Genomic DNA, 51,374 nt, shown 5'->3' on the forward strand with positions numbered 1-51,374 from the left:
GGGTTGGTGTGGCAGATGCCGGACCTCGAGGGGGGGGTGCGGATGGCGTCGAGCGGGGTTTTATCCAGCAGGAGGAGCTCGGCGGCTTTGCCGGTTTCGACGGTTCCCTTTCTGGTGGCGATGCCGAGGTAGGTGGCGGGATTGATGGTGGCAGTCTGCAGCGCTGCGAAGGGTGTGAGCCCGGCTTTCACAAAGGTTTCGAGCTCGTCGTGCGTGGCAAAACCAGGTAGCAGGAACCACTCCGGCGAATCGGAGCCTGTCATCAGCTTCACCCCTGCCTTCCACAACTCAAAAGTCATGCGGTTGCGCAGCTCCACATAGCGCAGCCGGCTCTTTTCCGAGGGAGCTGACTTCCAGTAATGCTCGCGGATCTCCCACCGCTCTTCTTTAATGACCGAAGGGATGTAGGCGTAATCCAGCCTTGATTTGAACTGCTCTTCCGTAAGGGAATGACCGAAAGAAGAGAAAAAGAAGTAGTTAGTAGGCGTCACGTAGATATCAGCTTTCTTTACCATGGCCACGAGCGCGGGGATCTTCGAAGCATCGAGGTGCTCAACGGTCTCCCATGCTTTTTTTCGCCACAGGTTCATGTCAGACACACTTTGTCCATGGTTGTAAGAAGTATCCGGCAGGAGCATGTCGATAAATTCATCCATGTGCTCTATCTGCTGATGTGCCGCCAGGGCAGCCGGTAACTTCACCCGCGGACCCACGTGACCGGTCACCTTGATACCTTCTTCTTTTGCTGTTTGAATAATCGCATCATAAACATTACGCTCTACCATGAATGTGATCTTGATCTCGTCATATCCCTCGCGTTTGAACTTTCGCACAGCAGCAACAGCTTCTTCCGGTGTAGTGCAGATAGCACCGAACACCCTGCCGGGCCATGGCCACTTGCCCACAAACTGAGGACTGGCTACAAAAAGCTCGGGGCCTTCCAGCGTGCCCTGCTTCACAGAGTCTCTCACCTGCAGGTACACGGGATCTCCGTTGAGGATGCGCGCCGTGGTGAGTCCGTTGGCCAGCATCACCTTCAATTCTGCGGCACAGGTATTCCTGTTCTCGCCCTGCTCATAAAAGAAATGGCTGTGCATGTCGAACAACCCGGGCATCAGAAATTTATTACGTCCGTCCACCACCTGGTAACCTTTTGGAACAGCGGTCTTCTTTGTGTCGCCGATGGCCGCGATCACACCATCGCGGATGATCACCGTCTGGTGTGGCAACACCTGTTCCTGATTCATAGGGATCACGGTAACGTCGCGAACGACATAACCTTCCGGAGGCCGTGAGGAAACAGTCTCGGGGATCAACACCAGTAAACAGAAGAGGAGCGTGACGGCAGCAGGTTTCATAGATCTGGGGATTACCTGTAATAAAAATAACCAGGCAGGCGCTGAGAAACCATACCCCAAATGGGTTCAATTATGTGAACGGCAGAATCAGTAGACAGTTGACAATAGGGCAATTGACAACGACGCAGGCTCGATTGACATGTAACTGCTAATCATGACAATCCTTTGTCAATTGCTCCCGATAGGGATTGTCAATTGTCAACTGGATTCACCCTAACGAAAGATCGGAAGCCTGCACTCCATTTTATCTTGCTGGTAGTTCTTCATATTCATTGGCAAATCCGCTAGTTTTGAGGGTTATGAATTTCGCCCGTTTAAAGAAGGATCTTGAAGGTGATCTCTTCACTGATGAAACCACCAGGAAATTATACGCTACTGACGCTTCTGCCTATCGTGAAATTCCTGTAGCCGTTGCTATTCCCAAAACTGAAGAAGACCTGGTGAAGCTGATCCGCTTTGCGCGCGAAAATAAAACGTCAATCATACCCCGTACAGCCGGCACCTCGCTGGCAGGACAGGTGGTGGGCGCCGGTATTGTGGTGGATGTCTCCAAACATTTCAACCGCATACTCGAGGTCAACGCCGAAGAAAAATGGGCGCGTGTGCAGCCGGGCATCGTACGCGACGACCTCAACCAACACCTGAAATCTTACGGTTACTATTTTGCGCCGGAGACCTCCACCGCCAACAGGGCCATGATCGGCGGCATGATCGGCAACAATTCATGCGGCTCCAACTCTGTGGTGTATGGCAGCACACGCGAGCACCTGCTCGAAGTAGACACCATTCTCGCCGACGGCAGCAAGGTGTGGTTTGGCCCGCTCACCGAACAGGAATTTTCCACGCGCGTGAACAGCAACAACAGCACGCTGGAACAATCGCTCTATAAACACATTCACAACATGTTGTCGGATGCCGGCAACATACGCGAGATCGAAAAGGAATTTCCGAAGCATGCAGTACATCGGCGCAACACAGGTTATGCCATAGACATGCTCGCACGCATGCAGCCTTTCAACCGCGAAGGTCAACCTTTCAATTTCAGCAGCCTCATTGCAGGATCAGAAGGCACACTGGCATTTGTGACCTCGGCCAAGATCAGGCTCACGCCGCTTGAGCCCCCGCACAAAAAACTGGTGTGCATCCATTGCCGCAGCATTGATGAGTCACTGCGCGCCAACCTCGTAGCCTTGCAGCATCGTCCCTCTGCCGTTGAGCTCATGGACCATTACGTGTTCGAAGCCACGAAACGTAACCTCGGCCAGGTGGAGAACCGGTTCTTTATTGAAGGCGACCCGCAGGCCATTCTCGTAGCCGAGCTCACCCGCGACTCCGTAGCCCGTGTGGATGCCGACGCAGCCGCCCTCATCGAAGACCTCAAACAGCAGGGACTGGGTTACTCCTACCCTGTTGTAGGTGGCGACGATATCAAAAAAGTATGGAACCTGCGGAAAGCTGGACTAGGACTTTTGTCGAATGTACCAGGCGATGAAAAACCGGTACCCGTGATAGAAGATACAGCGGTGGATGTGCAGGACCTGCCGGCTTACATTGCCGATGTGGGTGAGGTACTGAAGAAGCACGGGTTGTACAGTGTTCACTATGCGCATGCCGGCTCCGGCGAGCTGCACCTGCGGCCGATCATCGACCTGAAAAAAACGGAAGGTGTAAAACTTTTCAGAACCATCGCCGAAGAGATCGCCACACTCGTAAAAAAATACAATGGCTCCCTTTCCGGAGAACACGGTGACGGACGCCTGCGCGGAGAATTCATTCCGCAGATGATCGGTGAGCACAACTACAAGCTGATCAAAGACCTGAAACGTGTCTGGGATCCGGGCAACATCTTCAACCCGGGCAAGATCGTGGACACGCCGCCCATGGACACATTCCTGCGTTTCGACAAAGGCCAGGTGACCAAAGAATTCGACACCATGCTCGACTTCTCCGAAAACCTGGGCATCCTTCGCGCCGCAGAACAGTGCAACGGCTCAGGTGATTGCCGCAAGACCGAGATCAGCGGCGGCACCATGTGTCCGAGCTACATGGCTACACGCCACGAAAAAGATACCACCCGCGCCCGCGCCAACATCCTGCGCGAGATGATCACCCGTTCCGACAAGGCGAACTCGTTCGCCCATGAAGAGATCGCCGAAGTGATGGACCTGTGCCTGAGCTGCAAGGGTTGCAAATCCGAGTGCCCTTCGAACGTAGACATGGGCAAGCTGAAGCAGGAGTGGCAGTATCAATACTACAAGGAAAAGGGAGTGCCCTTCAGAAGCAGGATGATCGGCAATTTTGCGCTGGGCATGAAGCTGGCCTCCGCCATGCCGTGGGGTTATCGCCTGGTGTTCGGCAACAAGGCCCTCGGTAATTTCGCGAAGTCGGTGATCGGTTTTGCGAAAGACAGGAGCATGCCGCACCTTTCGCCCGTAAGCTGGAAGAAATGGTTCACCACGCAATTCAAACCGGTAACGAAACAACCGCGTAAAACCGTTTATCTCTTCATCGACGAGCTGCTGAACTACAACGAAGCCGAGATCGGCATCACCACGGTGAAGCTGCTGGACAAACTCGGTTATGGCATCAAAGTGCTGAATCATTACGACTCCGGCAGAAGTTTTCTCTCCAAGGGATTGCTCAAGGAGGCGCAGGCGCTGGCGCGCAAGAACGTAGCGCTGTACAAAGACCACATCACGCACGAAACACCGCTGGTAGGTGTGGAGCCCTCGGCCATTCTCACGTTCAGGGATGAATATCCGGATCTGTTACGAGGTGCGGAGAAGGAAGCTGCGCTGAAAATAAGTCACCACACACTCATGATCGAAGAGTTCCTCTCCAAAGAGCTGGACGCGGGCAACATCGACCCGAAACTTTTCAAGGAGCAGCGCGCGCTGATCAAAGTACATGGCCATTGCCAGCAGAAGGCGCTTTCAACATTGACACACGTGAAAAAGATCCTTACCCGGCTGGGCAACAACGAAGTGCACATGATCGCTTCCGGTTGTTGCGGCATGGCAGGTTCATTCGGATACGAGAAAGAACATTATGAGCTTTCGATGCAGATCGGCGAGCTCGTGCTTTTCCCCACCGTGCGCAAGCAACCTGAAAATGTGATCATCGCTGCTGCGGGCACCAGCTGCCGGCACCAGATCAAGGATGGCACGGGACGTAGGGCACAACATCCGGTGGAGATACTTTGGCAATCACTGCTTTGAAATGTTGCCGGTTGCCAGTTGCCGGTTTCCGGTCTGGAGGGTGTTAACCTTCCTTGTCTGTGCTTCGATTCGAAACCAGCATGCTATGCCTGGACCTTACCAACCGGCAACTGGCAACTGGCAACAAGACCCGTCGCTCCTTGCCAAGAACTACTTCTTCTCCAGCACCAGAATCACCTTATTGAAATCCGCCGCAGCATGGCGATCCGTATTCAGGGTATTGGTTGCGTGGAAAATCTTATCTTTACATAAACCCCAAGTGTGTTCACCATTCCTTTTCAACCCAAGATCTCCGGCCTGACCGTGAACGTTCACCTGATCCTGGAGTACCTCGCATTTTTTATTGCGTATCGTTATTATGCGCATCTGAGAAAACAGGTACAGGACCCGATAACGTCACCCAACAGGCTTTCGATCATTCTGGGTGCGGCGTTGGGTGCATTGCTGGGTTCACGTGTCATGGGATTCCTGGAAAACCCCGTGGCAGACTTCAGCGCCATGACCGTGCTGAATCTTTACAACGTTAAAACTATCATGGGTGGATTGTTTGGTGGTTTGATCGGTGTGGAGGTCACAAAAAAGGTCATCGGCGAATCGCAGTCTTCCGGGGACCTGTTCACGTTACCTTTGATCGCAGGTATTTTCATTGGTCGCATCGGCTGTTTTCTTTCCGGAACAAATGAGTTCACTTATGGAACAACAACATCGTTCTTGATAGGGATGTACCTGGGCGATGGACTTCAGCGTCACCCGATCGCATTATATGAGCTGGTATTCCTGGCAGTGCTCTTTTTCCTGCTTCGCCGCATCTATGATCGCCACGACATTGAAAACGGGTTATTGTTCCGGATCTTCATGATAAGTTATTTCGGGTTCCGTTTTCTCATCGAGTTCATCAAGCCCAATGTTTTCTATTTTATAGGGCTGAGCAGTATTCAGTGGCTTTGTATCGTTTGTTTTTTATACTACAGAAAAACCATCGTAAAGTTCGTCTATGCCAACGCGAAAGTATACGTATTATGATTTCACGCTCAGTCTTTGTCCGCAATGCCTGAAACGTATCGACGCCAAGATCGTTTTTGAAGACGACAAGGTGTACATGCTCAAGCGATGCCCTGAGCATGGCAATTCAAAGGTGCTGATCGCAGACGATGTGGCTTATTACAAGAACATCCGGAACTACAACAAACCCTCCGAAACGCCTTATCAATTCAACACAGCGACGCACTATGGCTGTCCCTATGACTGCGGATTGTGTCCGGACCATGAACAGCACTCGTGCCTCACAGTGGTGGAGATCACGGACCAGTGCAACCTCACGTGCCCGACTTGTTATGCCGGCTCCTCTCCTTTTTATGGGAGACACCGCTCGCTTGATGAAGTGAAGAAGATGCTCGATGCTGTGGTAGCCAATGAACGTGAGCCCGATGTGGTGCAGATCAGCGGAGGCGAGCCCACCCTGCACCCGCAGCTCTTCGAGATCCTTGACTACGCCAAGTCATTGCCCATCAAACACCTGATGCTGAACACGAACGGCATTGTGATTGCGAAAGACAGGGAGTTCGCCAGACGTCTGGCCTCCTACACGCCCGACTTCGAGATCTACCTGCAGTTCGATTCGTTCCGGAAGGAGGTACTGCAATCCATGCGCGGCGCTAACCTCATCCCTATTCGCGAGCAGGCGCTGGCACACCTGAACGAGCTGAACCTTTCCACTACACTGGTGGTCACCATTCAGAAGAACCTGAACGACGACGAGATAGGCACCATCATCGACTACGCTCTCAAGCAACCCTGCGTACGGGGTGTAACGTTGCAACCAACCCAGATCGCGGGGCGGCTGGAGAACTTCGATGCCCTGACCAACCGCATTACGCTTACGGAGGTGAGAAGAAAGATCCTGGAACAAACCGACATCTTCAATACCGACGACCTGATACCCGTACCCTGCAATCCCGATGCGCTGGCGATGGGTTACGCCTTGAAGATCAATGGACAGGTTTTTCCGCTCACACGGTACATCAATCCTGCCGACCTGCTCGACAACGGCCGCAACACCATCGTTTATGAACAGGACGAACAGCTGCACGACCAGATGATCAGGCTATTCAGCACAGGTAATTCAGTGGAGGGGGCCACAGAGAAGCTGCATTCATTGCTGTGCTGCCTGCCGCAGATCCACGCGCCATCGCTTACCTACAACAACCTCTTCCGTGTGATCATCATGCAGTTCATCGATGCTTACAACTTCGACGTGCGTTCGATCAAGAAATCATGCGTGCACATTGTGAACAAGGATTATAAGATCATCCCCTTCGAGACGATGAACCTCTTGTACCGCGATCAAAAAAAGGAACTTCACAAACAACTTACACTTGCATAACTATGGAAGGAATTGGACTCCTGATCCTGATCTGTTTTCTGATCACTTTTGCGCCTCCTGTAATATTTTTCATCGCAGGATTGGTGAAGCGCCGAAGCAACAAGCGAGCCTCCACCGTATTGTTCATCCTTGGTACTATCTGGCTGATTATCGGCGGTGGCATTTGCGCGTCGATCATGGCGTAACGAATCCTCATTCAACGCTGACCCATGCAACGAGGCCGCTCGTTATGGCCGCCAGTAAACGCTACCAGGTGGAATAAAAATTGAATGGTGAATCCTAAAACAAAACCATGGCCCTGGGCGAGCACTTACAGCGGCAGCTCGGCAAACGATACGAGCCGTCGTCAACCATCAGTATGAAGTACAAAGGATACGACCTGTCGTTCAAAACCGATGCGGAAGGCAATCCGGTGATCCTGTTCATTGGTAAAGCCGATGCCGCCGGAATGATAAAAGGCGAACGTTATACCCGCACGCTAAAAGCCGACAGTCGTGGCGTGATTATCAAAGACCACTGGGATTTGAAAGGGAAAGCGTAACTCACCCATCATCGTTTTTTGCGGCTCAACTTACCCCAGCCCTCTCCTTAAACTACGATTCGCGCGTTTATTAAAATTTGTAGTAAAGAGAGGGGGAAGAATTGTCAGGCCTTACCTACCAACGGTCACTTGCTCCATATTGTGGACGTGAGCTCGTAGTGTTTCATTTCCTGGATGTTGGAATAGAATGGTTTTACCAGGTTGAAGAACGAGCCGAACTCTTTGCTCTTTCGGAATCCGTTGAGGTGGTCTTCTGTTGAGGTCCAGTGGATGCGTACAATATAGTTCGATGGTTCATCCGTTCCATGGATGATCTCGTAGCCGAGACAAAAAGGTGAAGATTGCAGAAATTCGGCGGCGCTGTTGTAAGCTTTTTCAAAAGAAGCGCGCTGATCTGCGGGAACGGAATAACGGATAATTTCAACGGAATAGTTTTTATTTTTGTTCATGGTAACAGTGTTTTGCTCGCTCTCGCCCCTCTATTCATTTCTCAGCAAGTGGGGGATCGAGTATCTCAAGCAGAACAATATCGATTATTTGAAGGATCAGCAGCTTTATAAATAAGTTGCCGGTTGCCAGTTGCCTGTTACCTGTTGTAGGTTTCCAGGTCCCAGGTGGAGGCAAAGTTTAAGGTTTTTAGTTTAAAGTTGCCTTCGATGGCCGGTGGTCGATGCCTAATTCCTGATGCCCAATGCCTCCACTGATTTTGTCAATATCTCCATTGCCCTTTCCTGCTCCTTGATGTTCAGCGAGGCAAAACCCATGCGCGTAGCATTGAAGTTAGTGTTTGTATTGTAAAATGAAGGGTCGGGTATGATCAGTCCTTTTTCGGCGGCCTTTGCGGCGATGCGTTTCAGGTTGGCGTTGTTGAACTTTGTCCATACTGACATGCCGCCATCGGGAATCTTGAATGATACATGATCTCCGAGCGCTTGCTGCAGCAGCCTACAAAAATGATCGCGCCGCTCACGGTAAAGTTTCACCACTTTTTTGATATGCCTGCCGATGGTGCCATTCCTGTACAACTGTGCAATGGCGGCTTCCATGAGGCTATCGCCTTGCCAGTCGATGGTCTTGCGGATATTGGCAATGGCATTGATAAAATTTTCAGGCGCCACCACAAAACCCAGCCTGAAAGTGGGCGCCAGTGTTTTGCTCAGCGTGCCGATATAAATAATGTTGCCGTGGTGATCGAGGCTCGCCATGGGCAACACGGGATTGCTGGTGTAATGAAAGTCGTAATCGTAGTCGTCTTCAATGATGGCAAACCTGTACCGGGCCGCGAGCTCGAGCAAACGTACGCGCCGCTCGGGCGTAAGCGTAACCGTGGTAGGGTGATGATGGTGCGGAATGACATAGAGCAGCTTGATCTTCTTTTTGGCGGTCAGCTTCGCGATAGCATCCACGTCGATACCGAAGTCGTCAACGGGTACGAAGTTGATGTTGGCACCCAGCTGACGGAAGGTAAGGGTAGCACCGAAGTATCCCGGATCGCCTACGATCACATGGTCACCAGGTTGTAAGAGCAGGCTGCCGGCGAGGTAAATGCCCATTTGTGCGCCACGGGTGATCATCACGTGCTGCGCGGAGATCGGAAGCCCGCGTGTATCGCTGAGAAACGAGGCCAGCGTCTCACGCAAAACGTCTGGGCCTTTGGGGCTGCCATAACCAAAAAGTGTTTTCGAGCTGCGTTGCTTCGACAGGCTTCTCATCTCCCGGATAAAAAGCTCTGTGGGCGCAAGCCGTATGTCGGGGAATCCATCATTGATCACCAGCGCATTGGCTGCGATTGCGGACCTGAGCGGAAAAGGTGGAACGCGTTTTTCATCGATCTGAAAAAGGGTTTTCTCAGGATAAGGCGCCGGTCCCTGTTCCTGCAGTTTTTTCGGTTTGATCTCCGGCAGGTCATTTACCACAAACGTGCCCTTGCGGGGGACCATTTCAATCCATCCCTGCGCCATCAGCTCATCCAGGGCCGCGAGCATGGTCTTGCGGTGGATCTTCAATAATGCAGCCATCTCCCTCGATCCCGGCAGCTTCAAACCCCGTCGGAGCCTGCCGTGACGGATGTGATGGATCAAAGCGTTGGCAACCTGCAAGTAAACAGGTATTTCAGAGGTCTTGTCGATCGAAATCGATTCCTTTAACACGATCATATCTGGACTATCTTATTTGTACAATCTGGACTATTCAAGTAGTCCAATAAAGATAGACATTTACAAAAACAAATAGAGAATCATGACACCAAGAATGAGTATCAAAAAGACCGAGCCGCGGATTTACGAGGGCATGGGCGCAGCGGATAAACAAATAAAATCCTTCGGGCTTGACGCGAAGCTGGTAGACCTGATCAAGATCAGGGCCTCGCAGATAAACGGCTGTGGTTACTGTATCAACATGCATACACTGGAAGCCAGAAAGGCCGGCGAAACAGAACAGCGGCTCTATGCCCTCTGCGCGTGGTGGGAAACTCCGTTCTTCACAGAAGAAGAGCAGGCCGTGCTGAAGCTCACCGAAGCGGTAACGCATATCAGCCACGGAGGCGTTCCGAACGACGTCTACGATCATGCGCTGAAGATGCTGGGTGAACAAAAGCTTGCGCAGGTGATCTTTGTCATCGTGGCCATCAACGGATGGAACCGCATCGCTATTTCAACGCACATGGTTGCCGAAAAAGAATGGGTTATCTAAAAAACTAAATTCAACCGATATGAGATCGCTATTCTTCTCTTTAGTCATCCTATCGTTTGCAGCACAGGGTGAGCTTCATGCACAACATCACGCCCCCGCTGCCGGGTCATCCACGGTGGTCACCAACATTCTGCAACAGGTCCTGAACGATCCTGGCCTCGCGGGAAGGGAAGTTAAAATGCTGATCGTCGATTATCCGCCCGGCAGCACCACACCTGCGCACCGTCACCCCTGCCCTACGTTCGGCTATGTGCTGGAAGGTGAAATAGAATCGACCTTTGAGGGCAAGGCACGCCTCTACAAAAAGGGCGATTCGTTTTACGAGTTCACCAACGGCCTGCATAACTCCGCCCGCAACCCGCATCCTACGGAGCCGGCGAAGTTGCTGGTATTCTTCATTGCCGAAAAAGATAAACCCACTTACCTCCCTGAAAAATGATCTCCGAAAGCACACTGACGCGCCCTGCCTCAATGAAGGCATCAGCTTCGTTTCAAAAATGGTTTTACCTCGCCGCGCTCACGCTCATCTGGGGCAGCAGCTACATCCTCATCAAGGTCGGACTGCAGGGTTACGGCTACGTGGAGTCGGCAACGCTGCGGCTGATGGCGGCAGGGATTACTTTCCTTCCCCTTGGACTGCGTTACATCACCAGCATCCCCCGCAGAAAGATCCCGTTGGTTTTGCTCTCCGGAATGCTGGCCATGTTCATCCCGTCTTACCTGTTCAGTCTATCGCAGCAGCATCTTCAGAGCTCGGTGGCCGGTATCCTGGTGGCGATGACGCCGGCGTTCACATTGATTTTTTCTGTTGTCTTTTTCAGGAAAACATATTCCTTCGTGCAGGTGGCGGGCCTGGTGCTGGGACTGCTCTGCTGCATTACGCTCAGTGTTATTTCTTCGGGCAGCATCACTTTCTCCCTGAATGGTTATGTGTTCCTGATCGTGGCCGCCACTATGTGCTACGGGCTTAACATCAATGTGGTGAAACAATACCTGTCAGATATACCACCCCTTCACCTCAGCGCCGTAGCCGTTTCCATCAATGGCATGATCGCTTTCGTCGCGGTATTCATTCCCAACTTTGATCGGTTTGAATTTGCCACCGGTACACTTCCTTCACTGGCGGCATTGCTGACGTTGGGCATCCTTGCCACGGCCCTGGCGCAGCTGATTCATAACAAGCTTATCTCGGTATCGTCACCCCTTTTCGCCAGCACCATGACTTATCTGATTCCCGTAGTGGCGGTGATGTGGGGGTTCCTCGATCACGAACCGCTTGTGGTTCTGCACTTCATTGCGATAGCTGGGATTCTTGTGTCAGTGTATATGATTAGGAGGGAGCGCTGAAAGTACGAGGTACGAAGGGTTTAGTCGTCGGACCACCACCCTGGCGCATTCCAGCGTAGTGGTCTGACGACGTTCATACTGCACGGCCGTGGACTGTCGACTGTGGACAACCCACTTATTGCATGCGATTACTGTGCCTCATATGCACGTTGTGATCCCGGGATTCTTCGCTTCGCTCAGAACCTCATCTGCACACCAGCAGTGTAACCAATATACAGTCCGTTGAGGCGATTGTCTTTGTTGGTGTCGGTCCACATGTAGTGCCCGATCAGCTTTCTGCCTTCGGCGGTATCGGTATTCACGTGGTTGAATGAAGGGCCGGCAAAGATCTCCAGCGGACCGAGCTGTACGGCGGGCAGAATGCTCAGGGAGAATTTGTTGAACTCACCTCTTTTGAAGTTCTCGAGACTTATGGCCGTGGCCTCAGCATTCAGGCGGAAGTTACCGGTGCCGACCAGGTGAGCGCCCAGACCATATTGCATCGCGAAGACGTCTTTGGTATTTTCGAAATTATAACCGACGCCAATGATGCCGTACAACTTTCTGCCTCCGGAGCGGAAGGTGAGCAACGTAGTCAGGTTATCATCTGTAGTGACGCCAAGCCATTTTTCACCATTCTTAATGATGTTGACGATACCGATCGGGTAGTCGCTGCTGTCGGCGATGTTGATAAAGCCCGCGAGCTGTACACCCTTGACTTTTTTAGCGATGTTGATGAAGCCCGCAAACTGACTGCCCTTCACGTCACCCGCGATGTTGATATAACCAGCTGCCTGCGTACCGTGGATGTTGCCTCCAGCGATATTGATAAAACCTGCCGCCTGAAAACCGTTAAGATCACGCACGGTGTTGATAAAACCTGCGGCCTGCATGCCGGTGATGTCGCGTTTGGCCAGGTTGGCAAAGCCGGCAACCTGAAAGCCCCTGCCACTCTGATACATGTTGAGGAAACCAGCCCCTTTAAATCCATCGGCAAAACCACCAATGAAGTTTGAAAATCCTGCTACCTGAAATCCCGTCGCGTCTTCACGAATAAAATTGGCAAAACCGGCCATCGTAAATGCTTTCTCTTCGCGCGATACACCGGCAATGACATTCAGCGAAAAGATATTGGAATACGAGCCAGCATGTTTGCCGTGCGTGCTGAGGGGATATACCAGTCCAACGTTCACGCCATGCGCACTCTCCTGCGCGAACGCTGCCACTGAACACAATATCAAAAGCATCGCGGAGGCAGCAAAAGCGCGGGAATACAAGGAGCGAAGCGCCTTGAACAGAAGTATGTAAAGTTTCATTGTCATTTTGTTTGGAGCTATGACAAGCGATGAAACAATTACCCCTATCGCATTTGAAATAAAAATAGAGATCAGTCGGTGATCGATGGCCCCATGATTAACCCTATAGACGGTTATCCTACTTTATCCAGGCAGAATACTGCAGTGGTGATAAGTAGAACGTGTGCGTTTTTTTAGACTGGCTTTTCAGATTACGAATTCAGGAGGCTCCTACGGAGCCGGGCGGTGACACGAATCTGCTTTCTATAGACAGAACACGCTTACAGAGTGAAGTGCATTTCAGCTCCGGATGGAGCTCCCTGTCTATAGAATGAAGAAGCCGGTTCATATTCGGCTCCGTAGGAGCCTCCTGAGAACGCGTCGGTAGTGATAGCGAGGGAGTTCACAACCTAACATCTGTATGGAAGCGACAGAACTTGGCTACCCTCTGGAGGGTATTTTCACCTCCGTTACCTGAGCAATGCTTGGAATATCCTCGCGGGAACCGCATATTTGAGTTTATTTAAAATCATTCTAAATAAAATAACTAGGTTCTACCGCCAAACGCTGACTGAAACGTGAAAAGCAACCGATATACCCTCAAATACTGGATAGGAAAAATTCACCTTTGGCTTGGGCTCATCTCCGGGCTGATCGTGTTCGTCATTGCCGTCACCGGATGCATTTACGCTTTTCAGGCGGAGATCCAGGACCTCATACAACCTTACCGTTTTGTTACCGCAAGAGACCAGGCGCTGATGCCTCCCTCTGCGCTGAAAGCCATTGCGGAAGAAGTGCTGCCCGGAAAAAAGATCCACGCCATATTATACGCCGGCGAGGGAAAAGCAGCACAGGTGATCTTCTTCAGCTTCGAGCCCGAATATTATGATGTGGTCTACCTCGATCCCTACACAGGAAAAATTCTGAAAGTGAAAGACATGGAGGCCGATTTCTTCAACTTCATTCTCGACGGTCATTTCTATCTCTGGCTCCCTCCCACCATTGGTCAACCCGTAGTCGCAACGGCTACCCTGGTGTTTGTGGCCATGCTTGTAACAGGGATCGTTCTCTGGTGGCCGAAAAACAAAAGCGGCGCAAAACAACGGTTCACCATCAAATGGAATGCACGCTGGCGCCGCAAGAACTATGACCTTCACAATGTGCTAGGCTTCTACGCTTCGTGGATCGCCATCATCCTGGCTACCACGGGACTGGTATGGGGCTTTGAATGGTTCGCGAATGGCCTGCACGCCGCTGCCGGAGGAGAAAAATCACTGCTTTATGTCGATCCTGTTTCTGACACTACAAACACCTACACCGGCAATATACCCGCCATCGACAAAGTGTGGCACCTCATGAGAAAGGAATACCCCGCTGCCAAGGTCATTGAGGTGCACGTGCCTGAATCAGACTCCACTTCCATCGCGGCCAACGCCAATCCCGATGACGGTACCTACTACCAGACAGACTACCGTTACTTCGATCAGTACACTTTAAAAGAGCTACCAGTAGATCATATTTACAGTCGCTATGCCGAGGCCAGCGCTGCTGATAAGCTGCTGCGCATGAATTACGATATTCACACCGGCGCCGTGCTGGGACTACCGGGAAAGATCCTCGCCTTTTTTGCAAGCCTCATCTGCGCCAGCCTGCCGGTCACGGGAGTTAATATTTATTGGGGAAGGAGGAATAAGAAGGAAGCTAAGTTGAAACGGAAGGCGGAGAAGCGATCTAAAAAGAAGTCAGGAGCCAGAAGTCAGGAGTCAGAAGGGGCGATTCAAAGAAGTAAGGAGCAACCCTCCTTCGCCAAGGCTACGGCGGGCGAGGGAAGTAAGGAGACAATCCACGTAAAAATCGAAGAGTAATGAGAAGCGAGGAGCCAACCGCTGCACCCAACTGGTAACCGGCAACTGGCAACATGCTACCGTTGCTTTGGCATAGTATTTATCCCTTTTGTGGTTAATCAACTGCAAATTTTATGGGCGCTGTTAATATTTCACAAAACGATTCGGCCAACTTTAAAGACCTGGATGAAGGTAACTCGATACAGGTAAGGGTGACCATTGCTGAAGATCAGAAGAAAGATTACGAAAAAGGCAAAACCGTAAAGGTCAAACACATGAACAAAGAGGTCTCTGGAAAAATTGTTTCGGAGCCCATTCTGATCGACGACAAGAAGGAGAAAGGCAAAGTTGTGCTGTCACTGATCATCGAAAAAGTCTGAATTGGTTGCCGGTTACCAGTTGCCGGGTGGCCAGTTGGAGCGGTGTTTAAAATCAAGTTCTATGCTTCGTATTACTTGAGGATAAGTCCGAAACGTGAAAGTCTGCCCCGTGCGAACCGGCAACTGGCAACCGGTAACTGGCAACCATTGACTCATCTTCTTACTCACTCCACCATCTTCGCTGTTACATAAAAGTTTTCGTCTACTACAATCGAGTCCCCCTTGATCTTTTCGGTTTTCCAGGTGGTGGCGGGATAGATGAATTTGAAATTGTTCCGGCCGGCGGAGATCTTCACGGGCATGTCGAAACCTTCAACACAATTGGCCCAGCGGTACGTAAGCTTACCCTTAATGATCTTGTATTCCAGCTCGGGGATGCGGATGTCGCGCAGGTATTGATCGAAAACCTTGCTAAGGTTCTTTCCGGTTTTCTGGCTGATGAAATTCTCGATCTGCTTTCCTTCAACGGTCTGGTGATAAAAGGTCTTGTTCATGTCGCGCAGCACCTGGCGCCACTTCTCATCATTGTCCACGATCTGCCGGATGGTGTGCAGCATGTTGCCACCCTTGGGATACATGTCGCCAGAACCACTTCTGTTCACATTGTAGGTGCCCACAATAGGCCTGTCATTACGGATACCTTTGCGCGTTCCGATCACATATTCCGCGCCCGCCTTCTTTCCGAAATAATACTCCGTGTACAAATTCTCCGAATAGTTGGTAAAGCTCTCGTGAACCCACATGTCGGCCATATCTTTATAGGTGATATTGTTGGCGTACCACTCATGACCCGACTCATGGATGATGATAAAATCCCATTTCAGTCCCCAGCCTGATCCCGAAAGATCTCTCCCGCGATAACCATTTGTGTAACCATTGCCATAGGTGACCGAGCTCTGGTGCTCCATGCCGAGATAAGGTGTCTCCACCAGCTTGTAACCGTCTTCATAAAACGGATAAGGTCCGAACCAGTGCTCGAAGGCGCGCAGCATCAGCTTGGCTTGTTTGAATTGTTCTTTTGCTTTTTCAAGATTGGCGGGCAGCACATAAAAGTCGAGGTCCAGCACACCCTTTTCGCCGTGCAGGGTATCTGAAAAATGTGTGTATTTGGCGATGTTCACATTCACGCCATAATTGTTGATCGGATTGCTCACGAACCAGTCGAAGGTTTTGGTACCATCGTTGTTCACGGTCTCCCGGCGAAGGCGACCATTCGATACGTCGGTGAGGTTTTCCGGCACCGTGACGCTGATGAGCATGCTGTCAGGTTCGTCATACATATGATCTTTGCACGGCCACCACGCGCTGGCACCCAGTCCCTGGCATGAGGTTGCGATAAAATCATTTCCTTCGTTGTCTTTCGTCCACTGAAAGCCGCCCTGCCATGGCGGATTTTTCGCCACGATGGGATTACCGGAATAATAAACCACCACAGAACCGGTTTGATCTTTCTGCTGCGCTTTTTTCAATGCGATGAAGTAGGCGTTCGTTCCCGCTTTTTCGAAAGTAAGTGTCTCTCCATCCTGCGTTACCTTTTCGATCACCAGCGGCGGCTGAAGATCGAGCTGAAGGGTCTGGTAAGGCTTCAGCACCTTGTAATGAACAGCAACACTTCCTGAGAGCGCCTTCGATGCAGGATCAACCTTTACATTAAGGTGATAGTAGCGCAGGTCCCACCATTCACGCTCAGGTGTCACGGTCCCGCGCAAGGTATCATCTTTTGTAAGTGTACGCTGCTGCGCAAGAGAAGGCAACAAAAGACTGATTGACAGTGCGGATGCCAGGAGGAAGGTGCGGAGGTATTTCATGGGTATATAGGTTCGGCATTAAGGTAGGAAAAAAAGCCAAGAGAAGGTACGAGGTACGTCGCCCGCTGTAGCTTCGGTGTAGGCGTGAGGTACGATTAGATGACACCCGGTATGGCCATGGACTATGGACCATCGACTATCGACTCCTGTATCTCACAAACAAATTGATCCATCCTGCCCTGGAGATCCTGAAGTTGACCGGAAGTATCACTATTGCGCCGATGATCATCCACGTTACATAGGTCCAGGTGCCTGGGTTGATGGTATAGCGCAGCACAAAGTACACGGCGACGAAAACCGCTACCTGGATGGCGTAGCTTACGTACATGGCGCCGAAATAAAAGGATGGCTCCTGGATGAGGTCAAAATTGCAGACGGGGCAGCGGGCGTGCATTTCGGCGAACTTCGGACTGAAAGCTGAATATTTGAACATGCTGTGTTCCTGGCAGCTGGGGCATTGCTGGTAAAGGATGCTGTATAGTTTTGTTCCCTTGGTGATCATAGCGATTGTTATTTATACTGATAAACGCAGAAGGAGGAGCCGGGGAATAGGACAGTTTATGGATTATCCTGGACAGATTAGTTTTTCTGCAACATAGGTTTGTGTAGCTTATTAAGGTTTGGTCCGCTCCCAGGCCCCGCCTTTGCTATCGCTACTGCGGGCACAGCGCTGGGCCTCGTCATACGCTGTTCGGACTCAACCCAACCCCCGCATGCCTATGCCAGGCCAAAGGTTGGCTTATGTCCTCACATCGTATGACTGGGAGAGGCTCGTTCGTTGGGCGCGCTTCGATTGATTGCAGTAGCGTTCCAAAACCTTTCAATAAAGGGTGTGACCGCTGAACAAATTCGTCAGGGAATTCGCTTAGGTTCACGTCTTTCATTCTGATGACAACTATGCTTAAACTATACACTTCTGTTTTCCTGGTTTTGGCTCTTACGCTTTCATTTGCGGCCACTGCACAGACCCCGGAGAAACCCATTTCCAAAGAGCAGCTTATTACTGTACGAACTTCCGGATCATCGCTGGTATTGAAGGCGGCGAAAGATGGGCGTTTATACCAGCAGTCTTATGGTCGTGTGAGAGCGGCCACGTCCGATCGCTCGCCGGCACGTGAAGATGAATGTTATCCACCGGCGGGCAACGGCTTTATGGCTGAGCCCGCGTTACAAGTGGTTCATGCGGATGGTAATATTTCTACCGACCTTATCTTCGTCAGCGCTGACACGGCGGCCGTCGATGCCAATACAACCCTTACACGCATCCGGCTGAAGGACTCATTCTATCCGTTTTTTGTAACGCTGCACTTCAAGGCCTACCGTGCAGAAGATGTGGTCGAGCAGTGGGCCGAGATCCGCCATGAAGAGAACAAACCCGTGACCCTCTCGCGGTTTGCATCTTCAGCTATGGTGATGAAGGCCAATAGTTACTGGCTCACCCAGTTTCAGGGCAACTATATGCGCGAGGCCGAGCTCACGGAAGAGAAGCTCACGCCGGGTATCAAGATCCTCGACACCAAGATCGGTATCAGGGCACACCAGATGCGGAACCCTTCGTTCCTCATCAGCCTTGACAATGCTGCGCACGAAGAAACAGGAGAAGTATACGGGGCAACGCTGGCGTGGTCTGGCAACTTCCAGTTTGCCTTCGAGGTCGACCACAACAACCGCCTTCGCGCTTTGTGTGGCATCAATCCTTTCGGATCAGAATACAGGCTGGAGAAAGGCAAAGCGTTCATAACACCGGCCATGCTCTGGTCATGGAGCAGCCAGGGCAAAGGCCAGGTAAGCCGCAACTTTCATCGCTGGGCCCGGAAGTACGGCATCCGCGATGGCGCCAAACCCCGGCCTGTGTTACTGAACAACTGGGAGGCTACGCACATGGACTTTGATGAGAACAAGATCGTCTCGCTCTTCGACGGGGCCAAAGAGCTCGGTGTGGATCTCTTTCTGCTCGACGACGGGTGGTTCGGCAACAAACATCCCCGCGACAACGACAAAGCCGGACTCGGCGATTGGGACGTGAACAAAAAGAAACTTCCGCAGGGCTTGCCTTACCTCGCGGCAGAAGCCAACAAACGCGGCATCGGCTTCGGCATCTGGATCGAACCTGAAATGGTGAATCCTGCCAGCGAGCTGTATGAAAAACATCCGGACTGGGTGATCGCTCAGCCACACCGTGAGCTTCTCTATGGTAGAAACCAGCTCATCCTCGACCTCACCCGACCAGAGACAAAAGCATTCGCCTCGCAGGTTGTAGGCAACACACTTTCAAACAAGGGTGTGGCCTACGTGAAGTGGGACTGCAACCGTTATGTAACGCAGGCGGGCTCGTTTTACCTGAAGCCCGAGCAGCAACAGCACCTGCTCATCGATTACCAGTGGGCGCTGTATGATGTAATGAAACGCATGGCCGAAAAACATCCCGATGTAATGGCGATGGTGTGTGCCGGTGGCTCGGGCCGTGTGGATTACGGAGCGTTGCGTTACTTCCATTCTTTCTGGCCCAGCGATAACACTGATCCGCTGCAGCGCATCTACATTCAATGGGGCTTCAGTCATTTCTTTCCCGCCAATACCATATCTGCCCACGTGACGGATATGGGCAAACGCCCTGTTAAATTCGCCACCGACGTTGCCCTCAGCGGCGCATTTGGCGTTGACCGCGATGTGCAGAAAATGACAGAAGAAGAAAGGAAGACCGCAGCCCGGGCAACTGCTTTGTACAAAGAGCGCCTGCGCGAGATCGTGCTGCAGGGCGACCTCTACCGCCTTGAATCGCCGTATGAAAAAACAAGGGCATCGCTTAATTACGTATCGGCCGACCGTTCACGCGCCGTGCTGTTCATGTATCAGCTGGGTGAAAGTGCGATGGGTCCTGTAAAACCGCGTGGCCTCGACCCCAGAAAAAATTACCGGATCACCGAAGTGAATTTACCCGAAGGCAGGAACTCACGGCTCTCGCTCAACAATCAGGTAGTAAGCGGCGCCCTGATCATGGAAGAGGGCATCTCCTCTCCTTTGCGCAGAGCCCTCGACAGTGCCGTGATCGAGCTCACAGCGGAAAATTGAAACACTATCGCGATGCGAACAACGCATGCTGACTGGCGGTATGCAGGTCCCTCCATACCCTGTTGATCTCCTGCGATACATCGGCAGCTGCCAGTCCGCAGTATGGGTAGAGTTGGTCCACCAGCACACGCGAGCGTTGCGCCAGCCTGTGACTGGTGTTGCTCACCCGCCCGAGGATATGATTGGGAATTTCGCCTCCGGCAACGCAATGCTCCCACGATGCATCCGCGGCTTCATAAAACTTCCGGCGATGTTCATGCAGGTCTGCCCGCGCTTCTGACAATAAATTCATGAGATCAGGCGATTGCGCTCCGATGCGATTGCTTTTGGCTTTCTCTGCCAGCAAACTTTCACACAGATCGAGAAAGCGTATGGCCATGCCCGCCAGGTTTACCGTGAGCGTGGTCTCTGCAAGCTGCAAAAAGGGATACTGATACAACGGATGTTTCAGCGTGGCCTGCCTCGCATCGATCACAAAAGAGCGGTTCGCAGGCACCCGTAACTTCTTTACTTCAAAAGTGTGGCTGCCAGTGGCGATCATGCCCATGCTGTTCCAGGTTCGATGCACAGTTACTTCGTCTTTCAGGAACAAAAACGAGCGGACCCGTGGTGTTCCATCGGGGTGATACAGTTGTTTACCACCTTCATAGATCAAACAGTTTGCCGTGAACACCGTGGCATGCAACGATCCGCTGGCATATTTCCACCGGCCCTCAACTTCATAACCATCAGCAGTGATCTGCGCTGTTCCCGTGGCGGCACCACTTCCGGCGAAGCATGCATGATCATCGGCAAACACCTGCGCCGAAAGCTCAGGTTGTAAAAAACCAACAAACCATGCTGCACCGCTGCAGAGGGTCACTACCCACGCGGTGCTTCCATCGGCCCAGGCGAGGCACTCTTCTGTTTGTAATATTTGAGGAATGGATAATTCGAGTCCTCCGTAAACGCGGGGCACGAACATCTTCAGCCATTTTTCACGATGAATGATTTGAAGCTGGTCGTTGTGAAGGCGGCGTTGTGCTTCGGCTTCATGCGCCGTATCTCGGATCTTTTGAATCAATGCAGGATCGATGATCTCTGATGGATGCCCAATGCGCGTTGTTAATGTTGTGGTCATGTCGTTCATACTTTTGCCACACGTAATTGCCTTCTGGCGATCTTCACCCAGTCTACATAACCGATACACGCCACGATAAACAGGAAGATGGTAAGCAGGGCAAACAACGGCAGGTCTTTGTGAAACAACAGGGGCACCGCGAAGGCGTTGGAGATGTTGAGCAGCACCCAGTTCTCCACCTTGCGCCTGGCCAGTAACCACATGCCGGCCCACGCGGTGGCGCTGATCCACGCATCCCACAGGGGCACATCTGAAGACGTGAAAGTTGCGAGCGCAAAATAAAGGGCACAACATCCGCCGAGCGCGATCGCCGCAGTGATGATCCACTCCCTGCGCGTGGTGAAGCTCACCTGCACGGGCACTTCATTCTTGCGTGTGGTCCAATACCACCAACCGTAGATGCTCATCACGAGGTAGTAAAGATTCAGCAGCGACTCGGCATAGAGCTGCGCTTTGAAAAGACTGTAGACAGACAAAGTGGTTGCGGCAATACCTGCGGGATACAGCCAGATCTTGTTGGCCCTCGCCAGCAGCACTTCTGTGACTCCCAGCACCAGCACGGCACACTGGATCGCATCGATATGAACAACCTGGTCGCGAAGCAGGTTGAGCCATTCCTGAAAATTTAACATAGATCAATGGTTCTAGCCATTGCCCCGTGGTGCGAATGCACAAAATACATCCGGTATTATTCTCATTCCTACGCTGGTATTATCCAGATCAGGTGTATGGAAGTTTACTTCCAATGGGTATAATCTCAGCCTGTTTTTCAGCTGGCCAACGCCTGCAGCGCGGCACAAACAAAGGCACCCCTTGAGCAAAGTCAGACAAATATAAGAAAAAGAAGTCAGGAGCCAGGAGTCAGTAGCCGGAAGGGAAGGTAGAATAGGAGTAAGGAGTAAGAATTAAGAAGTAAGGAGGTCAGTTTGGGTGATAAGAATAAAGCCGATCGTGGACGACCGGCTTTATCAAACACCAGCACGCAGCTTTCGTGAGTCAACCCTTCAACTCCTGCGCCCTGAAAAAATAAGAATTACTATGCGCTAAGTAACATGCCCCGGATAAGCAGGGCATTAATGGGAAATTAAATTGGAATTAAAAGATTGCCCTGGAGTTACTGTATAACTGCCGGGATGTGGGAAAAGCCTCGATGGAGGCCACAACCTTATTTTGTTACCACCTGATAGGCTTTTTCGCCATTCAGCTCTGTTTCTCTGAGCACACGGGTCTGTTTGAGCTCTGCAACAAAGGCATTGATCTGCTCCTCGTTGGTGACGCCCAGGTGTGACACAAGCTGTGTGTGGGTTTTAATATCGTTGGGCGATTTTCTGAAGTTAGTGATGAAATTCAGGATGTCTATCTTTTTCATGAGCGCTCGATAGTGGTTAAAGTTATCGACGATATACGAAAAAGAAATCGTGAAAGTTTAAAGATTGACGGAGAAAATTGGAGAATATGTTTGAATGGCAGTGCCCGGTGACTGCTGAAGTGTTCGGTTTTGGGAATTAAATAGTCGATGGTCCATGGTCGATAGTCCATGGTTGGTATAGTGCAATACTACCTGTTTTGCCTGCGATCTCCTGGACCGCCGTAGCTTTTACGCCTTTGATGCTAGAGGCACGATAGTTAAAGTTCACACTGCACTGCTATGGACCATGGACTATGGACCATCGACTTTGAACTACTCAGGAAGTGGTTTCACCATCACATTCCTGTAATACACTTTGCTTTTCGGGTCGTGTCCCTGCAGGGCGAAGGTGCCGGAAGAGAGTCGGCTATCGTCGCCGGTGGTGTACTCATTCACGATCTCATCGTTCACTTTTACGGTGATCTTCTTTCCGCGCACGATGATCGATTGTGTGAACCACTCATTGTCTTTGTGCGCCGGGATCTTGACATCCTGAACAGCGTAAATACTGGAAGTTTTGCGCCAGTCGGTGTGCGTGGCGTTCACCTGGATCTCATAACCTTTGGAAGGCCATCCTGTTTCCTGGTAAGCGGTGTGAATGAACATACCGGAGTTGGAACCGGGCGTGGTCATCACGTCGGCCTTGAACTCGAAGTTCTTGAAGTTGTGATCCTGCACATCGCCCATGTAGAACAAATGAGCCCTGGTGCCATTCACAACGATCTTTCCGTCTTCAATGGTGAACGTTGCCGGGTTCTCGCTTGCTTTCCAGCCGTTGAATGTTTTGCCATCGAACAGGGTGATCCAGCCGTCTTTCTGTGCCTGTGCTGTCAGGGCTACGGTGATCATGATCAACAGCGATAATGTGCCGCGTTTCAAAAATGCATTCATCATAGTATTAAATGGCTTAAGGTTATCTGCCTTAATTTACTGGATATTCCATGATACTGCTTACTCATTTATGAATTAGGTAAATTCCGTATTTGAATAGCCGGAAAGCCAGGAGCCGGTTTCGTATCATTAATCCGTTTGGAACTGGTGGCCGGTTCCGGTGGCCGGTTTCGTTTCGGTATTAAAGTATCTTATAGTGCTTCGATCTTGGGATTGGAACTCTGCCGTGAAGACTGTGCACGTCTTAACCGGCTAGCTGGCAACTGGCAACCGGCGACCAGTTGTAGAGCAGCCGTGATCTTACTTCTTATTTGGGTCAAATAACTCTACATCTGCACTTCCTGACCGATGAAATTTTCCGTAGAACGATGATTCTCCCTTTAGGCATGAAGTTTTGAGCGATGGACGCAATTAAAAAGCTGATACGATGAAAATGACAACACGCAAAGATACAACGCTACGGCTGGTCGTTCAATCGAATATTGTCAGCGACAGACAGTGTAATGGAAATGTAAAAGAATAGAAGGACCCTCTCTAAAAGTTCCCTCTCTCTTTCTCTTGATGAAGCGGCCTATTGTATAGGTCGCTTTTTTTTATGTCGCTTGAGATCTTCGTTCTTCGCCACCAAGGTATGGTAAAAATACGAAGTACGATTTACGAGGTACGAAGTGAGCTAGCCCGGTCTGCAGTCATCGTACCTCGTACCTCAAATCAGCTGATGTGTCTCCTTGATCACATCCATTACAAAGATACTTTTGGTCTGGCCGATACCTTTCACCTCGCTGAGGTAGTTGATGAAGAAGTGGTGGTAGCTTTCCATACTTTCGGAGACGATCTTCAGCATAAAGTCAAAGTCGCCGGAGATATTATAACACTCGATCACTTCCTTGAACCTGGTGATACCGGTCACAAAAGCCTGTGCTGTTTTTTTGTCGTGATCTTTCAGCGACACCTGGCACAACACCATGATGCGTTTGTTCACCTTCCGGTTGTCGAGCAGCGCAGCATACTGTTTGATGATCTTGTGTTTTTCAAGGCGTTTGATGCGCTCATGCGTGGGCGTGGCGCTCAGGTGGATCTTCGCAGAAACTTCCCGCACGGTGAGCTTGGCATTCTCCTGGAGCAACCGCAGGATCTCGTAATCTTTTTCATCCATGACGAATGAAGACTGATCTTGTTCTGTTCCGTTGTGATCTGCCATAGCCGAAAAGTATTTTGTTCTGATAACGATTCAAAAACAGGTAAGATGTTCTGAAATGAACCGGGTTCGTTTTAATCCGGAAACAAAGTTATAATCTTTGCGTGTATCTGCTATGCAATTTGCACATGATCTCGCGGAAGAATATCATACTCATCACAGCCTCGGTCAGCGTATTTTTTGAAGCGCTCGATATCGCCATTGTCAACCTTGCCATGCCCCTGATCCAGGAGCAATTCAAGCTCGCCAACGACCAGGTGCAGTGGCTGCAGACCTTATACGTATTGCTTTACGGAGGGTTCCTCATCATCGGCGGCAAGCTGGCCGATGTGATGGGCCGGAAAAAAGTGTTCATGGCCGGCGCAATGCTTTTTCTGCTCACGTCTCTGGGTGCTGCACTTTCCGATCGGTTCGCCATGCTGGCGTTGTTCCGCGCCACGCAAGGCATTGCCGCGGCGCTGATCATGCCCTCCGCACTGTCCATCATCACCAACACCTTCACTGAACAAAGAGAAAGGAGCAAAGCCATCGGTATCTTCAGCTCTTTCGCGGCGATCGGTTCTGGCAGTGGCCTCTCCGTGGGCGGCCTCATTGCAACACAGTTCGGCTGGCAGGCAGTGTTCTATATCAACATCCCGGTTATCACCCTCGCCCTGCTGGCCGCAGCCCTGTACATCGATCGTGATGTTTCATCCTCGCAGCGACGTTTACCCGACGTCCTTTCAGGCGTGCTGATCTCGGCGATATTGGTAGCCTTGTCTTACATGATCCACCTGGCTGGATCTTTCCGGCACCATGTCCTGCTGATCCTCACGCTCGCTGCCGGTACAACACTGGCCCTAAAGTGGCTGATCCACCGACTGAACACACAACAGGAGCCATTCATTCAATTCTCCCTGTTCAGGGCGGGGCAGATCATCACGGGCAACGTTGCCATGGTGCTGCTGGGTGCTTTCTTCACCGGTTTCCTTTTTATCGCGTCGCTGCTGCTTCAAAACAACCTGCAATTCTCTGCCGCGCAGGCAGGCCTCATGCTTTTTCCATTCAGCATTCTTTCCGCTGTGGTGGGAAAAGTGATGCTGCCCGCCGTGCTAAAAAGATTTGATCCGTTCCAGACCGCCATTGCAGGTATGCTGTTGATGGTAATGGGAGCTTGTGCACTGCTCTGTGCCATGAGCTTCGGGTATAACCTGGTGCTGCTGCTGATCTCTTTTGCCTGTGTATCGGGTATCGGTATAGCTACCTGCTTTACCACGCTTACGGTGATCTGTGTTCAACCGGTTCCTGAAAGCCAGCACGGGCTAGCCTCCAGCATCAGTGCCACAGCCTATTTTCTGGGTGCCGGCCTGGGATTAACGCTGCTTTCCGCCTGCATCGATGTACATGCCGTGAACAACAACGTCACCAAACTTCCCGTGGTCATGCTCATGCTGTATGCTTTTGCGGGCACGCTGGCATTGATGGTCTTTACCGTGAGAAGAAACAGAATTGTGGCGTAGGATCATGGTTTGACTTTCTTGCGGTTCACCAGCTCATAAAAGATCGGGAACACCAGCAGGATAAGGATCGTGGCTGTGATCAACCCCCCGATAATCACAACCGCCAGTGGCTTCTGGCTTTCCGATCCTATTCCTGTTGAGATGGCCGCCGGCAACAAGCCAATGGAAGCCATCATGGCCGTCATCACCACCGGCCTTGTCCTGCTCCTGATGCCGGCGCTGATAGCCTCCGGAAGACTCATGTGCATCCTCAGGTTCTCATTGAACTCCGAGATCAGGATCACGCCGTTCTGCACACAGATGCCGAAGAGCGCAATGAACCCCACACCCGCCGAGATCCCGAAGTTGATACCCGTGATATGCAAAGCCAGTATACCACCGATGAGCGCAAACGGCACATTGATCAGCACAAGACCCGCATCCCTGGCGTTGCCAAACGTGATGAACAGAAGCACAAAGATGGCGATGAGACTCAGCGGCACCACCTGCGATAACCTGCCGGTAGCCCGCACCTGGTTCTCGAACTCACCCGTCCAGTGGATGGAGTATCCCTGCGGGATGTGCACTTTTGCGTTCACCCGCGCCTGTGCTTCGGCAATGGTACTTCCGAGGTCACGCTCGCGAACAGTGAACTTCACGCCGATGAACCTGCTGTTGTTATCGCGGTAAATGAATGCCGGCCCCGTGATGGATGTAATGGTGGCGATCTCGTTGAGGGCAACCTTGCTGCCGTTCAGCGTGGGCACCAGGATGTTCCTGATCTCATCTTCCGATTTCCGGTATTCGTAAGGGAAACGCAACCGGATGTCGAACTTGCGCTCACCTTCGTACATGACGGTGGCTGTTTTTCCACCGATGGCCATTTCAATAACGGCCTGGGCATTGGCCGTGGTAACACCGTACAGCGCCATCTTATGATCATGCAGCCTGATCTGGATCTCGGGCTGACCCACATTGCGCAGGATGCCGGCATCTTTGATACCTTTCACATCTTTGATGTTCGCCAGCACCTCACCTGCCAGCTTATCGAGCACGTTCAGGTCAGGGCCGAAGATCTTCACCGCATTGTTGGCATTCATACCCGCTACCGCCTCGGCAACATTGTCGATAATGGGCTGCGAATAGTTATAATTGATGCCCTGGTATTTTTTCAATTCGTGATCCATTTCGCTGATCAGGCCATCCATGCTGATCTTTCTCCCCCACTCACTTTTAGGTTTGAGGTTCACCTGCATCTGCACATAATAGAATCCGCTGGGGTCCGTTCCATCATTCGACCGACCCGTCTGTGACAGCACACCGTTCACTTCCTTGAACTGCCCGATCTCCTGCCGCAGCGTATGCACCATCTTCACCGTTTCGTTCAGCGACATGCTCATGGGCATCTTGGCTTCCACCCACAAAGCTCCTTCATTCAGTTGTGGAAGAAACTCAGTGCCCATCCAGCGCAGGGAAAACAAAGTACCTGCCACGATCAAAAAGGCAACCGCAAGACTTATTTTCTTATGAGAGAAGGTCCAGTTGAACCCCTTCGCCACGATGCGTTCGAAAAACCTGACAATGAACGTGTGCTTTTCTTTTACGTTCTTGTTCAGCAGCACGGCACTGAGCACCGGCACCAGGGTAAGCGTAAAGATGAGCGCCCCGAGCAATGCAAAACCCAGCGTATAGGCCAGCGGTGAGAACATCTTGCCTTCCACTTTCTGGAATGAGAAGATGGGGAGCAACGCCGTAATAATGATCAGCTTCGAAAAGAAAACGGCTTTGCCGGTTCGCGACGCGGTCTTTTTGATGAGACCCAGCTTGCTCATCCGGTTGAAACGTTCCATACCATATTTTGCCGCGGTATGGTCAAGCGCCACGAACAGTCCCTCCACCATCACCACGGCGCCATCGATGATAATACCAAAGTCGATGGCACCCAGCGAAAGCAGGTTGGCGCTCATGCCCTTGAGCTTGAGACAGAAGAAGGCAAACAACAGTGATAATGGAATGATAATGGACACCACGAGGGTGGTGCGCCAGTCGGCCATGAAGATGAGCACGATGGCCGTCACGAAGACGATCCCTTCCACCAGGTTGTGCAGCACGGTATGCGTGGTGTAATCCATCAGCACATCGCGGTCATAAAATGTTTTCATACGCACGTCTCCGGGCAGGATGCGTTCGTTCAGCTCTTCGATCTTGCTTTTGACACGACCCAGCACCTCGCTGGGGTTCTCCCCTTTCCGCATCACCACTATGCCTTCCACAACGTCGTCATTTTTATCGAGGCCCACCTGCCCTACACGGGGAAGGTCTGACTGGATCACCGTAGCCACATTTTTGACCAGTATCGGCACGCCTGCCCTGTCTTCGATGATGATGTTCTCGATATCTTCGATGGAGTTCAGCAGACCCATGCCCCGCACCACATAGGCTTGCCCGTTCTTCTCGATCACATCGCCGCCCACGTTGATATTGCTTTTGTTAACGGCCTCATACACATCCAGCGGTGTGATCTCGTACCGGTTCAGCAGGGCAGGATTGACCTGGATCTCGTAGATCTTTTCTCTTCCGCCGAAGGCTACAACGTCTGCCACACCGGCCACGGCCCGCAGCTGGCGGTCGATCACCCAGTTCTGCACCGTCAGCAGCTCACGCGTGTCTTTCGTTTTGGAGGTGAGCACATAGCGGAATATTTCCCCGGTAGGGCCATAGGGTGGTTGCACTTCAGGCTCCACTCCTTCCGGCAGCGCCACATTCACCAACTGATTGTTCACCTGCTGGCGCGCGAAAAAATCCTCCACATCGTCGTCGAAGATGATCTTGATCACCGACAGACCGAACATGGAGATAGACCGAACGTTGGTTTTCTTCTGCACGGCGTTCATGGCCACCTCTATCGGAATGGAAACGAACCGTTCTATTTCCTGCGCGCTCCTGCCCTGCCATTCGGTAACAATGATGATCTGTGTATTGGTAACATCAGGGAATGCTTCGATGGGTGTATTCCGGTAGCTTACAATGCCGGCAATGATCATGACGCTCACCCAAAAAAAAGTGAAGAACCGGTTCTTCAGCGAGAACGCCACGATGTTATTGATGATTCGGTTCATGGATTAATCGTTCAGTGCATCGTAAATGAATAGCTGATTTTTACTGATCACCACTTCACCAGGCTCGACACCCGCACTCAGCCAGGTGGTGCTGTCGGCGCTCTTGTACACATCTACTTCGCGGGTCTCGATATTGAAGCGGTCTTTAAAGATCATCACAAACTTGCGGCTGTTATCGAAGATGATGGCCGATGACGGAACCGACGGAAGCACACTCGACTCATTGTATTTGGCTTTGACCGTAGCCAGCATCTCGGGCTTGAGCTTGAACTGCGGATTGGGGATGCGGATGCGCACCCGCATGGTCTTGGTCTGCGGATCGAGCACGTTAAAGATCTTGTCTATTTTTCCGGGGATCTGCTCGCCCTGGTAGCTCAGCGTGGTAACGGTCACATCCATACCTTCCCTGATGCGCGAGATATCGCTTTCATAAACGTTGGCAACAGCCCATACCTCATCCAGCTCGGCGATGGTGAAAACACTTTCGCTTTGCCCCGACGGCAGGGTCATGTCGCGGTTGATGTTCTTGTAGATCACAAAACCGCTGATGGGTGTTTTCAGGTGATACTCCGATCGTTCGTTAAAATTATAAATGGAAAAAGTTTCTTTCACCTTTCGCAGGGCAGCTTCCGCTTTCTCCAGCTCTTTCTGGGCGGAGACAAGCTCCCGTTCAGACGACAGCTTCGATTCAAAAAGGTCCTGCTTCACGTGCAGGTTCTTTTCGGCCACCAGCACGTCTGACTGTGCATCGATCAGCTCTTTGTCGTATTCGGCCACCTCGCCACTTTTGATCACGGCCAGGGTCTGACCTTTTTTCACATAATCTCCGAGGTCTGCGTTCACGGCCAGCACATTGCCACCCACGATCGGGAAGACCTCCACCATACGGTTTTCATCTGCTACTATTTTGCCATTGAGGTCAAGCACACCATTCACCATGCTGCGCGTAACGGTATCCAGCTTTACGTTCTTCAGCATGGCATCGCTCAGCACAAAAGTCTTGTGGTCGTCGGCATTTTCGCCGTCGCTGGTGGTGCAGGCAACCAGTGCTGTTGCAGATAAAAGTGTAAGGAGGGCGATCTTACCGCAGCACATCCTCACCCACTGCATAATCGAGTTCTTCATAAGCATTGTTCAGGTCAGCTTTCAGTTGATTATACCGGATAATACCGGAGTTATAGGCTTCAAACAGGTCGGTGAATTCCAGCAGCGAGATATTGCCTTTGCTGTAGTTGCTTACCAGGCCACGGCTCAGCTGGCCCAGCAGGTCTTCGAACTCACTGCCGGTAGATTCGTATTGCGTGCGCAGCAGCTTCACAATATTCCAGGCGGTCTCCACTTCACGCACGATCTCTTGTTGCTGCGATTGCAGATTGATCTTTGCCTGGCCGATGTCCAGCCGCGCTTCTCTGATCCTTCCCTGGTTGCGATTGAACAGCGGGATCTGCAACCCTGCGCTCACGCCCGTGTAATTGTTCACATAACTACCAGCCTGATCATACACCGCGCCCGCCATCAGGTTGGGCACACGCTGCCGTTTTTCGAGACTGTACTGCAGCTCGCGCTGGGCCTGATAACTTTCCGCTGTTTTTATCTCAGGCCGGTTCACAAGGGCCTTATCCTGTAAAGCGGATAACACGAGCAGGGAATCTGTTTTTGGGAAAGTGTTTTCGCCCGCCGCTGGTGCAGGCCAGATGATGCGGTTGTCAGCCAGCAGGATCTGGAGGGTCTCCTGCAGTCGCAGCAGGTCGGCCTGCGTGTCGTTCACCTGGTCGTTGATGCCAAAATAGACCGAGTTGAGTCGCGTGAGCTCCTGGAGGGAAATATTGCCTTTCTGATACTGCGCCGTATAAACCTCGATGAGATTTTTGAGCAGTGCCAGCTGTGACCGGATGCCCCTGATGGCATGGTTCAGGAAAAAGACCCTGTAATAACGTGAGTGCAGCTCATACCTGAGGTTACGCGCCAGTGTATAGTATTGCCACTGCGTCATCTGCTTTTCTTCCTGCACTATACGGATGGAGGTCTTGCGTTGCCCGGCGATGCGGAACACCTGCTGCAACTGAATGATCTTCTGACCCTGCGCGCCGGCATCAAGCCACTGTTTCTGCGTGGGGTTGTACAGGTTCCACTCGGTATACAGCTCAGGGTTACTGAACAGTTTTTGCTGAATGATCCGGGCTTCCGCCTTGTCTACTTCGTATTGTGAGGCGATCAGCGAAAGGTTGCGTGCCACGAGGAGGCTATCGGCCTGATGGAGCGAAATTCTGAGCGTGTCCTGCGCCCGGAGTCCGGCCGCGAGTAACAACAAAAGCATAAAAGGGATCGCGTGCTTCATTGGCTTTTTTGAACGCACAAATGAAGACCCCTGTTCTTTAATCCCCCTTAAACCTCACCTTAAATAAAGCTTAAAATTCAGGCCTGCGGCAGCAGCAATCTGAATATGTGGCAGTTGTTCTCAAAACTGTACGAAACCTGGCCGCCGTTGAGCTCCACGATCTGCTTCACAATGGATAAGCCCAGGCCATTGCCCGGTTTCTCCTGCTGGCTGGGCTGGCGGTAAAATGGCTCGAAGATGAGTCCTGCCGGCAAAGCCTCGTCACCACGGTTGATGAAAGATATTTCCACGTTATGTCCTGACGGAGCGATCGTGATGCTCAGGCCATCGCGTCCGTAGAGACCTGCGTTCTCGATCAGGTTTCTGAAGCAGGTCTTCAGCAGCATGGCGTTGGCTTTCAGTGTGAGCTCGTCGCCCGATTGAATGGCCTGCGCAATATCGATCTGGATCTTCTCTGGAAACAACTGGCCCAGCTCTTCGGCGCTTTCGTATAAAAGCTCGTCGATCCTGATGGCAGAAGTATTGACAGGCACCTGTGACTGCAGGCGCTGGATCAGCAGCAATGAGTCGATGAGGTCGGCCTGGCCCTGGAGATCGTTCATCAGGTTGGTCATGATCTGTTTCGCCTCGGCCTGGCTTGGCTCCATTTCCGCCAGCAGCTCGAGCCGTCCCTGGATGAGGGCCAATGGAGTTTTCAGCTCATGCGATGCATTCCTGACAAAGGAACGCTGCGATTCAAAAGCCTTGTAGAGCCGTTCCAGCATCTGGTTGTAATTGATGGCAAGCCTATCGAGCTCATCCCTGTTCTTTTTTACTTTGATGAACGCATGAAGGTTCTTCTCACTGATCACCTGGATAGAGCGGTTCAGTGCATCGATGGGGCGGAACACCTGGCGGATGTAGAAATAACTTGACAATGCAATCAGTCCTGCGCCCAGCACCATGGCAAAGATCACAATGTTCTTCAGGTTCTCCAGCTTGCTGATGCCGTAGGTGTCGTAGGCGGAGGCAAGCACCACATAATCATGTCCCTGGTCTGTGTAGTGAACGCCCACCACTTCGTCGCCATCTTTATCGACATAAAATTTATCCTCCTTTTCGCGGATCTGGTTGATCAGCGTTTCTGAATACGGAATGGTCTCGTCATCGAGGCTGCTGTAGATCAGCTCGTTCTTTTCATTGAAGACGAGTACTTTTTCGTCGTACATCTTATTGATCGAGTTCTGGTCGATAAGCTTGAGCAGGTCTTTGTCGATGCCCTTCACTTCGAGGAGCAGCCTTGCGGTTGTAAAACTTTTCTCGTGCAGGCGTTCAAAGAACTCGTCGCGCCGCATGTCGGCATAGGAGAAATAGATGAAGGTAAGGATGGACGTGAGCACGATCAGGAACAACCCTACGAACAACAGTGTGAGCCTGGTCTTGTAGTTCATTGTGCTTCTGTATTTAAGTAGTAACCGAACCCGGGTTTGGTAAGGATCAGCTTCTTGCCGATCTTGCTGCGCAGGAAATTGATATAAACCTCGATGGTGTTGTGTGTAACGCCGTATTTTTCGTCCCACAGGTTCACGGCCAGCTCATCCTTGGATATGATACGGTTCCGGTTCTTCACAAAGTACTCAAGCAGGCTGTATTCCTTGGGGGTCAGGCTGATCTCTTTTCCTTCATAGACCACGTTCTTTTTATTCGGATCAATCCGGATGTTCATCACCTCGTAAACGGGTTCCACGGGCACTGACTGCTCCGCTCTTTTCAGGAACACCTTCACTTTGGCCGAAAGCTCTTTCAGGTGAAAAGGTTTTACGAGATAGTCATCGGCACCCAGGTTAAAGGCTTCCATTTTGCTGTCGATGTCGCCAAAGGCAGTGATAATGATGATCGGGATGGTTGGGTTGGCTTCCCTGAATGTTTTACAGAGATCGATGCCGTTCATTTTGGGCAGGTTGAGGTCGAGCAGCACCAGGTGGTAGTCGTTGTTCGAAAAGTATTTCATGGCCATCTGACCGTCAAAGGCTGGCTGGCAGATGTAACCTTCCTTTTGCAGGGATGACGATACGGATTCTGACAGGCGATGGTCATCTTCAACGATCAGGATTCTTTTCATGTGCGTATGCTTTAACATTCCTCCCCCGCGAAACCGCATTTGGTCTTTATCACAATCTCACAACAGACGGCTCCAGGAGCAAAATTGACGAACTTTATCCGTCAATTCAAGAGGCCACACCATTGCCACGGGTTTAAACCTGCGGCAATTTATCACATAAGATGTATGTTATATGGTGTACCGGGAATGTTATTTTGTTTGGACTTTGGTAGCGTGAAAGAAGAATCTTTAGAAGGTCTCCTCGATGTTATCGGGATCAAGCTCACCGAACTTCGCAAAAAAAAGGGGTACAAGAGTCATGAAACTTTTTCATACGATCATGAACTGCCACGGATGCATTACTGGCGCATCGAGAACGGAAAAACCAATATTACACTGAAAAGCCTCCTGCGGATCCTCGCCATTCACAATATATCGTTTGAAGATTTTGTGGCGCAGTTGCCCAAAAGATCGGACAGAAAAATAAAGACGCTGAAAAAAAGCAACTAGGGTTATCGCAGGGATTGAACTGCTTCCTCCAGAGCTTGGTCATCATGGGGCTTTGCCTAATGCTAAAATACAAAAACACAAAGAACGCAGAGAAATGCAGGTAGTGCGCTGCGTAAAAAAACTTTGTGGGCTTTGCGCTTCTTAGCGGCTTTGCGTGAACTGCATTCTAAAGGCCGACGTCAGACAAAAGCGACTAAGAAACATTGAGGATATCTTTCAGGAAGCGGCGAAGCTCGGAGTAGTTGTAGTCTTTACTGAAGAAAGCAGCAATGTCAACGTCACGGGCATCTTCAAGCTCACCGTCGCCGCCATACACCACGGCCGGGATCCGCTTCAGATCATCATCGCTTTTAAGTATCCTGAGAAAATCATAACCCCTGACTCCATGCATGGAAAGGTCCAGGAAAATATAGTCAGGGATAAACTTTTTTGATTTCAGTAATTCTATGGCTTTTTCACTATCGGGAACAACCACCAGCACGATGCCTGGTGAAATTTCGGAAAGGGCTTCTGAAAACACCTGGTGATCATCGGGGTCATCCGTCACAAGCAAACACGTCTCTAAATTCATAATCAGGCTCAGGGTTTATTCACATCCGGCAGTAAACAAAGCTGCTCCCACTGCCGCATGTGATGGGTCTTTTCTTTTTTTTTGACGCTCATGGCCGCGTACGGCATAAAGCATTCAGAATCGCATATAAAAAATCGTACCATCTCAGGAATGGGATAAGCCGCCTCGGCACACGATTTATTTCTTTCCAGCTACAAGATTATGCTGAGCTATGAAAACGAATAAAGCCTTTAAGAATACCTTGACTGTTATCGGCTCGAGGTTAGCTGAATTGAGAATAAAAAAAGGTTATTCAACCATTAAGGAATTTACGCAAAAATACGATCTGCCGGAAATTCAGTACTGGAGGATAGAAAAGGGCAAGGCTAACGCAACACTGAAGTCACTGTTCAGGATCCTGAGCATTCACAAGCTTTCGCTTCAGGAGTTCTTTTGTCTCATCGAAGATGAGCACCTCGTGTAATTCTGCATCACACGCTCTCGTCAGTTTAAAAAATTCACAGACTACTTCATCCGTGTTCACCTGGATCGTGTGCTCACGTTGCTTATCATAAATGATAGTGTGTAGAAATAATTTCTCGATTTCAGGGTGGTCCAGCAGCGGTTCCACCAATTTGCCAGGAACTGTGTTATCAAATTTTTAAGTGGGTAACCATTCCTGTTACGCTGATTGTAACAAAGATGCTACAGGTGATTATTCAGCAAGTCGCTGCAACGCTCCAGCACACCATCGCCTCCGATGGAGTAGTTCAGGATGATCGGCTTCCCGGTATACCGTATGCTGGCACTGCCTTTCACGTTGGCCTGCTCTATGCGCGATGTGCGACCGATCAACACTTCTGAGTCGCCACTCACTTCCATACACCGCACGGCACTGCTGACCATTCCGCGAAGGTCGATCGTGCAGCTGCCTTTCGCGATCCTGACAACGAGGTGCTTGCAACACCCATGAAACCTGATCACACCATCGCCCAGGATCACGAATTCAGCTGTATGATTTTTAAGATAGATCATGCCGGAGAGATCAAACTTTCCACGGGCCGTGATGCGCACATCGCCATAGTTGCCGATCATCAGCGCATTGTGGCGCTGATCTCCCTCGAACAGGATCTTCCGCAGCGCGGCTTTTCGTTTCAAACTGTTCATGCCTACCGCCACACCGCCCTCTTTTTACCTGTAGCATCTGTAAGCTCGAAAACAAAAGGCCCCGTAAACTTTGCCAGGTTCAGCACCAGTGCGTTCTGCTTTCTCACGGTGCTGTGCTGCTGATGGAGCGTTTTTCCGTTGCAGTCATAGACACTCAGTGTTATGGAGGTATGAAAAGGTGTAATGACGCTGATCAGGTATTTTTTTGGGTCGCCCGCCAGGGGTGTTGCATGAAAGATAAAATCACCCGTTTCATGCACGTGGTCGATCTCCTGTTCGAAGAAATTCTTTCCGTCTCTGATGGAAACATAGTACTTGCCATCCTGAAGCTCCGAAAGATCGAGCGGAAGTTTGATACCGCGGGTTGCGTGATACACCGACTGGTAGAGTGTTTGCCGCCGATCGTTCATGATCTCAAGCTTGATAACACCGGAGGCAGGATTGGCATAAATAACCCTGTACGCGTTGGCTTCAGAGATCTTGAAAACTTTAAACGTGGGCTCATCCGCGGCAGCGTGGAAATGCACTGCCCATGACAACATCAATAATAACATCGTGCTTTTCATAAGACCTGATTTTTTTGTTCACTCAGGTTTACGGAAGCAACGCCTCATGGATTTGATCCTTAGACGCAGGCAGTGAAAATCACGTCACAGGATTTGAAAATCAAAACCAATGGTTCTGGCAGGTAACTTGCCGTTGTTGGCCGGTGTAATGGTGTTGTTTGTCGAAAAGGGAAAGGTTTATCGCAGTTGGCAGTAAGATTCGAATGGTCCACGGTCGACAGTCCACAGTCCACGGCAGAACCACCCATGGAGCCGTCATCCTGAACGGTGATGGGGCGCGGGCGGCTTGTGTGAGTGAAGGATCTCCCGATAAGCAATGTGCGCAGCATGAAACTGAGACACGAATTAAGTGCGCAGTTAATGATCGGGGGATCCTTCGTGCGCGAGCTTTCCGTTGAATGAGATTCAGCTCAGGATACCGGTTTCAGAAGGGAAGACTGTGGTCCGTGGTCCGTCGACTGTGGACCTCTTTCTACCGCAATTGAAGGTATTCTCCAAAGACCCACTGATCATCACCGATCTTTTTCCATTCACCGGTGGATTGAAGGATGGTTACTTCTGTGCCACGGGAGAGCCTGCCTGTTTTGCCGAAGTTCAGGCCGGGGCCGCTCCTGATGTTGAGCGACTCGGTATTCACGATACCTTTTCTCGGCGCAGCTACTGTTGCGGCAAGCGCCTGGTTGGCGTACATCGTGTATTCCCGCGCGATCAACGGAATAAAATTGGCTTCGGCATGCTCCACCTTATTGCCACCAAAGAAACCTGTTCCTGGGCAGGTCTTGTGGTCCATGAGCGTGGGATCATTCAGGCCATTGTCGCGGAAGCCATCGCTCAGCCTGAACCAATGATGGTATACCACACTTTTTGTATTCACCTCGAGCCTGAACTTGAGGCAGAGCAACGCCGTCATTTTCAGGATCGTGTTACGGTGCTCAGGTGTAAGGGCATCGTTGCCCGTATCAAAATTGCCCAGGTGCTCGATGCAGATGCCTCCGGTATTGAAACCTTTGATGCAGGCCGGCAACTTGGTCAGGTCTCTGCACACAGCGATGGTTCCATCAGGAAAAGTTGTAAAGTGCTGGCCGATCTCGCTGAAGTCTCTTTCTTCCACATGATACTTTTCCATGGCTTCGAGCCTTTCAAAATGATTGGTGCCATCAAAATGTTTATACGAAGGGCTATACGTATGGTGCGTTTGAATATGGGTGATCTTGCGCAGCCGCGTGGTATCAAGTGTGGCGAGGTATTCCTTGAATTCGGACAGGGTGAAAAGAACGAATTTACCTTTGGTTTTCATATGATAGATTGTTTAGGTTATCGCCTGTTACATCCACCCTTCGCTCACACGCAAACCGTTCGCCATTGTCAACCCTGAGCCTGCACGTAAAAACAACAAGCCCATCACTTTCCCGACGAAGGAATGTAATGGGCTCGTATACCGAATTTAATAAAACTTGATCAGCTAATAATATCCGGCATGTATTTTATTTTGTCTATTTGAGACTGGCCTTATCGTTGTTTCCGGTGGCGATCCTGGCCAGGAGTCTTCCGTCTGGCAGTTCCTTGGATGCGTAGACAAGATTCAACACCGCATTTTTGCCGGTTTTCTGAAGCGCAACGATCTCTTTTACCCGGCAGCTCATACCGGAGGAAGTGCCCGCCTCTGAATCCGGGAAGCTCCAGGTCTTCAGCGTTTTATTTTGCTCGTCCCTGATGGAGATACCCCTGCCGGTACCCACCTTGCCACAATGGCTGTAATAGACCTTTAACATCTCGCCGCCTGAATTTTCGTTCAGCGCGATGGTCTTGGTTACCACGCCCTCCCGCGACACGTGCTGATCGAGCAGCAATGTATTGTCAAGATAAACACTAAAGGAATCACCACCGGGGTTCACCGAAAATGCAAACAACGTTGCGCAGAGGGCAATCAGCATCAGCGATCTTATCGCCAATGGTCTACAGTTAATTTTTTGAAGCATAACTATCATGTTTTAGTTGGAAGAACAGATGAAAGACGCCATGCGACGTCTCTCATACAAAGTAACGGAGCCTGTAAGGAAGTGAATATTTCTTTTGACAACAGGGTGGGTTTTCTTCCTGAAGTGCGGATGGCAGCCATTATTTTCCAATTGCGGCATTGAATCCGCAATGCAAATCGCAGGTTTTAAAATTTCGGACCGGAAGTCGTTCAGAGAACTACAACAAAAAGATCCTGTTCTGATCTTTATTACGTTCACGCAACAAAACAAGGAGAACTTGAGCTATGCCGATGTATCTTTATTTGAAGTACCTGATAATAGCGCAGATTCGTGGACCTTCCCAAATACCCATTCTTTACCAGTGAAACATTTCTGGATTTTGAATTTGAAAGCAATGGCCCGAACGGGAAAATAAAAAAAGTAGTCAGATACAGTCCCCAAAATGCCAACGGTGTCACTTACTTTAATCTGGGATTTGGCGACTGGAACGAGACAATCGGCAAGATCGATGACTCAGCAATTTCCAACAATCAGGACCGGGAGCGAATACTCGCTACAGTAGCGGCCACAGTGCTGGAGTTTACAAGGCGTTTCCCAGACGCAATGGTCTATGCCACAGGCAGCACTCCAGCAAGAACAAGATTGTATCAAATGGCAATCGCTGCTAACTGTAATGAAATTGAACTTTTTTTAACTGTTTATGGGTTTGCTGATAACAACTGGCACCCTTTCAAAAAGGGAGTAAACTATACGGCTTTTTTGGCTATGCGTAAATAAAAAGGTAAATTGGTGTTCACAAGGGGAATCAGCATGCCTACTAAAACAAAATCCGGGAGTGAGTCACAAGTTAAAAGAACTGCCGTAAGAGATTACGGAAACGATCCTTTCTTTGTCAAGAAAGCAGAGAAGTCCAAAGCATTTCTTGAAAAAAATGGTTTCCCGGAAGCTTTGCTGAATCGAAAAAAAGCATTGAAAAAGGCTTAACATCCGGAGCAGTTGCTATCTCTGAATGCAGAGCCTCTTAATTTTCAATAATTTATCACCATAGTTTTACCTCCCCGCAAACATCTTATAAGTAACCTACCAAAACATCTTTTGTTTTTAATACAACAGCAAGAGCGATGTAAGTTTACAATATCGGTCGATTTTTTTCCCGGTTACTTTTTCAGCAGTTTTACGCCATGGTTGTGCTATATGTTGACGACGATCCGGAAGACCAGGAGATCTTTGCGGAAGTGATAAGGCAGATCGATTCTTCTATCATCCTGCTTTCAGCCAAGGATGGTGACGAAGCGCTGAGCATTCTCCGCAGCGATTTTATCGACCTTCCCCACATTATTTTTCTGGATATCAATATGCCCAGGATGGACGGCTACACCTGCCTCGCCGGTATCCGTGAAGATCTTAAGCTGAAAGACACGATCGTCATCCTATATTCCACTTCGCCCAACCCTTCGCTACTGGAGAAACACAAACACCTGAACGCGGAAGTCGTGAGCAAACCCACCTCGTATGGCGATGCCCTGGCCACCATGAAGCGATATATTATCGGTAATCAGGTAACCGGTGAACAGTAACCGGTAATCGGGTAATCGGTAACCGGTCATCAGTACAGCGCAACGCTTAAACTGATTACCGAATACCGATTACCGATTTACTAAAGATAACTGAGCCACCACTTCTCACGGTGATTCATCTTATACCGGTCGTACCACAGGCACAACGGGTACAGCGAAAGCACCACGCCGGCCCAAACCACATACGTGACTCCGAGACTGAATCCGTATCCCTTCAGGTTGGGTGAATCTGTGACCCAGGTGGTAAATGTCATATCCGCAAGGCTGTAACCTGTTGCCAGCGCTGCCACCAGGGCAACAATGTGGATCAGGTACAGGTGCAGGATGTAATAGAACATCGGCACTCTTCCAAGCCCAACAAGGTACTGCGAAAGTTTTCCCCTGAATTTTTCTGCGGCCGCCAGAAACAGCATGGCCGGGCCCAGCGTCACCAGGATGTACGACAACGACGGCGGATACTTGGTTACATTGAGAAATGACAGGAACGTATACACCGGATTTGGTTGAATGGACCAACGCGCCGGGTCACCATACATATTGATACCCCTGATCACTACAAAAAGTGCGATCAACGTCCAGCCCAGGCGAAGCAGGATTTGCCTGCGCCATGCGGCATCAACGGAAGGCTGATACAACTGGCCGAAACAATACCCCAGCAGCATAATGCCAGTCCAGGGCAACAACGGATAGCCTACGAAAAGAAAGAAATGCCCGAGCTGAAATCCGTTAAAATCGTGCAGTATCGACCACAGGATAGCGTCAATGCCACTCCCCTGCACATGAACGGAGTCGAGCAGGTTGTGTCCTGCCACCAGTAAAACGCCCAGCCCCAGGATCGCCTTAAAAGGCAGGTGAACCGCTCCCGCCAGAATGATCATGCCCATACCGAGGGCCCAGATCACGGTGAGCGCGATCAGCGAGAATTGTATGCTGAAGAACCACGCAAAATTGATGATGGTGACCTCCAGCACAAGCAACCACAGGCCTCTTTTCAGAAGAAACGCCGACAATTCCTTTTTTCCTTTTCTGCTTCCCACCATGAACGCCGAGGTGCCTGCCAGGAATACGAACACCGGTGCGCAAAAATGTGTGATCCAGCGTGTAAAGAACAGCGCAACACTGGTTTTGCCGAGATCGAGCGGATTGTAGAGAAAAGCATCTGCGTGAAAATAGTCCCTGACGTGGTCGAGGGCCATAATGATCATAACCACGCCGCGCAACAGGTCAATGGATTCGATGCGGGCTGTTTTGGTTGTTAATGATGGAGCTTGAATGGGGGTTGCTGGTGCTATCATAGGGTGCGAAAGTAAAGAATAATACGGTGGCACCAATTACAGGGTTGTGCTAAATGAATTCAACCTGAAAATTGCTATTTTTCAATGGTCTGAGGATATCCTCGATGCATGACAAAAAAACTCACTTCTTTGAATCTGATCTTCGGGATCGTTTATTTCGGCACGTTTCCACATTGGTATTCAGATCTTTCAGGCCAGATCCATGGAATCGGGTGTCTGCTCACGATCTGGTATAACTGGGCCGCCTCGAAAAGAATGATGGGGCAAACTACCGATCTGAAGGTGGTTAATCTTATCGTTGGATCGCTGATCATGCTTTACGGCGTACTTTTGATAACTGACGGCATCTACAAAGTATGGGGCGCCCGGACAATTGGGGAATTGGCGAAAGCATTGATATTTCTTGCATCGACCGAGATTCTTTTCGGAACTACTATACTTTTGCAAACTGTTAGAACCATGCGACTTTTCACGGGAAAAAAAACCGTCGCTGACAGCGCGAACCAACCATACTTTTGAAGCAGAAAACTAAATGAGAAAAATACAACTCGGCGGCCTCGATCTCTGGCAATTTGAAAACCTGGAAAGAGAAACGTCTATCAACCATTTTGTCTCCGGAAGGAGCTCTAACCGTAACGGCAAGGAGTTCACGCTCAGCTACTCCAGCTCACCATACCGCGAAGAGGTGCAGCACAACAGGCGCCTGCTGGCAACCGCCATGGGTGTTGACGAGGCGCACCTTTATTTTCCATCGCAGGTTCACAAGACCCGGATCGTCAACGTAACCCGGAACACATCCAAAGACGAGCTGATGGAAACGGATGCCCTGATCACCCGCGAGAAGGGAATCTGCATCGCGGTAATGTCGGCCGACTGCGTGCCGATCCTTTTATACGATACCAAAAACAACGTGGCCGGTGCTGTTCACTCCGGCTGGCGGGGTACTGTGGCCCGGATCCTGGAAAAAACACTCTTAGAGATGAAGCGCCGCTTCGGCACCGAAGGCAAAGATCTCGTGGCAGGCATCGGCCCGTCGGTAAGCCAGGAATCGTATGAGGTTGGCGAAGAGGTGGTAAATTCCGTAACAGAAGCTTTCGGAAAAGAAAACAGGCTGATGATCCCCCAGGCTGATAACAAAGCCAGGCTCGATCTCTGGGAGGCCAACCGGATCCTGCTCCGCGAATTCGGTGTTGACGACTCGCGCATCGAAACATCAGACCTCTGCACCGTGAAGCACAACCAGCACTTCTTCTCCGCCAGGAAAGGCGATGCAGGAAGGTTCGCGGCTGGGATAGTGCTGGTGTAAACACCAAAATACCGTTCACGCAAAGATCGCAAAGGAACCGCAGAGATCGCAGAGAATACTGGTAGTACTCATCTAATCTGTGCAGATCTGCTTAAATCACTTATTCAATATTGCCGGAGAACGCAAAGCTTCGCTGACGCTCATTCACGGTAGCTCTAATGTCTCCGCGGCCCTCTGCAATTTCTTCGCGTCCTCCGCGGTTATGCATTTCTGCATTCATTCACTCTCGAGATAACGTTTGGCCTGCATGGTGTAGAGGTCGGCGTATTTCCCGGCGAGCTGCATCAACTGGCGGTGTGAGCCCTGCTCGATGATCTTGCCGTGCTCCAGCAGCAGGATCTTATCGGCATTTTTTACGGTGCTGAACCGGTGGGTGATGAGGATCACCGTTTTTCCCTGTGTATTACTTTCAAGCGAGCTGAAGATCTTTTCTTCCGTTACAGCATCGATGGAGGCGGTGGGCTCGTCCATGATGGTGATGGAGGCATTGCGATAGAACATGCGGGCCACAGCCAGGCGCTGATGTTGCCCTTTGGAAAGATCGATGCCGCCCTTGAACTCCTTCCAGATAAGCTGGTCATAATCGGTAATGAACTCATCGGCACCCGAAAACCTGGCTGCCTGCCTGAGCCGGTCGTCGTCATAGTTGGCAGCGATACGTCCCACGCCGATCGACTCCCGTATGGTGAGGTTATAGATAGGAAAATCCTGAAAGAGAATGCCGATAGCGCTTTGCCAGTCTTCGAGGTTGAGATCACGCAGGTCGGTGCCGTTGATAAAGATGCCTCCCTCTGTGGGGTCATAGATGCGGCAGAGCAGTTTGATGAGGGTGGTCTTACCTGAACCATTGACGCCCACGATGGCGATCTTCTCTCCCGGCTCGATGGTGAACGAGAGCTGCTGCAACACCAGCGGGCTCTCGCCAGACTCGTTCGGATAGCGGAACGAAACATTCCTGAATTCAATGCGCGGCGGCGTTGGGAACGACACGCGTTGTGCGTTGGCTTTGGAAGTGATCTTGGGCCGGAGCTCGAACAGCTCAAACCAACGGGCGGCATAACGCGCAGCTTCTTCTGTGAACGAAATGGACTCGACGTATCCGTTTACCGTCTGGTAGAACCGTGTATACGTATTGAACGCCAGCAGAAGCCCGCCTACGGCAATCGTTCCGGCCAGTGCTTCGGTGGTCATCAGTGCAATGGCCGCGAACAGGAACAGGAGGTACCACAAGCTCAGCACGCCATAAGAGATGGACTTTTTGCGTTCGGCCACCGTGATCTTTTTATTGAACGTAACTTTCTTATCGCGGATCTGATCCTTCAGCCACGTTTTCAGCTTCAGCAGGATCACATCAACAGCCTTCTGCAGCTCTTCAAAATGCGATATGCGGTTGCCGATCACCCGGTGGTCGTCGATGGATAAATACCTGACACGAAAAACTTCCATGCTGTATTTCTTGTAGAAGAAGTAGACCGGCGCGGAGGCGAGCACGGCGAAGAGCACCAGCCACGCATTCAGCGACCACAGGATGCCGATGGAAGTAATGATGCCCGCAAAGCTTGTGGCCGAGCTGAAGATAAAGTCCTGCAGGTTCAGCACCGCGCCACTGCCCCACTCCTGGGCGCCGCGTAACAAGGTCTGGTACGAGTTGCTTTCAATGGTGCCGATATCCAAGCCGCCCTGCTTGTCTATCTTATACAGCTCGAGCTGAACACTCTGCTGCATGCGGAATTTCATCCGGAAATATCCTACAACATTACCAACGATGGTGGGCACCAGGAACGAGAGCCCGAGGATGACAGAAGAGCGGATCAGGCCTGTTGTGTCACTGAGGCCCTGCTTGATCCTCACGATCTCGTCTACAATAGCCGAAAAGCTGGTGAACTGAAGGTATACGATAGCGCCCTGGAAAACATTCAAAAAGATCAGGAGCAACAGCAACCTCCTGTTCGTCTGCCATGCGAATGACAGTGACCGGATGGTCACCGAAAATATGTTTTTACTGCTTTTCATAACGTTATTGACAAAAGGTCTTTTGAAGCGTTTAATGGATGCGAGAAACTAATGTACTTATTTGTTTCGTATTTGTCAAAATATCGTTTTCTCTGCCAGAAAGATTCGCCAACCAGGAGTTACTGGCATTTATCTTGCTCGTTTTACAGGTCTCACTCCGTTGGCCTGGTCTATTGTTTAACACCGCTGGCGATCCATTCGTTACATTAAATATTCTTTTATGAGATCATTATACATCCTCATTTTAGCCCTGGCTGCCCTTGGGGTGAAAGGGCAATCAGCACAGCCTTTCAAAGGAGCAAACAAGATCGTCTTCGAGTGCAAAGATTCGGGAGAAGACCTGTACGTCAGGCTTGGCAAACACCTGATCTCGAAGGGATATATGATCGTGGCTGATAAGGACTTTCTGAACATCAGAACAAAGCGTCGAAGCTTTTCCGATTTCTCCAATTATGTCTACGCCATTAACAGCATCATTGAGAACAACAGGGTGAGCTTCACCATCGACATTGCCGATGGGTCAGCAAATTCTTCACGAACCATGGCCTGGCGCCACGCAACCTGGCCCGCGGGGATCAGCAAGGGTGCCTATGAGCATTTTCTGGAGTACATGATAGGGTTCGAAAAATTGAACGTCTATTACGAGGAGTATTGAGCCTGCAGCGGCTTGCGTTAACCGGAATAAGACTTTTATCATTCCTTTACCCGGTGAAAGTTTACGTCCACCCGACCGGGCAAACAGAATTCCGGACGGCCTAATCGTGAGCTTCACAGAAATACCAATGACATCGGGCATATTTAGCATGTAATTCGCCGTACACTTCACAAGGTTTTCGAAACTGCTTTTACAGGCGAGCTGAAACAAGCTGCAATTCCTGGTAATGATACGCCCGAATAACGTCCAAACTTTCCGATGCCAATGGCAAAATTTTTGACGGGATATTCAACAGGGTGTAGACTTTTTTCAACGCTTTTACCTTGTTAACAGGGTCCATGCAGAAACAATCAAACCTTTGAATTATGGCATAATAATAACGGCAGTAATCGTTATTTAACACAAAACAAGTAAAATGATGAACTCTATTCGAAATTCGTTCCGGGTACATGCCATCGTGCTGCTATTGGCAGTGATGGTTTCCGCATTCGGCTGCAAGAGTAAAAAGAAGGCCATGGAAGCCGCGGCGGCCGAAAAGGCGAGAATGGAACAGGAGGCTGCCCTGAAAAGACAGCAGGAAGAAGAAGCACAAAGGAAAAGGGATGCTGAAGAGCAGGCGCGAAGAGATGCCGAAGCAGCGAAAGAAGCCAAGGGCAGTGCACCTTACGCCAGGCTTGGTCAGTATTTCGAATCGATTGCCAGCTCAGGCAGCCTGACCTCCGCTAACAGCAGCATCAGCGAAGCCCTCACCATGTTTGCATCGCCCGATACCCCGGTGCTCATTGTGATCAGCGAATCAGGTGGCCAGAAAGATTATGACCGGCCCACCACCATCATCTCGTACCTCAATTACCTGAAAGATCAGAAAAAGAACATCAATAAGATCGAGAAGCTTCAGTTCGACAGCTCAGGCAAGATCACGGAAGTAGAGCTCAGGAAAAATTAGTTCAAAGTTTGAGGTTTCAAGTTTAAGATTTAAGGTTAAAAGTTTAAAGTTAAAATCAAGTTATGCGTATCATTCAATATAAATATATGCTCACGGCGATGGTCTGTGTTTTGGTTGCAGGAAACCTCTCGGCGCAGACCGGTGATATCAGCCCGGAAAGAAAACAGGCCATCGATTCACTTGCACTGGAAAAAGTGCGGGACCTGAGCAAGTACATCAGCATCATCGGCAACAAAAAAACCGCGTTCTCAGAAGCCAGCCGGGTAATGGACAGGGCCGAAGAGCTTTTTGCTCCCGGCAGCGAGATGGGTGTTTCATCGCTCAACCGGAAAGAAGTGAACTATTACAAGGTGCGCCAGTATTTCGAACGACTGATGGCGCTGAACTATGACCGCGTGTCGATCCAGTGGTACGACATCCACTACATCAGTGACCTGGAAAGACAACCCGACGGACGGTACGTTGGCGTGGTCACCATCTACCAGCGTTTTGAAGGTGTGTCTGACGATGGCATGAAATACAAAGACACCACGAAAAAAGATATCACCATTTATGTAGACCGGAAAAAGACCCAGATAGCAGGCCGCACCGTAGAGTTCTGGGACGTGCTGCTGGGGGATATCCGGGTGACGGAGACGGGAGCGTAAGCAGTAGGCAATAGGCAAATGGGCAGTAGGCAAATAATGCAGGGATATTCATGATCAATCCAAGATCTAAAATCATAAAGCTGAGATCGTACTTCGTAAATCTTCTTATTCTTTCATTCATCACGCTCTCGCTGCCACTCCGGGCGCAGCTGGTGGGAGACGATGATGATGAGAGCAAGCTTTATGCGGAATCGAAGCAGGTGAACCAGTTCTTCAGGAGGTTTAATGGGGAGGAAGACGAGAAGGGAAACCGGTATTATCCCCGTGATAAGCAGTACCGCAGTGACAAGCTCCGAAAAAAATATCTCGGCATCCTGTTCGACGAAAGTAATGCCGGTATCAGCAACGCGCTGAAAGTTGAGTTCAGCAAATACATCCTGGAAAAACCCGAATCGTCCATCCTGAAATTTCACGGGGGCAATTGGTTCTCGGAAGTGAACGCCACCTTTACTTCGGGTGGCAAGAACCAGACGGTAACACTGTTCATGGAGCTGGAGAAAGATCACCTCGGCAGCAAGTGGGTGATCAGCCGGGTACATGCCGATATGTTCGAGCCGTACTTCGTGAGGGATACCACCAAGGTAGGACGGTTCCTTCATCCGCTGAGTCACGAGCTCGATTTCATGAACCTGCGAAAAGCGCTTTCGAACAGCGATAGTGTAAGCCAGTTCACGGTGAAGCGGTTCAAACCAGATCACCTCTCCGTCTTTCTTTACGAGATCAAAAAAGGCAACCTGAAGTTCAGGTCCGTCGAGCAGGTGAAGTTCCACTTCTTCCAGATCGGCGGCTGGTATTTCGAGATCTCACAGTTCAACAGGCCAGGCTACAACACGGGCTGGCTGATCTCCAACCTCGTCAAGCTCAACAACGACGCTGAAAAAGATCTTTTAAGAAAGCATCTGTATTATGAATCGAAATAAGCTGTGGCTGATCACGGTCTCGTTGGTGCTGCTGCTGGCTTCGGGCGCAGAAGCGCAGAAAAGCAAGTCGCAGAAGCCTGCGAAAAAACCTGCCGTTCAGAAAACCAAAACCACGCAAAAGCCGGCCGCACCTGCCGGGAAGAAAACCGCTGAGGAAAAAACACCACCGGCCGATGCCACGGAAGACGAGAAAAAAGTGAGAGACATGGTGGCGTTCCTGGAGTATATGCTCAACACGCTCGGCAACAGCGCCACCTCCAACCGCGACAAGGATGTGCTCATTACGGAAAGCTTCTCGAAAGTTTTCCGCGACGCCAAAGTACAGGTAGAAGATGACCTCGACGAGGAAAGGGATGTGATCACCAATAAAGATGTAGTGGCCTACCTGAAAGATGTGGACTTCTTCTTCAAGGATGTGAAGTTCGAGTTCACCATCGAAAGTATCAAAAGAGGCACCATGGCTGGCGCGCCCGCCGAAGCTTCAGCGAAGGCGGGAGGAAAACATTTCTATAAGGTCTCGCTGCGGCGGAATCTTTCCGGAACTACTTCTGAAGGCAAGCCGGTGAACAACACCATGCCCCGTTACATCGAGGTCAACTTCGATCCCGACAACCAGGATCTCAAGATCGTAAGCATCTACACCAACGAATTCGATCAGCGTGAGGCACTGACCAGCTGGTGGAAGGAGCTTTCGTACGAATGGCAGGCCATCTTCAGGCGAAAACTGAACCTGACCGACAGCGTTACCTTCAGCGACATCCAGGACATCACCGCCATCGAAGAGCTGGACCTCAGCGATAACAAATACATCCAGAACATCGAGCCGCTGGCGCAACTTCCCGCCCTGCAGCTGCTCAACCTCTCGCATACAGGCATCACCGACCTCACCCCCATCCGCAATCTCACAGAGCTGGTAGAGCTGAACGTGGCCCACACTCCTGTAAAAGATCTGGCTCCTCTGAAGTATTCCAGCAAGCTGGTGAGGCTCAACATCAGCCACACCCAGGTAAACGACATTACTGTGGTTGAAAAGATGCCCGGCCTTCAAAACCTCGAGGTCAGCGCAACACCCCTCTACGATCTTACACCCCTGGCTGGGCTCACCGGTCTGCTGAACCTCAACCTGTCACTGACACCGTTGTACGATCTTTCTCCCCTGGCTAACCTTACACAATTGATGGAGCTGAATGTCTCCGGCACCGCAGTACGGGATCTCAATACCCTGAAAGGATTTGCAAACCTCGCCGTGCTCAATATCGACAGCACCCGCATCGAGAACTTCAGCGCACTGGCAAGTCTTCAGAACCTGAAAGAGCTGCACGCGAACCAAACGTTGATCGCAGACCTGCAGCCCCTTCAAAAGCTGACGCACCTTGAAAAGATCTACTGCGACCAGACTCCCATCACGCGCACCAGGGCCGATGCTTTTATGGCGACCAACCCCAGGGTATTGGTGGTTTACGACTCCAAAGACCTGAAGCTGTGGTGGGACAGCCTCGCACCGGAATGGCAGAACATTCTAAGCAAAACAGCCAACATAGGGCTGATGCCCACGAAGGAAGAGCTGGCCAGGGTCACCAACCTCGACTCTGTCAACTTCAATGGAAACCGCTCCATCCAAAGCCTGGAACCACTGCGCAGGCTTCTCAAGCTTCGGGTGCTGCTGGCTGGTAAAACATCGGTGAAGGAGCTCTCGCCGCTGCACGAACACCGTGAGATCAGGCACCTCGACATTAGCGATACGGAAGTGAGCGATCTGTCTGTTGCCAGGCAATTCACCAGGCTAAAGGTATTACAGGCTGACAGGAGCAAGATCGAAAGCATTGAGCCCCTGTATGGCGTCAGCACACTCGAAAAGCTCTATGCCGACCAGACTGTGGTTCACGATATCACTGCCCGCGAGCTGCTGGAAAAGAATCCCCGTTGCCTCATCGTTCATAAGACCGTTCACCTGAACCGGTGGTGGAACAGTCTTTCACCCGACTGGAAGGAAGTGTTCAGGGCACAGATGGGAAGCGACACCACCACAACACGCGAGAATCTTCATCGCCTTGCCGAACAGGAGAAGCTGCACTTTAAAGATGCACCGGTGAATGATCTTTCGGCGCTGAGCGAGTTTGTACGGTTAAAAGAACTGCACTTCTCCGGAACGGCCATCCACTCCATTCCGCCACTGGAGAACATCCGGTCATTGCGATCGCTGCACGCCACCAGCAGCCCGCTTCAGCAGATCGGCGCTGTTGGGCTGCTTACTGAACTGGAAGACCTTGACATTTCCAACACACCGGTGGATGAGCTGAAACCTCTCGGCGCGCTGCAACAGCTCAGGCGGTTCAACTGCGCCGGTACACAGATCAAAAAGCTCGATCCACTCGAGCGGATGGAAAACCTGGAATCCCTCGACTGCTCCAACACGCGGGTAACCAATCTCGACCCGGTGGCGCACCTCCCCCTGAAAACGCTGAAGTGCTACAACACCAAAGTATCCGGCAAGGAGGTAGAGAACTTCAAAAAGGGCAATCCTGAATGTAATGTCGTGTATTATCGGTAAACAGGGATGACATCCTTTTTGAAGGATGTCATCCCTGTTCGTCTCCCCTGTTCACCATGAACATGGCGGTGGGCACAAACCGTTTGAACAGCTCGTCTTTCAATGATTCATCAATGGCAAGGCTTGTGATGGCGGCTGACATACATGAGAGCCAGGCTACAGCATCGTCTTCACCAATGGGGTGTGGTATGTGGCGGGCGCGCAATCTCGGGTGACCATATTGCTCCGAATACAAAGGTGGCCCGCCCAGGAATTGGGTCAGGAATAATCGTTGCTTTTCCTTGATCACATTCTTATCTGTCTTGAACAAGGGAGCGATCTGCTCATTTGCAAAAACCAGGTCATAAAAACGGTCTACCAACAACCGCAGATTCTCCTCGCCAAGCCGTTCAAAAATTGTAGGTTCCATGAGCGCAAAGGTAAGGCACGAGGTACGATTTACGAAGTGCGATCTGGCCACAAAAAAAACCTGAGCGTTTGCCCAGGTTTTCCTGTTGTTTGGTATTCGAACAAAGACGCGAATTACTTCACGTGCTTGCTCACTACTTTCGCCAGCTCGAACATAGAGACCTGACTTTTGCCACCGAAAACTGTTTTCAGTTTTGCGTCGCCATTGATCATTCTCCTGTTCTTCTTGTCCTGGAGGCCATTCTTCTTGATGTAGTCCCAGATCTTCTTGATGATCTCTGTTCTCGGGAGTGGTTTGCTGCCGATCACTTCTGAGAGTGCCGGGCTGGGCTGAAGCGGAGCCATGAAGGCTGCGTTAGGCTTCCTTGCGGATTTTTTAGCGGCCTTCTTTGCTGATTTTTTGGCGGCTTTCTTCGGCGCCTTCTTAGCTGTTTTTTTAGCTGCTTTCTTTGCAGTTTTTTTACTTGCTTTTTTTGCCATAGCGTTCAATTTAATTTGTGAGTAAGTAACTTATTTGAGTCTGAATATACAATATCCCGGTGTCGTTTATAGTGAAACATGTGCTTGAGCTTCCGATCTCATAGACATTTTCCCTCGAAAAATACAGCTAACTATTGAATATCACAAAATCCAACAACAAATCTCCGCGCTCTGCCATAGGAGAAAACGCCTTTGCTACCGGGCATCTCCGTCGTACAGCGCCCTAAAAAAGTGATACCAGCCTTCTGCTAAAAGC

The 51,374-nt window shown here is 50.7% G+C and carries 49 protein-coding genes; 24 read left to right on the forward strand and 25 right to left on the reverse strand.

Annotated features, from left to right (window positions below):
• Window positions 1-1,358, reverse strand: a 1,358-nt coding sequence (locus KK083_RS28045; protein ID WP_254169462.1) for an amidohydrolase family protein, incomplete at its 3' end; no start/stop codon positions are given.
• A gap of 299 nt (window positions 1,359-1,657) precedes the next feature.
• Here KK083_RS28045 and KK083_RS28050 point away from each other — a divergent pair.
• The 5 genes from KK083_RS28050 to KK083_RS28070 all read left to right on the forward strand — a co-directional run bounded on the left by KK083_RS28050 (window position 1,658) and on the right by KK083_RS28070 (window position 7,500).
• A complete protein-coding gene (locus tag KK083_RS28050; protein ID WP_254169463.1) occupies window positions 1,658-4,576 on the forward strand; it encodes an FAD-binding and (Fe-S)-binding domain-containing protein in 2,919 nt (972 codons plus the stop codon).
• Between the two features lie 261 nt (window positions 4,577-4,837).
• Entirely contained in the window at window positions 4,838-5,599 is a 762-nt protein-coding gene (locus KK083_RS28055; protein WP_254169464.1) for a prolipoprotein diacylglyceryl transferase, read from the forward strand.
• Window positions 5,571-6,959 carry a radical SAM protein gene (locus tag KK083_RS28060; RefSeq protein WP_254169465.1) on the forward strand — a complete coding sequence of 463 codons (1,389 nt, stop codon included), beginning with the start codon at window positions 5,571-5,573 and terminating at the stop codon, window positions 6,957-6,959. Before KK083_RS28055 ends, KK083_RS28060 begins: the two co-directional genes overlap by 29 nt.
• A gap of 2 nt (window positions 6,960-6,961) precedes the next feature.
• Entirely contained in the window at window positions 6,962-7,144 is a 183-nt protein-coding gene (locus KK083_RS28065; protein ID WP_254169466.1) for a hypothetical protein, read from the forward strand.
• A gap of 107 nt (window positions 7,145-7,251) precedes the next feature.
• On the forward strand, window positions 7,252-7,500 hold the full coding sequence (locus KK083_RS28070) for a hypothetical protein (RefSeq protein ID WP_254169467.1): 249 nt from the start codon (window positions 7,252-7,254) through the stop codon (window positions 7,498-7,500).
• Between the two features lie 125 nt (window positions 7,501-7,625).
• Here the strand turns inward: KK083_RS28070 and KK083_RS28075 are convergent, their stop codons facing one another.
• Entirely contained in the window at window positions 7,626-7,949 is a 324-nt protein-coding gene (locus KK083_RS28075) for an antibiotic biosynthesis monooxygenase family protein (protein ID WP_254169468.1), read from the reverse strand.
• A 225-nt stretch (window positions 7,950-8,174) separates the two neighbouring features.
• Complete coding sequence (pdxR, locus tag KK083_RS28080) at window positions 8,175-9,656, reverse strand: MocR-like pyridoxine biosynthesis transcription factor PdxR (RefSeq protein WP_254169469.1); 1,482 nt, start codon at window positions 9,654-9,656, stop codon at window positions 8,175-8,177.
• Between the two features lie 82 nt (window positions 9,657-9,738).
• Here pdxR and KK083_RS28085 point away from each other — a divergent pair, with 82 nt between their 5' ends.
• The 3 genes from KK083_RS28085 to KK083_RS28095 are packed head-to-tail and all read left to right on the forward strand — an operon-like array spanning window position 9,739 to window position 11,538.
• Entirely contained in the window at window positions 9,739-10,191 is a 453-nt protein-coding gene (locus KK083_RS28085) for a carboxymuconolactone decarboxylase family protein (RefSeq protein ID WP_254169470.1), read from the forward strand.
• Window positions 10,192-10,210: 19 nt separating this feature from the next.
• Window positions 10,211-10,630, forward strand: a complete 420-nt coding sequence (locus tag KK083_RS28090) for a cupin domain-containing protein (protein WP_254169471.1) — start codon at window positions 10,211-10,213, stop codon at window positions 10,628-10,630.
• On the forward strand, window positions 10,627-11,538 hold the full coding sequence (locus KK083_RS28095) for a DMT family transporter (protein WP_254169472.1): 912 nt from the start codon (window positions 10,627-10,629) through the stop codon (window positions 11,536-11,538). Before KK083_RS28090 ends, KK083_RS28095 begins: the two co-directional genes overlap by 4 nt.
• 176 nt (window positions 11,539-11,714) lie before the next feature.
• Here the strand turns inward: KK083_RS28095 and KK083_RS28100 are convergent, their stop codons facing one another.
• Window positions 11,715-12,833 carry a hypothetical protein gene (locus KK083_RS28100; protein ID WP_254169473.1) on the reverse strand — a complete coding sequence of 373 codons (1,119 nt, stop codon included), beginning with the start codon at window positions 12,831-12,833 and terminating at the stop codon, window positions 11,715-11,717.
• 557 nt (window positions 12,834-13,390) lie between these two features.
• On the opposite strand from KK083_RS28100, the gene KK083_RS28105 reads away from it, so the two are divergent.
• Together KK083_RS28105 and KK083_RS28110 are read left to right on the forward strand one after the other, a co-directional pair.
• Window positions 13,391-14,677 carry a PepSY-associated TM helix domain-containing protein gene (locus KK083_RS28105; protein WP_254169474.1) on the forward strand — a complete coding sequence of 429 codons (1,287 nt, stop codon included), beginning with the start codon at window positions 13,391-13,393 and terminating at the stop codon, window positions 14,675-14,677.
• Between the two features lie 113 nt (window positions 14,678-14,790).
• Entirely contained in the window at window positions 14,791-15,036 is a 246-nt protein-coding gene (locus tag KK083_RS28110; RefSeq protein ID WP_254169475.1) for a hypothetical protein, read from the forward strand.
• A gap of 164 nt (window positions 15,037-15,200) precedes the next feature.
• Here the strand turns inward: KK083_RS28110 and KK083_RS28115 are convergent, their stop codons facing one another.
• Together KK083_RS28115 and KK083_RS28120 are read right to left on the reverse strand one after the other, a co-directional pair.
• Window positions 15,201-16,844, reverse strand: coding sequence for a M1 family metallopeptidase (locus KK083_RS28115; RefSeq protein WP_254169476.1), 1,644 nt, complete (start codon window positions 16,842-16,844; stop codon window positions 15,201-15,203).
• 136 nt (window positions 16,845-16,980) lie between these two features.
• Window positions 16,981-17,346 carry a DUF983 domain-containing protein gene (locus KK083_RS28120; RefSeq protein ID WP_254169477.1) on the reverse strand — a complete coding sequence of 122 codons (366 nt, stop codon included), beginning with the start codon at window positions 17,344-17,346 and terminating at the stop codon, window positions 16,981-16,983.
• Between the two features lie 395 nt (window positions 17,347-17,741).
• Here KK083_RS28120 and KK083_RS28125 point away from each other — a divergent pair, with 395 nt between their 5' ends.
• Window positions 17,742-19,916 (forward strand): alpha-galactosidase, encoded by a 2,175-nt coding sequence (locus KK083_RS28125; protein ID WP_254169478.1) that lies wholly within the window; start codon window positions 17,742-17,744, stop codon window positions 19,914-19,916.
• Window positions 19,917-19,920: 4 nt separating this feature from the next.
• On the opposite strand, the gene KK083_RS28130 is transcribed toward KK083_RS28125, so the two are convergent.
• The 5 genes from KK083_RS28130 to KK083_RS28150 all read right to left on the reverse strand — a co-directional run bounded on the left by KK083_RS28130 (window position 19,921) and on the right by KK083_RS28150 (window position 24,536).
• Window positions 19,921-21,036 carry an acyl-CoA dehydrogenase family protein gene (locus KK083_RS28130; protein WP_254169479.1) on the reverse strand — a complete coding sequence of 372 codons (1,116 nt, stop codon included), beginning with the start codon at window positions 21,034-21,036 and terminating at the stop codon, window positions 19,921-19,923.
• Window positions 21,037-21,041: 5 nt separating this feature from the next.
• Complete coding sequence (pnuC, locus tag KK083_RS28135) at window positions 21,042-21,668, reverse strand: nicotinamide riboside transporter PnuC (protein ID WP_254169480.1); 627 nt, start codon at window positions 21,666-21,668, stop codon at window positions 21,042-21,044.
• A 533-nt stretch (window positions 21,669-22,201) separates the two neighbouring features.
• Window positions 22,202-22,405, reverse strand: a complete 204-nt coding sequence (locus KK083_RS28140; RefSeq protein WP_254169481.1) for a hypothetical protein — start codon at window positions 22,403-22,405, stop codon at window positions 22,202-22,204.
• A gap of 312 nt (window positions 22,406-22,717) precedes the next feature.
• Window positions 22,718-23,335 (reverse strand): 3-keto-disaccharide hydrolase, encoded by a 618-nt coding sequence (locus KK083_RS28145; protein ID WP_438834733.1) that lies wholly within the window; start codon window positions 23,333-23,335, stop codon window positions 22,718-22,720.
• A gap of 706 nt (window positions 23,336-24,041) precedes the next feature.
• Window positions 24,042-24,536: an Lrp/AsnC family transcriptional regulator gene (locus tag KK083_RS28150; RefSeq protein WP_254169483.1), complete on the reverse strand. Its 495-nt coding sequence runs from the start codon at window positions 24,534-24,536 to the stop codon at window positions 24,042-24,044.
• A 125-nt stretch (window positions 24,537-24,661) separates the two neighbouring features.
• Here KK083_RS28150 and KK083_RS28155 point away from each other — a divergent pair, with 125 nt between their 5' ends.
• Window positions 24,662-26,032, forward strand: coding sequence for an MFS transporter (locus KK083_RS28155; RefSeq protein ID WP_254169484.1), 1,371 nt, complete (start codon window positions 24,662-24,664; stop codon window positions 26,030-26,032).
• Window positions 26,033-26,034: 2 nt separating this feature from the next.
• Here KK083_RS28155 and KK083_RS28160 read toward each other — a convergent pair whose 3' ends face one another.
• The 5 genes from KK083_RS28160 to KK083_RS28180 form a co-directional block, all read right to left on the reverse strand.
• Window positions 26,035-29,130, reverse strand: a complete 3,096-nt coding sequence (locus KK083_RS28160; protein ID WP_254169485.1) for an efflux RND transporter permease subunit — start codon at window positions 29,128-29,130, stop codon at window positions 26,035-26,037.
• Between the two features lie 3 nt (window positions 29,131-29,133).
• Entirely contained in the window at window positions 29,134-30,255 is a 1,122-nt protein-coding gene (locus KK083_RS28165; protein ID WP_254169486.1) for an efflux RND transporter periplasmic adaptor subunit, read from the reverse strand.
• Window positions 30,212-31,447, reverse strand: a complete 1,236-nt coding sequence (locus KK083_RS28170; RefSeq protein ID WP_254169487.1) for a TolC family protein — start codon at window positions 31,445-31,447, stop codon at window positions 30,212-30,214. The genes KK083_RS28165 and KK083_RS28170 overlap by 44 nt, the downstream gene beginning before the upstream one ends.
• Window positions 31,448-31,545: 98 nt before the next feature.
• Window positions 31,546-32,898: a sensor histidine kinase gene (locus tag KK083_RS28175; RefSeq protein WP_254169488.1), complete on the reverse strand. Its 1,353-nt coding sequence runs from the start codon at window positions 32,896-32,898 to the stop codon at window positions 31,546-31,548.
• Entirely contained in the window at window positions 32,895-33,569 is a 675-nt protein-coding gene (locus KK083_RS28180; protein ID WP_254169489.1) for a response regulator transcription factor, read from the reverse strand. The genes KK083_RS28175 and KK083_RS28180 overlap by 4 nt, the downstream gene beginning before the upstream one ends.
• Before the next feature lie 213 nt (window positions 33,570-33,782).
• Between KK083_RS28180 and KK083_RS28185 the strand changes: the two genes are divergently transcribed.
• Window positions 33,783-34,058: a helix-turn-helix domain-containing protein gene (locus KK083_RS28185; protein WP_254169490.1), complete on the forward strand. Its 276-nt coding sequence runs from the start codon at window positions 33,783-33,785 to the stop codon at window positions 34,056-34,058.
• Window positions 34,059-34,251: 193 nt separating this feature from the next.
• On the opposite strand, the gene KK083_RS28190 is transcribed toward KK083_RS28185, so the two are convergent.
• Entirely contained in the window at window positions 34,252-34,629 is a 378-nt protein-coding gene (locus KK083_RS28190; RefSeq protein ID WP_254169491.1) for a response regulator, read from the reverse strand.
• Window positions 34,630-34,840: 211 nt separating this feature from the next.
• On the opposite strand from KK083_RS28190, the gene KK083_RS28195 reads away from it, so the two are divergent.
• On the forward strand, window positions 34,841-35,092 hold the full coding sequence (locus KK083_RS28195) for a helix-turn-helix domain-containing protein (RefSeq protein WP_254169492.1): 252 nt from the start codon (window positions 34,841-34,843) through the stop codon (window positions 35,090-35,092).
• Window positions 35,093-35,313: 221 nt separating this feature from the next.
• On the opposite strand, the gene KK083_RS28200 is transcribed toward KK083_RS28195, so the two are convergent.
• The 4 genes from KK083_RS28200 to KK083_RS28215 form a co-directional block, all read right to left on the reverse strand.
• Window positions 35,314-35,787 (reverse strand): head GIN domain-containing protein, encoded by a 474-nt coding sequence (locus KK083_RS28200; protein ID WP_254169493.1) that lies wholly within the window; start codon window positions 35,785-35,787, stop codon window positions 35,314-35,316.
• Window positions 35,778-36,341 (reverse strand): T9SS type A sorting domain-containing protein, encoded by a 564-nt coding sequence (locus KK083_RS28205; RefSeq protein WP_254169494.1) that lies wholly within the window; start codon window positions 36,339-36,341, stop codon window positions 35,778-35,780. Before KK083_RS28205 ends, KK083_RS28200 begins: the two co-directional genes overlap by 10 nt.
• Window positions 36,342-36,813: 472 nt before the next feature.
• Window positions 36,814-37,638 carry an N-acetylmuramoyl-L-alanine amidase gene (locus KK083_RS28210; RefSeq protein WP_254169495.1) on the reverse strand — a complete coding sequence of 275 codons (825 nt, stop codon included), beginning with the start codon at window positions 37,636-37,638 and terminating at the stop codon, window positions 36,814-36,816.
• 196 nt (window positions 37,639-37,834) lie between these two features.
• A complete protein-coding gene (locus tag KK083_RS28215) occupies window positions 37,835-38,320 on the reverse strand; it encodes a hypothetical protein (protein ID WP_254169496.1) in 486 nt (161 codons plus the stop codon).
• Window positions 38,321-38,650: 330 nt separating this feature from the next.
• On the opposite strand from KK083_RS28215, the gene KK083_RS28220 reads away from it, so the two are divergent.
• From KK083_RS28220 to KK083_RS28230, 3 genes are all read left to right on the forward strand, one after another.
• Window positions 38,651-39,097, forward strand: a complete 447-nt coding sequence (locus KK083_RS28220; RefSeq protein ID WP_254169497.1) for a DUF6934 family protein — start codon at window positions 38,651-38,653, stop codon at window positions 39,095-39,097.
• Window positions 39,098-39,130: 33 nt separating this feature from the next.
• On the forward strand, window positions 39,131-39,304 hold the full coding sequence (locus KK083_RS28225; protein WP_254169498.1) for a hypothetical protein: 174 nt from the start codon (window positions 39,131-39,133) through the stop codon (window positions 39,302-39,304).
• Window positions 39,305-39,501: 197 nt separating this feature from the next.
• Window positions 39,502-39,897 (forward strand): response regulator, encoded by a 396-nt coding sequence (locus KK083_RS28230; protein ID WP_254169499.1) that lies wholly within the window; start codon window positions 39,502-39,504, stop codon window positions 39,895-39,897.
• 80 nt (window positions 39,898-39,977) lie between these two features.
• On the opposite strand, the gene KK083_RS28235 is transcribed toward KK083_RS28230, so the two are convergent.
• Window positions 39,978-41,192, reverse strand: coding sequence for an acetyltransferase domain-containing protein (locus KK083_RS28235; protein WP_254169500.1), 1,215 nt, complete (start codon window positions 41,190-41,192; stop codon window positions 39,978-39,980).
• Window positions 41,193-41,300: 108 nt separating this feature from the next.
• Between KK083_RS28235 and KK083_RS28240 the strand changes: the two genes are divergently transcribed.
• On the forward strand, window positions 41,301-41,711 hold the full coding sequence (locus KK083_RS28240) for a hypothetical protein (RefSeq protein WP_254169501.1): 411 nt from the start codon (window positions 41,301-41,303) through the stop codon (window positions 41,709-41,711).
• Between the two features lie 13 nt (window positions 41,712-41,724).
• Window positions 41,725-42,498, forward strand: a complete 774-nt coding sequence (gene pgeF, locus KK083_RS28245) for a peptidoglycan editing factor PgeF (RefSeq protein WP_254169502.1) — start codon at window positions 41,725-41,727, stop codon at window positions 42,496-42,498.
• Window positions 42,499-42,714: 216 nt separating this feature from the next.
• On the opposite strand, the gene KK083_RS28250 is transcribed toward pgeF, so the two are convergent.
• Window positions 42,715-44,511: an ABC transporter ATP-binding protein gene (locus tag KK083_RS28250; protein ID WP_254169503.1), complete on the reverse strand. Its 1,797-nt coding sequence runs from the start codon at window positions 44,509-44,511 to the stop codon at window positions 42,715-42,717.
• Between the two features lie 220 nt (window positions 44,512-44,731).
• On the opposite strand from KK083_RS28250, the gene KK083_RS28255 reads away from it, so the two are divergent.
• The 5 genes from KK083_RS28255 to KK083_RS28275 all read left to right on the forward strand — a co-directional run bounded on the left by KK083_RS28255 (window position 44,732) and on the right by KK083_RS28275 (window position 50,230).
• Window positions 44,732-45,166 carry a hypothetical protein gene (locus KK083_RS28255; RefSeq protein ID WP_254169504.1) on the forward strand — a complete coding sequence of 145 codons (435 nt, stop codon included), beginning with the start codon at window positions 44,732-44,734 and terminating at the stop codon, window positions 45,164-45,166.
• Window positions 45,167-45,581: 415 nt separating this feature from the next.
• Window positions 45,582-46,112: a nucleoid-structuring protein H-NS gene (locus KK083_RS28260; protein WP_254169505.1), complete on the forward strand. Its 531-nt coding sequence runs from the start codon at window positions 45,582-45,584 to the stop codon at window positions 46,110-46,112.
• A 98-nt stretch (window positions 46,113-46,210) separates the two neighbouring features.
• Window positions 46,211-46,759 carry a hypothetical protein gene (locus KK083_RS28265; RefSeq protein WP_438834734.1) on the forward strand — a complete coding sequence of 183 codons (549 nt, stop codon included), beginning with the start codon at window positions 46,211-46,213 and terminating at the stop codon, window positions 46,757-46,759.
• 50 nt (window positions 46,760-46,809) lie between these two features.
• Window positions 46,810-47,679 carry a hypothetical protein gene (locus tag KK083_RS28270; protein ID WP_254169506.1) on the forward strand — a complete coding sequence of 290 codons (870 nt, stop codon included), beginning with the start codon at window positions 46,810-46,812 and terminating at the stop codon, window positions 47,677-47,679.
• A complete protein-coding gene (locus KK083_RS28275; protein ID WP_254169507.1) occupies window positions 47,666-50,230 on the forward strand; it encodes a leucine-rich repeat domain-containing protein in 2,565 nt (854 codons plus the stop codon). The genes KK083_RS28270 and KK083_RS28275 overlap by 14 nt, the downstream gene beginning before the upstream one ends.
• Window positions 50,231-50,258: 28 nt before the next feature.
• Here KK083_RS28275 and KK083_RS28280 read toward each other — a convergent pair whose 3' ends face one another.
• A complete protein-coding gene (locus tag KK083_RS28280) occupies window positions 50,259-50,639 on the reverse strand; it encodes a globin domain-containing protein (protein ID WP_254169508.1) in 381 nt (126 codons plus the stop codon).
• A gap of 113 nt (window positions 50,640-50,752) precedes the next feature.
• Window positions 50,753-51,118 (reverse strand): SWIB/MDM2 domain-containing protein, encoded by a 366-nt coding sequence (locus tag KK083_RS28285; protein WP_254169509.1) that lies wholly within the window; start codon window positions 51,116-51,118, stop codon window positions 50,753-50,755.
• Window positions 51,119-51,374 lie beyond the last annotated feature (256 nt).

This window comes from Chryseosolibacter histidinae, from assembly GCF_018598225.1.
GTDB classification, from domain to species: Bacteria; Bacteroidota; Bacteroidia; order Cytophagales; family Cyclobacteriaceae; genus Chryseosolibacter; species Chryseosolibacter histidini.

What these genes read in the sequence shown, in the direction of transcription:
- KK083_RS28050 (WP_254169463.1), top strand. Translation starts at nt 1,658, where the DNA reads ATGAATTTCGCCCGTTTAAAGAAGGATCTTGAAGGTGATCTCTTCACT.
- KK083_RS28060 (WP_254169465.1), top strand. Translation starts at nt 5,571, where the DNA reads ATGCCAACGCGAAAGTATACGTATTATGATTTCACGCTCAGTCTTTGT.
- KK083_RS28065 (WP_254169466.1), top strand. Translation starts at nt 6,962, where the DNA reads ATGGAAGGAATTGGACTCCTGATCCTGATCTGTTTTCTGATCACTTTT.
- KK083_RS28070 (WP_254169467.1), top strand. Translation starts at nt 7,252, where the DNA reads ATGGCCCTGGGCGAGCACTTACAGCGGCAGCTCGGCAAACGATACGAG.
- KK083_RS28075 (WP_254169468.1), bottom strand. Translation starts at nt 7,949, where the DNA reads ATGAACAAAAATAAAAACTATTCCGTTGAAATTATCCGTTATTCCGTT.
- pdxR (WP_254169469.1), bottom strand. Translation starts at nt 9,656, where the DNA reads ATGATCGTGTTAAAGGAATCGATTTCGATCGACAAGACCTCTGAAATA.
- KK083_RS28085 (WP_254169470.1), top strand. Translation starts at nt 9,739, where the DNA reads ATGACACCAAGAATGAGTATCAAAAAGACCGAGCCGCGGATTTACGAG.
- KK083_RS28090 (WP_254169471.1), top strand. Translation starts at nt 10,211, where the DNA reads ATGAGATCGCTATTCTTCTCTTTAGTCATCCTATCGTTTGCAGCACAG.
- KK083_RS28095 (WP_254169472.1), top strand. Translation starts at nt 10,627, where the DNA reads ATGATCTCCGAAAGCACACTGACGCGCCCTGCCTCAATGAAGGCATCA.
- KK083_RS28100 (WP_254169473.1), bottom strand. Translation starts at nt 12,833, where the DNA reads ATGAAACTTTACATACTTCTGTTCAAGGCGCTTCGCTCCTTGTATTCC.
- KK083_RS28110 (WP_254169475.1), top strand. Translation starts at nt 14,791, where the DNA reads ATGGGCGCTGTTAATATTTCACAAAACGATTCGGCCAACTTTAAAGAC.
- KK083_RS28115 (WP_254169476.1), bottom strand. Translation starts at nt 16,844, where the DNA reads ATGAAATACCTCCGCACCTTCCTCCTGGCATCCGCACTGTCAATCAGT.
- KK083_RS28120 (WP_254169477.1), bottom strand. Translation starts at nt 17,346, where the DNA reads ATGATCACCAAGGGAACAAAACTATACAGCATCCTTTACCAGCAATGC.
- KK083_RS28125 (WP_254169478.1), top strand. Translation starts at nt 17,742, where the DNA reads ATGCTTAAACTATACACTTCTGTTTTCCTGGTTTTGGCTCTTACGCTT.
- KK083_RS28130 (WP_254169479.1), bottom strand. Translation starts at nt 21,036, where the DNA reads ATGACCACAACATTAACAACGCGCATTGGGCATCCATCAGAGATCATC.
- pnuC (WP_254169480.1), bottom strand. Translation starts at nt 21,668, where the DNA reads ATGTTAAATTTTCAGGAATGGCTCAACCTGCTTCGCGACCAGGTTGTT.
- KK083_RS28140 (WP_254169481.1), bottom strand. Translation starts at nt 22,405, where the DNA reads ATGAAAAAGATAGACATCCTGAATTTCATCACTAACTTCAGAAAATCG.
- KK083_RS28145 (WP_438834733.1), bottom strand. Translation starts at nt 23,335, where the DNA reads ATGAATGCATTTTTGAAACGCGGCACATTATCGCTGTTGATCATGATC.
- KK083_RS28150 (WP_254169483.1), bottom strand. Translation starts at nt 24,536, where the DNA reads ATGGCAGATCACAACGGAACAGAACAAGATCAGTCTTCATTCGTCATG.
- KK083_RS28155 (WP_254169484.1), top strand. Translation starts at nt 24,662, where the DNA reads ATGATCTCGCGGAAGAATATCATACTCATCACAGCCTCGGTCAGCGTA.
- KK083_RS28160 (WP_254169485.1), bottom strand. Translation starts at nt 29,130, where the DNA reads ATGAACCGAATCATCAATAACATCGTGGCGTTCTCGCTGAAGAACCGG.
- KK083_RS28165 (WP_254169486.1), bottom strand. Translation starts at nt 30,255, where the DNA reads ATGAAGAACTCGATTATGCAGTGGGTGAGGATGTGCTGCGGTAAGATC.
- KK083_RS28170 (WP_254169487.1), bottom strand. Translation starts at nt 31,447, where the DNA reads ATGCTTTTGTTGTTACTCGCGGCCGGACTCCGGGCGCAGGACACGCTC.
- KK083_RS28175 (WP_254169488.1), bottom strand. Translation starts at nt 32,898, where the DNA reads ATGAACTACAAGACCAGGCTCACACTGTTGTTCGTAGGGTTGTTCCTG.
- KK083_RS28180 (WP_254169489.1), bottom strand. Translation starts at nt 33,569, where the DNA reads ATGAAAAGAATCCTGATCGTTGAAGATGACCATCGCCTGTCAGAATCC.
- KK083_RS28190 (WP_254169491.1), bottom strand. Translation starts at nt 34,629, where the DNA reads ATGAATTTAGAGACGTGTTTGCTTGTGACGGATGACCCCGATGATCAC.
- KK083_RS28195 (WP_254169492.1), top strand. Translation starts at nt 34,841, where the DNA reads ATGAAAACGAATAAAGCCTTTAAGAATACCTTGACTGTTATCGGCTCG.
- KK083_RS28205 (WP_254169494.1), bottom strand. Translation starts at nt 36,341, where the DNA reads ATGAAAAGCACGATGTTATTATTGATGTTGTCATGGGCAGTGCATTTC.
- KK083_RS28210 (WP_254169495.1), bottom strand. Translation starts at nt 37,638, where the DNA reads ATGAAAACCAAAGGTAAATTCGTTCTTTTCACCCTGTCCGAATTCAAG.
- KK083_RS28215 (WP_254169496.1), bottom strand. Translation starts at nt 38,320, where the DNA reads ATGCTTCAAAAAATTAACTGTAGACCATTGGCGATAAGATCGCTGATG.
- KK083_RS28225 (WP_254169498.1), top strand. Translation starts at nt 39,131, where the DNA reads ATGCCTACTAAAACAAAATCCGGGAGTGAGTCACAAGTTAAAAGAACT.
- KK083_RS28230 (WP_254169499.1), top strand. Translation starts at nt 39,502, where the DNA reads ATGGTTGTGCTATATGTTGACGACGATCCGGAAGACCAGGAGATCTTT.
- KK083_RS28235 (WP_254169500.1), bottom strand. Translation starts at nt 41,192, where the DNA reads ATGATAGCACCAGCAACCCCCATTCAAGCTCCATCATTAACAACCAAA.
- KK083_RS28240 (WP_254169501.1), top strand. Translation starts at nt 41,301, where the DNA reads ATGACAAAAAAACTCACTTCTTTGAATCTGATCTTCGGGATCGTTTAT.
- pgeF (WP_254169502.1), top strand. Translation starts at nt 41,725, where the DNA reads ATGAGAAAAATACAACTCGGCGGCCTCGATCTCTGGCAATTTGAAAAC.
- KK083_RS28250 (WP_254169503.1), bottom strand. Translation starts at nt 44,511, where the DNA reads ATGAAAAGCAGTAAAAACATATTTTCGGTGACCATCCGGTCACTGTCA.
- KK083_RS28255 (WP_254169504.1), top strand. Translation starts at nt 44,732, where the DNA reads ATGAGATCATTATACATCCTCATTTTAGCCCTGGCTGCCCTTGGGGTG.
- KK083_RS28260 (WP_254169505.1), top strand. Translation starts at nt 45,582, where the DNA reads ATGATGAACTCTATTCGAAATTCGTTCCGGGTACATGCCATCGTGCTG.
- KK083_RS28265 (WP_438834734.1), top strand. Translation starts at nt 46,211, where the DNA reads ATGGTCTGTGTTTTGGTTGCAGGAAACCTCTCGGCGCAGACCGGTGAT.
- KK083_RS28270 (WP_254169506.1), top strand. Translation starts at nt 46,810, where the DNA reads ATGATCAATCCAAGATCTAAAATCATAAAGCTGAGATCGTACTTCGTA.
- KK083_RS28275 (WP_254169507.1), top strand. Translation starts at nt 47,666, where the DNA reads ATGAATCGAAATAAGCTGTGGCTGATCACGGTCTCGTTGGTGCTGCTG.
- KK083_RS28280 (WP_254169508.1), bottom strand. Translation starts at nt 50,639, where the DNA reads ATGGAACCTACAATTTTTGAACGGCTTGGCGAGGAGAATCTGCGGTTG.
- KK083_RS28285 (WP_254169509.1), bottom strand. Translation starts at nt 51,118, where the DNA reads ATGGCAAAAAAAGCAAGTAAAAAAACTGCAAAGAAAGCAGCTAAAAAA.